43 protein-coding genes and 1 tRNA gene (1 of these 44 running past the window's edge) are annotated in these 57,671 nt (G+C 64.8%); 18 read left to right on the top strand and 26 right to left on the bottom strand.

Annotated elements, in window-relative coordinates; all coding sequences use genetic code 11:
• From rodA to G4L39_RS02665, 5 genes are all read right to left on the bottom strand, one after another.
• Positions 1-947, bottom strand: the 5' portion of a protein-coding gene (rodA, locus tag G4L39_RS02685; protein WP_165105703.1) for a rod shape-determining protein RodA. 268 nt of this gene lie to the left of the window's left edge; the window shows 947 of its 1,215 coding nt (coding positions 1-947); its start codon is at positions 945-947; its stop codon lies off the left edge, out of view.
• Positions 944-2,959, bottom strand: coding sequence for a penicillin-binding transpeptidase domain-containing protein (locus tag G4L39_RS02680; RefSeq protein WP_165105702.1), 2,016 nt, complete (start codon positions 2,957-2,959; stop codon positions 944-946). The genes rodA and G4L39_RS02680 overlap by 4 nt, the downstream gene beginning before the upstream one ends.
• Entirely contained in the window at positions 2,959-3,510 is a 552-nt protein-coding gene (locus tag G4L39_RS02675) for a hypothetical protein (RefSeq protein ID WP_205880732.1), read from the bottom strand. The genes G4L39_RS02680 and G4L39_RS02675 overlap by 1 nt, the downstream gene beginning before the upstream one ends.
• Positions 3,511-3,631: 121 nt before the next feature.
• Positions 3,632-4,441: a rod shape-determining protein MreC gene (gene mreC, locus G4L39_RS02670; protein WP_165105698.1), complete on the bottom strand. Its 810-nt coding sequence runs from the start codon at positions 4,439-4,441 to the stop codon at positions 3,632-3,634.
• A gap of 48 nt (positions 4,442-4,489) precedes the next feature.
• Complete coding sequence (locus G4L39_RS02665) at positions 4,490-5,512, bottom strand: rod shape-determining protein (protein ID WP_165105697.1); 1,023 nt, start codon at positions 5,510-5,512, stop codon at positions 4,490-4,492.
• Between the two features lie 859 nt (positions 5,513-6,371).
• On the opposite strand from G4L39_RS02665, the gene mpl reads away from it, so the two are divergent.
• The 11 genes from mpl to G4L39_RS02610 all read left to right on the top strand — a co-directional run bounded on the left by mpl (position 6,372) and on the right by G4L39_RS02610 (position 19,971).
• Complete coding sequence (gene mpl, locus G4L39_RS02660; RefSeq protein WP_165105695.1) at positions 6,372-7,808, top strand: UDP-N-acetylmuramate:L-alanyl-gamma-D-glutamyl-meso-diaminopimelate ligase; 1,437 nt, start codon at positions 6,372-6,374, stop codon at positions 7,806-7,808.
• Positions 7,809-8,817: 1,009 nt separating this feature from the next.
• Positions 8,818-9,486 (top strand): cytochrome c3 family protein, encoded by a 669-nt coding sequence (locus G4L39_RS02655; protein WP_165105693.1) that lies wholly within the window; start codon positions 8,818-8,820, stop codon positions 9,484-9,486.
• Complete coding sequence (locus G4L39_RS02650) at positions 9,483-12,716, top strand: TAT-variant-translocated molybdopterin oxidoreductase (RefSeq protein ID WP_165105691.1); 3,234 nt, start codon at positions 9,483-9,485, stop codon at positions 12,714-12,716. The genes G4L39_RS02655 and G4L39_RS02650 overlap by 4 nt, the downstream gene beginning before the upstream one ends.
• A 40-nt stretch (positions 12,717-12,756) precedes the next feature.
• Positions 12,757-14,163 (top strand): NrfD/PsrC family molybdoenzyme membrane anchor subunit, encoded by a 1,407-nt coding sequence (gene nrfD, locus G4L39_RS02645; RefSeq protein WP_165105690.1) that lies wholly within the window; start codon positions 12,757-12,759, stop codon positions 14,161-14,163.
• Positions 14,160-14,705: a DUF3341 domain-containing protein gene (locus G4L39_RS02640; RefSeq protein WP_165105688.1), complete on the top strand. Its 546-nt coding sequence runs from the start codon at positions 14,160-14,162 to the stop codon at positions 14,703-14,705. Before nrfD ends, G4L39_RS02640 begins: the two co-directional genes overlap by 4 nt.
• Positions 14,705-15,355, top strand: coding sequence for a c-type cytochrome (locus G4L39_RS02635; RefSeq protein ID WP_165105686.1), 651 nt, complete (start codon positions 14,705-14,707; stop codon positions 15,353-15,355). The genes G4L39_RS02640 and G4L39_RS02635 overlap by 1 nt, the downstream gene beginning before the upstream one ends.
• Positions 15,352-16,629 carry a hypothetical protein gene (locus G4L39_RS02630; protein WP_165105684.1) on the top strand — a complete coding sequence of 426 codons (1,278 nt, stop codon included), beginning with the start codon at positions 15,352-15,354 and terminating at the stop codon, positions 16,627-16,629. Before G4L39_RS02635 ends, G4L39_RS02630 begins: the two co-directional genes overlap by 4 nt.
• The gene (locus G4L39_RS02625) at positions 16,626-17,003 is read left to right on the top strand and encodes a hypothetical protein (protein WP_165105683.1); all 378 of its coding nucleotides are present in this window, start codon (positions 16,626-16,628) and stop codon (positions 17,001-17,003) included. Before G4L39_RS02630 ends, G4L39_RS02625 begins: the two co-directional genes overlap by 4 nt.
• A 102-nt stretch (positions 17,004-17,105) precedes the next feature.
• On the top strand, positions 17,106-18,476 hold the full coding sequence (locus tag G4L39_RS02620; RefSeq protein ID WP_165105681.1) for a cbb3-type cytochrome c oxidase subunit I: 1,371 nt from the start codon (positions 17,106-17,108) through the stop codon (positions 18,474-18,476).
• The gene (locus G4L39_RS14560) at positions 18,473-19,369 is read left to right on the top strand and encodes a cbb3-type cytochrome c oxidase subunit II (RefSeq protein ID WP_205880730.1); all 897 of its coding nucleotides are present in this window, start codon (positions 18,473-18,475) and stop codon (positions 19,367-19,369) included. Before G4L39_RS02620 ends, G4L39_RS14560 begins: the two co-directional genes overlap by 4 nt.
• Positions 19,366-19,971, top strand: a complete 606-nt coding sequence (locus G4L39_RS02610; RefSeq protein WP_165105679.1) for a c-type cytochrome — start codon at positions 19,366-19,368, stop codon at positions 19,969-19,971. Before G4L39_RS14560 ends, G4L39_RS02610 begins: the two co-directional genes overlap by 4 nt.
• Before the next feature lie 121 nt (positions 19,972-20,092).
• On the opposite strand, the gene G4L39_RS02605 is transcribed toward G4L39_RS02610, so the two are convergent.
• From G4L39_RS02605 to G4L39_RS02560, 10 genes are all read right to left on the bottom strand, one after another.
• Entirely contained in the window at positions 20,093-23,359 is a 3,267-nt protein-coding gene (locus tag G4L39_RS02605) for a DEAD/DEAH box helicase (RefSeq protein WP_165105677.1), read from the bottom strand.
• Positions 23,360-24,087: 728 nt separating this feature from the next.
• Positions 24,088-24,420, bottom strand: a complete 333-nt coding sequence (locus G4L39_RS02600) for a chaperone modulator CbpM (RefSeq protein WP_165105675.1) — start codon at positions 24,418-24,420, stop codon at positions 24,088-24,090.
• 84 nt (positions 24,421-24,504) lie between these two features.
• Positions 24,505-25,218 (bottom strand): rhomboid family intramembrane serine protease, encoded by a 714-nt coding sequence (locus G4L39_RS02595; protein WP_165105673.1) that lies wholly within the window; start codon positions 25,216-25,218, stop codon positions 24,505-24,507.
• A gap of 18 nt (positions 25,219-25,236) precedes the next feature.
• The gene (locus G4L39_RS02590) at positions 25,237-26,694 is read right to left on the bottom strand and encodes a phospholipase D-like domain-containing protein (RefSeq protein WP_165105801.1); all 1,458 of its coding nucleotides are present in this window, start codon (positions 26,692-26,694) and stop codon (positions 25,237-25,239) included.
• Between the two features lie 180 nt (positions 26,695-26,874).
• Positions 26,875-27,882, bottom strand: a complete 1,008-nt coding sequence (locus tag G4L39_RS02585) for a DnaJ C-terminal domain-containing protein (protein WP_165105672.1) — start codon at positions 27,880-27,882, stop codon at positions 26,875-26,877.
• Positions 27,883-28,022: 140 nt separating this feature from the next.
• Positions 28,023-29,096, bottom strand: coding sequence for an HPF/RaiA family ribosome-associated protein (locus G4L39_RS02580; protein ID WP_165105670.1), 1,074 nt, complete (start codon positions 29,094-29,096; stop codon positions 28,023-28,025).
• 35 nt (positions 29,097-29,131) lie between these two features.
• On the bottom strand, positions 29,132-30,253 hold the full coding sequence (locus G4L39_RS02575; RefSeq protein WP_165105669.1) for a site-2 protease family protein: 1,122 nt from the start codon (positions 30,251-30,253) through the stop codon (positions 29,132-29,134).
• A gap of 77 nt (positions 30,254-30,330) precedes the next feature.
• Positions 30,331-30,792 (bottom strand): host attachment protein, encoded by a 462-nt coding sequence (locus G4L39_RS02570; RefSeq protein WP_165105667.1) that lies wholly within the window; start codon positions 30,790-30,792, stop codon positions 30,331-30,333.
• Between the two features lie 193 nt (positions 30,793-30,985).
• Positions 30,986-32,302, bottom strand: coding sequence for a citrate synthase (locus G4L39_RS02565; RefSeq protein ID WP_165105665.1), 1,317 nt, complete (start codon positions 32,300-32,302; stop codon positions 30,986-30,988).
• A gap of 419 nt (positions 32,303-32,721) precedes the next feature.
• Positions 32,722-34,083 (bottom strand): dihydroorotase, encoded by a 1,362-nt coding sequence (locus G4L39_RS02560; RefSeq protein WP_165105664.1) that lies wholly within the window; start codon positions 34,081-34,083, stop codon positions 32,722-32,724.
• Between the two features lie 72 nt (positions 34,084-34,155).
• On the opposite strand from G4L39_RS02560, the gene G4L39_RS02555 reads away from it, so the two are divergent.
• Positions 34,156-34,229 (top strand) — tRNA-Gly (locus G4L39_RS02555).
• 68 nt (positions 34,230-34,297) lie between these two features.
• On the opposite strand, the gene G4L39_RS02550 is transcribed toward G4L39_RS02555, so the two are convergent.
• Positions 34,298-35,218 (bottom strand): serine O-acetyltransferase, encoded by a 921-nt coding sequence (locus G4L39_RS02550; RefSeq protein ID WP_165105662.1) that lies wholly within the window; start codon positions 35,216-35,218, stop codon positions 34,298-34,300.
• A gap of 216 nt (positions 35,219-35,434) precedes the next feature.
• On the opposite strand from G4L39_RS02550, the gene G4L39_RS15865 reads away from it, so the two are divergent.
• Positions 35,435-35,668, top strand: coding sequence for an FmdB family zinc ribbon protein (locus G4L39_RS15865; protein ID WP_165105661.1), 234 nt, complete (start codon positions 35,435-35,437; stop codon positions 35,666-35,668).
• 159 nt (positions 35,669-35,827) lie between these two features.
• On the opposite strand, the gene recF is transcribed toward G4L39_RS15865, so the two are convergent.
• Positions 35,828-36,913: a DNA replication/repair protein RecF gene (recF, locus tag G4L39_RS02540; RefSeq protein ID WP_165105659.1), complete on the bottom strand. Its 1,086-nt coding sequence runs from the start codon at positions 36,911-36,913 to the stop codon at positions 35,828-35,830.
• Positions 36,914-37,238: 325 nt separating this feature from the next.
• Between recF and G4L39_RS02535 the strand changes: the two genes are divergently transcribed.
• Complete coding sequence (locus tag G4L39_RS02535) at positions 37,239-38,219, top strand: DUF3616 domain-containing protein (protein ID WP_165105658.1); 981 nt, start codon at positions 37,239-37,241, stop codon at positions 38,217-38,219.
• 38 nt (positions 38,220-38,257) lie between these two features.
• Here the strand turns inward: G4L39_RS02535 and G4L39_RS02530 are convergent, their stop codons facing one another.
• Together G4L39_RS02530 and G4L39_RS02525 are read right to left on the bottom strand one after the other, a co-directional pair.
• Positions 38,258-39,259 (bottom strand): YncE family protein, encoded by a 1,002-nt coding sequence (locus tag G4L39_RS02530; protein ID WP_165105656.1) that lies wholly within the window; start codon positions 39,257-39,259, stop codon positions 38,258-38,260.
• A 154-nt stretch (positions 39,260-39,413) separates the two neighbouring features.
• On the bottom strand, positions 39,414-40,457 hold the full coding sequence (locus G4L39_RS02525; RefSeq protein WP_165105655.1) for a glycosyltransferase: 1,044 nt from the start codon (positions 40,455-40,457) through the stop codon (positions 39,414-39,416).
• A 165-nt stretch (positions 40,458-40,622) separates the two neighbouring features.
• Between G4L39_RS02525 and G4L39_RS02520 the strand changes: the two genes are divergently transcribed.
• Positions 40,623-41,732: a sugar phosphate isomerase/epimerase family protein gene (locus G4L39_RS02520; RefSeq protein ID WP_165105653.1), complete on the top strand. Its 1,110-nt coding sequence runs from the start codon at positions 40,623-40,625 to the stop codon at positions 41,730-41,732.
• Positions 41,733-41,774: 42 nt separating this feature from the next.
• Here the strand turns inward: G4L39_RS02520 and G4L39_RS02515 are convergent, their stop codons facing one another.
• Positions 41,775-42,752, bottom strand: a complete 978-nt coding sequence (locus G4L39_RS02515; protein WP_165105652.1) for a glycosyltransferase family 9 protein — start codon at positions 42,750-42,752, stop codon at positions 41,775-41,777.
• Between the two features lie 19 nt (positions 42,753-42,771).
• Positions 42,772-43,326 (bottom strand): hypothetical protein, encoded by a 555-nt coding sequence (locus tag G4L39_RS02510; protein ID WP_165105651.1) that lies wholly within the window; start codon positions 43,324-43,326, stop codon positions 42,772-42,774.
• A 235-nt stretch (positions 43,327-43,561) separates the two neighbouring features.
• Between G4L39_RS02510 and G4L39_RS02505 the strand changes: the two genes are divergently transcribed.
• Complete coding sequence (locus tag G4L39_RS02505; RefSeq protein WP_165105650.1) at positions 43,562-44,269, top strand: sulfite exporter TauE/SafE family protein; 708 nt, start codon at positions 43,562-43,564, stop codon at positions 44,267-44,269.
• Between the two features lie 39 nt (positions 44,270-44,308).
• On the opposite strand, the gene G4L39_RS02500 is transcribed toward G4L39_RS02505, so the two are convergent.
• The 4 genes from G4L39_RS02500 to G4L39_RS02485 form a co-directional block, all read right to left on the bottom strand.
• Positions 44,309-45,235: a L,D-transpeptidase family protein gene (locus G4L39_RS02500; protein ID WP_205880728.1), complete on the bottom strand. Its 927-nt coding sequence runs from the start codon at positions 45,233-45,235 to the stop codon at positions 44,309-44,311.
• 333 nt (positions 45,236-45,568) lie between these two features.
• Positions 45,569-46,288: a cytidylate kinase-like family protein gene (locus G4L39_RS02495; protein WP_165105649.1), complete on the bottom strand. Its 720-nt coding sequence runs from the start codon at positions 46,286-46,288 to the stop codon at positions 45,569-45,571.
• Positions 46,289-46,741: 453 nt separating this feature from the next.
• Entirely contained in the window at positions 46,742-47,512 is a 771-nt protein-coding gene (locus G4L39_RS02490; RefSeq protein WP_165105648.1) for an adenylate kinase family protein, read from the bottom strand.
• A gap of 479 nt (positions 47,513-47,991) precedes the next feature.
• Positions 47,992-48,354 (bottom strand): winged helix-turn-helix transcriptional regulator, encoded by a 363-nt coding sequence (locus G4L39_RS02485; protein ID WP_165105647.1) that lies wholly within the window; start codon positions 48,352-48,354, stop codon positions 47,992-47,994.
• Positions 48,355-48,527: 173 nt separating this feature from the next.
• Here G4L39_RS02485 and G4L39_RS02480 point away from each other — a divergent pair, with 173 nt between their 5' ends.
• Positions 48,528-48,767, top strand: a complete 240-nt coding sequence (locus tag G4L39_RS02480) for a thioredoxin family protein (protein WP_165105646.1) — start codon at positions 48,528-48,530, stop codon at positions 48,765-48,767.
• 1,328 nt (positions 48,768-50,095) lie between these two features.
• On the opposite strand, the gene G4L39_RS02475 is transcribed toward G4L39_RS02480, so the two are convergent.
• Positions 50,096-51,571: a S8 family peptidase gene (locus tag G4L39_RS02475; RefSeq protein WP_165105645.1), complete on the bottom strand. Its 1,476-nt coding sequence runs from the start codon at positions 51,569-51,571 to the stop codon at positions 50,096-50,098.
• Positions 51,572-51,956: 385 nt separating this feature from the next.
• On the opposite strand from G4L39_RS02475, the gene G4L39_RS02470 reads away from it, so the two are divergent.
• Positions 51,957-57,671 (top strand): FG-GAP-like repeat-containing protein (locus G4L39_RS02470; RefSeq protein ID WP_165105644.1); only part of this gene is annotated, 5,715 nt, incomplete at its 3' end.

Here is a 57,671-nt window from a genome sequence, read left to right as displayed (position 1 = left end):
ACCGTCACGCTGCCCACGAAACCCTTCTCCTCGGCAATCACGGAGAAGATAAAGTCATTGTGCGCCGCCGTTCGCGGCAGGAAGCCCAGGGCAATCTGGGTTCCCTGACCCCAACCCTTGCCCCACCAGCCACCCGATCCCACCGCAATCAGCGCCTGGCGCACCTGATACGACCGCGCCTCCTGGAGCGCCCGCGCCCGTTGTCGTTCCTCCGGGGTGGCGTCCGGCGGCGCAAAATCCCGTCCAAAATACACGAGAATCCGCTGACGTTGGTACTCTTCCAAGGGGATCTGCCAACGGGGCGGGGCAAACAGCAGGTTGGCCACCAGACAAATCGCACCCAGGGCACAACCCACCACGAGCCGCCGCAAATACACTTCCGGCACCTCGGCCGCCCACAGCATGGCCAGGGCCGTGGGCCAGAGCAGCAGAGCCGTCCCCAGGTCCGGCTCTCGCAGGATCAGCACAAAAGGCAACGCCGTCAGACCGAGCGCCCGCCAGAAAACCGCCGGCTGACGCAGTTCCTCCCGCGGTCGGCTCAGGAAATGAGCCAGCATCAGAATCAGCACCAGCTTGGCGAACTCGGACGGTTGCACCTGGACCGGCCCCAGGTCCAGCCACCGCCGGGCGCCGAACCTTACGGCCCCAATCCCGGGCACCAGCACCAGGACCAGGACCAGTATCATGCCCACGTACACCACCGGCGACCACCGGGCCAGAACCCGATAGTCCACACTGCAGAGGGCTGCGGCACAGGCCCCGCCCACCACATACCAGATCCCCTGACGCACCCAGCTCCGCTGCCAGAACGGTACGCGGTTCAGTTCCTCGGCCGCCAGGGTGGAACTGGCCACAAACGCCAGACCCAACAGGACCAGACCCGCCACCGCAACCCAGAGGGTGGCGTCCACGCGCGACGGCCCGGGCTGGAGCTGGGGGTCGTTCATCCGGCCAGATTCATTGCCAGTTCCTGATCAGGGGCGGCGCCGGTCTGTTGGAGCGCCCGGAACACCTCGCGCGCCACCGGGGCGCAGGTGGATCCGCCGCTACCCCCGTCCTCCACCATCACGGCCACCACGAACCGGGGCCGTTCATACGGGGCAAACCCCACAAACCACGTTGTGTACCCTCGCAACCGGCCCTGGGCGTCCATCACCTGGGCGGTGCCGGTCTTCCCGCAGACGCGGAACCCCGGCAACGCCGCGGCACGGCCGGTTCCCTCGGGATCCTCGGTATCGGCGAGCATGGCCGAGTGCAATTCCCGGAGGTGATCCGGGCGGAGGGTTACGGTCCGCCGGATCTGCCCAGCGGGGAACCGGCGTACCACCCGGGAGAACTGCCCCTCGGAGGTTTCCAGACGGTCGACCAGCCGCGGCTCCAGCAAATGCCCGCCGTTGGCCAGAGCCGCAAATACCAGGGCCATTTGCAGCGGAGTCACCGCGACCGGGCCCTGGCCGATGCACAGGTTGGCCGTGTCACCGTCCCGCCAGCCGGGCGAGCGCACCTCGGCCAGCGACGGAAATACACCGGGCGCTTCCTGACGGGTGGGCAGCCCGATCCGCTGACCGAGTCCCAGTTGTGTGCCGAGCTGCACCAGACGCTCCACCACGCCGGGTTGCAGTCCCCAGTGCACAAAGTAGCTGTTGCTGGACCGGATCAACGCACGGCGCAGGTCATACTCGCCCGGGGGCGCCGTATCCCGGATTTTGCGCCGGCCCACGTAAATACAACCGCGATCCGGCCGGGCCGGATCCGGCTGCACGGTGAATCGCGCCCGCGGGTCCAATCCGCAGTCCAGAGCCGCCAGGGCCACCAACGGTTTCAGGATGGAGCCCGGGGCGTAATGCTCCTGTGTCGCGCGGTTGATCTGGGGTCGCAGCTGGGGGTCCCTCATGCGATCGTATTCGCCGGGCGGAAAACCGAGGACGAAATGATTGGGATTCGGCGCTGGCAGCGATGCCAGGGCCAGCACGTCGCCCGTGGTGACGTCCAAAGCCACCACGGCGGCGCGCACCTGTGCGCCCACCCGCAGCAGTGCCTGTTCGGCCGCCTTTTGCACGCGCAGGTCCACCGTGAGTACCACATCCCAGCCGGGCACGGCCGGATTCCAGACCCGCTCGGACTGTTTGTACCCGAGGTTGTTGACGAGCACCGACTTGGCCCCGGCCCGGCCCCGCAGTTCGCGATCAAACCCGGCTTCGATACCCACGGCACCGCGATAGTCGGGCAGCCGGTACGAGTAGTACGCATCCTCGCCCTCGACCGACCGGTCGTCGCGAACCAGGTAACCGATCAGATGGCTGGCCGTGGCCTGATGGGGGTAAAGCCGCAGCGGCAACACTTCCAGGTCGGCCCCCGGTGGCAAATCACCCGCCTCCGCCAACCGCGCCACGTGCTCCGGCTGCAGGTTCATGGCCACGGGAAAGGGAAGGGCCAGTTGCTCCAGATAATGCCGGCGGAACCGCTCCGGATCGAAGGGGAGGGACTGTCCCAGCAACCGGCCCAGCCGGACCACGGCATTGCTCGCCACCCGGATCCTGGCGGTCCACTGGAGCTGGTCCAGATCCGCCCGACTTAACCGGACCGCCTGGGTCACCACCGTTGACCTGCCCAGGAACCGGCTGAGGCCGGCCTGGCTCACCACCTGCACAGGTCGGAGCCGCGCGTACTCGGCGCGGAATTCGGGACTCAACTCTTCCAGATACAGACCCAGATTGAAGGAGGGCTGGCTGTCGGCCAGTACAACGCCGTTGCGGTCGAGAATCCGTCCGCGCACGGCCGGAATCCGCACCGTCCTCACGGCCTGGATTTCTTGCTGGCTCTGGTAGGTGCGCCGCGAGGCCACCTGAACCCACCACAACCCGGCCAGCAGCACCGCCAGACCGGCCAGCACCACTTGCGTCAGGCCCCGCAGGGCCCGGTCATCATGTTGTGCTGGATCCAACAACTGGATGGCCATCAATACCTTCCCCTACGGATTTCCCGGTCGGGCCGGAACGCCGTTGGACCGGCGGGGCGGTGCCCCAACCACCGCTCCGCGCCGGCAAACAGCCGGAACAGCAACGGCGTGCAAACAGCGGAACTCACAGCCAGAACCGCCCAGGGCACCAGCGTGCCCCAACCGAGCAACGGTTCCCGTCCCAACGTCAACAGGAGCAAGATCGTCAGCCCTGGCACAAGCGCTCCGGCCAGCAGGCCCAGCATGAACTGGGCAAACGGCTCGTCCCGCAACAAGAGTTCGCGTCGAAAGTGCAGGATCAACCCCGCGCACATCAGCGGCAGACAACTGGTACCCGGAGGGTTGGCCGACACCGTGTCCAGCATCAACCCTCCCCACAACGCCAACAGGAACACGTTCAGCAATGACGTGCGCAACGCCGCATAGACCATCAACGCCGGCAGCAGGTCTGGTTGTGTTCCGACCCACGGTTTGGGCCACGGCAGCGCCGCTGCCAGGAACACGGACAACCATGCCAAACCCAACGTCCCCAAGATTTGAACCTGGCTCACCATGCGTTGTCAGGGGCTACAAGTTCCGGTGCCGGATCCGGCCGGCGTCGGGCGCGGGTCCGGCTCCGAACCTGCTGCTTCATCAAGAGCCGTTGCGCACGTGTTTGGGCTCGCTTCGCTGTTAGGGCCATAGAATCCAGACCTCCTGGAGCGCATGGATGGGCGCCGCCAGCCGGACCCGCGCCTCCAAATAAAGCCCGTTCTCCACCGGATGGACGTCCACGACCGATCCCACGGGGATCCCGGCCGGAAACACCCCGCCCAGGCCGCTGGTGACCACCGGTTGCCCCGGCAGGACCTGCGCCGTTCGCGGCAGGTAACTCAGAACCACCCATCCCGGCTGCAACGGGTCGGAGGGCTGTACAATCCCCACATCCCCGGCCGGATTGAGGATCCGGGCTGACACCCTGCAGTTGGGATCGCCGAGCAACGCCACGCGCGTGTGAAACGGGCCGACCTCCTGTGTCCTGCCCACCAAACCCTCGGGCACCAGCACCGGCAAACCGGGTCGCACCCCGTGGCGACTGCCCAGATCCACCTGGAGCGTCCGCCACCAGGGCGTGGGATCCTGCAACGTCACCCGCGCCAGCCGGAGTCGATCGCGCCACGGCGATGTTTGTTGCCAGCCCAACTGACGGCGCAAACGCTCGTTTTCCCGGGCCCATTCGGCTGCCTGCAGGGCTTCGATCCGGAGTCGCTCGTTTTCCCGGCGCAAGGTTTCGAGCTGACGGAGCAACTCGCGTCGCGAGAGCAGCGCCTCGGCGACGTGGTTGCCGGCCTGCTGGGTGGCCCCGGCCAGGCCCAGCAACGGCAGGTACAACGTGCTCAGCGCCAGTTTGACCCGGGTTGCCAGCTCATCGGGCAGACTCAGTAACAGGAGACTGAGCCCGGCCAACAAACCCAGGGCGACCGAATGCGATCGCTTCCACATGCCGTTCCTTCACCGCACGGTTCACACGGACCGAGCGCAAGGAACCGACTAGTCGGCACGAGTGACGCGTTTGAGGAATTCGAGGTGCTGCAGCACGCGGCCGGTGCCTTCGGCCACAGCACTCAGAGGGTCCTCGGCAATGTGCACCGGCAAACCCGTTTCTTCGGACACCAACCGGTCGATGCCCCGAATTAGCGAACCGCCCCCGGCCATCACAATGCCCCGGTCCACCAGATCCCCCGCCAGCTCGGGCGGGCAGCGTTCCAGGGTCAACCGGATGGATTCCAGGATGGCCGACAACGGTTCGCGCAGGGCTTCCCGGATCTCTTCCGAGCGGATGGTCAATGTCTTGGGCAAACCGGTGCTCAAATCGCGCCCCTTCACTTCCATGGTCAGTTCCTGCTCCAGCGGGTAGGCGGATCCGATCCGGATCTTGATCTCCTCCGCTGTGCGCTCGCCAATCAACAGGTTGTAGGCGCGTTTCATGTGCGCAATGATGGCCTCGTCCATCTCATCGCCGCCCACCCGGAGGCTGCGACTGAACACGATGCCGGCCAGGGAGATGATGGCGATTTCGCACGTGCCCCCCCCAATATCCACAATCATGTTGCCGGCGGGCTCCTCCACGGGCAGCCCCACCCCGATGGCCGACGCCATCGGCTGTTCAATCAGATACACCTCGCGGGCCCCGGCGTGCATGGCCGAGTCCTTTACCGCCCGTCTCTCCACCTCCGTGATCCCCGAGGGCACCGCCACCACCACCCGAGGCGCAATCAGTTTCCGGTGGTGCACCTTCTGGATGAAATGGCGCAACATCGCCTCCGTAATTTCGAAATCGGCGATCACCCCGTCTTTCATGGGGCGAATGGCCACGATGTTGCCCGGGGTCCGACCCAGCATCCGCTTGGCGCTCTCACCCACCGCCAACACGTTGGTCGTCCCGGCTTCAATCGCCACCACCGAAGGCTCGCGCAACACAATGCCACGGTCCCGTACGTACACGAGGGAGTTGGCAGTGCCCAGGTCGATCCCGATGTCGTTGGAGAACAGACTTTTTAGTTGCGCAAACATGAAATGTTGCCTGTCTTTGCCCAACGTAGGGGGCTGCTCTGTGGCCGGTCAAGACCATTAACGATCAATCCCGGCCGCCGGTCGCCATCCCCCCGGCCAGCTGGTCCGCGCCTTGCTTTCATGCGGTCACCCGCCCGGCCCGCCGCCGTTCGCCCTTCGCCTGCACGATGGATGAGGACGACCCAAACCGGAACCAAAAACGGCCGCCACGGCTTGGAAAGAGCTGGGTCCAAAAGCCGGCCGCAGGGCCCGCTGCGCTCGCATCCGGCATTTCGGCCTCAATCCGGCCGAATCGCCGGGCTCGATTCGGGCTCGATACCCGGGCGCAAGGGGCCACATCCGTTACCGGCTCCGACCCGGTCATGGCATGGGTTCACCGGTCAGCGTGCTTCCTCCGGCAGGTCAAATGGCCTCCACAGCGAAGTTCCGGTTGTCTTTACTCGGCCTTCAGCCCCGTCAGTGGCCTCTCGCTTGGGTCCCGGTCCTGCATAAGCACTCCAGAGAAGGCGCACGCTTGAGGTCGGAAGCCAGGTGCCGGGCCAACCGGTTGACTTTGATCGCTCCGGTCGGAGCGCCGGAGGGCGTACTTCGAATTCGTTCCGGCTCTGGACGTGTGCGGGCGGTTTGCCCCGGCGACCGGCCACCGCTTGCAAAACCGCCCTTCAGCGGCCCTCTCCGACTCGACCCTGCTGCAAAGTGTGCGGGTGGTTTCGATCCCCTTCTCGGAGGGTCGCGTGGGCCTGAAATTTGCAGGTCAGCGCGTTGAAGGACCGGGTGTACCCATGGCATGCGCCTGCTCCCGATCGTACTCCAATTCGCGCTTTCCCCGTCCGCCGGTTTCCCTACAGTGGCTGGCCGTATGTGGGGCGACATCCGATCCGTACATTTTGTGGGCATTTGTGGCACGGCAATGGCCTCAACCGCCGTGGCCTTGAAACAGCAGGGGCTCCAGGTCACCGGTTCCGACCTCAATCCCTACCCGCCCATGTCTACCTTCCTTGCCCAAAACGGCATTGAGGTCATGCCCGGCTACAGCGAAAGCAACCTCCGGCATCGGCCCGACCTTGTGGTCATCGGCAACGCCATCTCCCGCGGCAACCCCGAGGCGGAATATTGCCTGGAACACAAGCTCCGATACTGTTCCCTGCCCGAGCTGCTCCGGGAACGGTTCATCCGGGGCAAACGCTCCATTGTAGTGGCCGGCACTCATGGCAAAACCACCACGGCCGCGTTGCTGGCCTGGGTCTTCGAACACAACGGGCTCCGCCCGGGGTTCCTCATCGGCGGCCTGCCCCTCAACTTTGATGGAGGCGCACGCTTCACCGACAGCGAATGGTTCATCATCGAGGGCGACGAATACGACACCGCCTTCTTCGACAAACGCAGCAAGTTCGTCCATTACCTTCCGGAATGCGTGATCCTCAACAACCTCGAGTTCGATCACGCGGACATCTTCCCCGACCTCGCCGCCATCCAACGGTCGTTTGAACAATTGATCCGGCTGGTTCCCCGGAACGGACTGGTCCTGGCCAACGGCGATGATCCCAACCTGCGTCCTCTACTGGGAGTGCGTTTCTGCCCGGTCCGGGAGTTCGGGCTGGGCGAGCACAACGCCGTCCGGGCCTTCAACCTCCAGCTCGGCGCCGGCGCCAGCCTCTTCGAAATCCCCAGCTACCGCTTCCACATCAACCTCCCCGGCGAGTTCAATGTGCGCAACGCGCTGGCCGTCGTCGCCTGTGCCAAGCACTACGGGCTATCCAACCGGCAGATCCAATCCGCCTTCGATACCTTCCAGGGCGTCCGCCGCCGGCTCGAGGTCCGGGGCGTGGCCGATGGTGTGACGGTCATCGACGATTTCGCCCACCATCCCACCGCAATCCGGGTCACCCTCGAGGCCCTCCGGTTAAAATACCCGCGCCAGCGACTCTGGGCGGTGTTCGAACCCCGCAGCAACACCACCCGCCGGCGCGTCTTTCAGAAGGATCTCCCCGGAGCCTTCGCGCCCGCCGATTGCATCGTCATCGCCCAGGTCGCCCGTCTGGAGCAATTGGATCCCGAAGAACGACTCGACCCGGACCAGGTCGTGGCCGACCTGCGCGCCGCGGGCAAGCAAGCCCTGTACCTTCCGGAGGTTGAATCCATCGTGTCCCACCTGGCCCGGGAGACCGAGGGCGGGGACGTGGTGGTCATCTTCAGCAACGGCGGCTTCGGCGGGATTCATGAGAAGCTGCTCGACCGGCTGAACCGCCGCGCCCGGGTGGGGCTCGCAGCCCTCGGCGCCACGGCCGGCCGATGACTGCGCGACAGGGGAAGAGGCCGGTTGGCCACCCGCCAGAGGGCGGCTCCACCCCGAAGATCCCCTGGCCGCCGGGGCAGGTGGATTCAACCGGGAAAAAGGATCGGTCCGGCTTTCCGGCAACCTCGATCCCCATCGGTCGGAGGCGGCGCAGGGCTTTTCAAGCCCTGTAGCCACGGCTGTTGCCCGGTGGGAGTCCCGGTCACCCCATCGGTGCCCTGCATGGGCAGGACCGGCCCCGTGCACGCACGGGCGCCGAGAGGTCGGCTGCGGTGGCGATTCGGTGAACCTCGGTGCGAGACGGTGTCATCGAACGCACCCTCAAAACACGGTTCGCGGCATGGGAGATGCCCTCCCGGGTTAAGGCCTCTCGAGTATGTATCCCGGGTCGCAACCTCTGCTGGCGGCGACAATGGACCACACTCCGGACTGCCAATATTGTCCGGGAACCCAGGGCCGGACGATGAGCAGCAGCGCTGATGTGATGCGTCCCTGCAATCCTGCCCCGAAGGGATGAGCGTGCGCAGCACCGCCGCCACGCTGACCAGGGCCACGGACGGCAGGTACGCCCGCACGGACGGACGTGCGTCCGAGGGTTTCGGAACGACGACAGAGCCGGCCATAACACCTGCTCTGCCACGGGCCGCAACGGCCGCATTGCAAAGGCCAAACCCTGCAGGCTCACGGAGAAATGGCCGCGCCGGTTCTGATCCGATTGCCCGGATCACCGGCCCGCCATGGCTCAGGTCTTGAACAACTTCGGCTACTCGGGAATTGTGCAAAATTTAGCGGTTTTTTGCTTGCATCGGTTTTCGGGGCTTGGATAAGGTCTGGGCCACGATTTTCGGGGCGTACGGGTCCTGCCCGCGGGGCGACGATTCCCATGTTCGCACCCTTGACGGGTGAGGTGCCGCAGGAAGTCCCGAACTCCGGGAAGGGTCTTTCTCGGGTGTGTGGCTCACAAGGGCAAGGGATTTGAAAAGGCTCGTGCATTGACGGGCTTGAGGAAATGTCAGCCGTTTTTCCAAAGTGGATGAATCGGCTGCCGCTGATGATCGTGGTCGGGGTGCTCCTGATCGGAGGCGGCGTGGTGGCCGGGGTCTGGTATTACTTCACGCCGAAATACACACGCGTGGGGTATCAGCCGATTCAGCCGGTGGCTTTTTCCCACAAGGTGCATGTGGATCAGCTCGGTATGGACTGTCGCTATTGCCATCACGACGTGGAGCGGTCCTGGTTTTCCAACATCCCCTCCGCCAGCACGTGCATGAGCTGTCACAACCAGGTGCTGAAGGATGATCCGCGCCTGGCGCTGGTCCGTGAAAGTGTGGCCACGGGACGGCCGATTGCATGGGTGCAGGTGCACAAGGTGCCCGACTACGTTTATTTCAACCACGCGGTGCATGTAAACCGGGGGATCAGCTGCGTGGAATGTCACGGGCGGATTGACCAGATGGAAGAGGTTTACCATGCCAAACCCCTGAGCATGTCGTTTTGTCTGGATTGTCACCGGGATCCGGCCTCGTTCATCCGGCCGTTGGACAAGATTACCGATTTGGGCTGGCGCTGGAGTGAAGACCCGGCCGAAAACACCCGTCAACAACAGGCCCAGGGCCGCTGGTTGGTGGAGCACTGGCGGGTGGAGTCCCTGCAGAACTGTTCCGCTTGCCACCGATGAAGACGCCGCATTCGACAGGACCGCAAGCCGATTTGGACCGCCGTTACTGGCGGAGCCCCGAGCATGGAGCCGGGGCCGCCGAATCCCGCGAATGGCTCGAACGGGAGTTCCCCGAGTCCGTGCTGGAAGAGCCGGATGCGTTGTCGCGGCGGGATTTTGTGCGGTTGATGTCGGCCTCCCTGTTGCTGGCCGGCGTGGGGCTGGGCGGCAGCGGGTGTCGTCGGCCCGAGGAACGGTTGATGCCGTTTGCCCAACAGCCCGAGGGCTACGTGCATGGCCGGCCCGAATTTTACGCCACGGCCATGCCCACCCGGACCGGCGCGATCCCGCTGGTGGTCAAAGTGCATGAGGGCCGCCCCATCAAGATCGAGGGCAATGACCGGTACCCGGACGGCAACGGCGGAACCGACCGGTGGACCCAGGCGTCGATCCTGAACATGTACGACCCTGACCGCGCACGTCGGGTGGCGCGAAACGGGCAGACCGTCCCCAGGCAGGAAGGCCTGGACTTCCTGGCCCAACTCGCCGGTCGATTGGCCGCCGACAAGGGACGCGGGCTGGCCATCCTTGCGGAGCCTTCCACCTCGCCTTCGCGGGCACGGCTGCGGAGGGAGCTCCAGCAACGTTACCCGGAGGCCACGTGGTATGAGCATGATCCGCTGGATCTGGCGATCCATCGGCGTGCCGCCTCCCTCGCCTATGGCCGGCCGGTTCAACCCCGGTTCCGCTTTGACCGTGCGCGGGTCATTGTTTCGTTGGACTGTGATTTTCTGGGTACGGAGGACGACGCCTTCCAGCACATCCGGCGGTTCGCCCAGAGTCGGCGCCTGGAACAACCCTCCGATGAGATCAGCCGGTTGTACGTCCTGGAGGCCCTGTTGACCTTGACGGGTGCCCAGGCGGATCATCGACTGCGTCTGCCGGCTTCGCAGGTGGGGGCGGCGGCGCTGTATCTGGCACGCCGTTGCGGTGTGACGGGCCTTCCCGAGGGCGACCCGGCTGGGCTTTGGACCGAGTGGCTGGACGAGTGTGCCAGGGACCTGCAATCCCATCGCGGAGAGGTACTGGTGGTTGCGGGTTATCGTCAGCCCCTGGCCGTGCATCTACTGGCGCATGCGATCAATCATGCCCTGGGCGCCGTGGACACCACACTGGAACTGGTGCCCGCCGAGGAACCGGCTCCGGAAGAGGGCCTGCCGGCACTGGCCCGGGCGTTGCGGGACGGCCGAGTGGAAACGCTGGTGATCCTCGGAGCAAACCCGGTGTACACCGCACCGGCTGACTTGAACTGGGCCGAGGCCCAGCAAAAGGCCCGAACGGTGGTCCGGCTGGGCTATTACGAGGATGAAACGTTCCCACTGTGTCACTGGCATTTTCCCCTGGCGCATTATTTGGAGAGCTGGGGGGACGTGTTGACCAGCGACGGGGCGTACCTGCCGGTGCAGCCCATGATCCAGCCGCTGTTCGGAGGCCTGACGGAACTGGAGTTCCTGGCACGGTTGGCCGGTCACGAGGTCACCCAGCCCTACGAGATTGTCCGGGAGACGTTCCGGCAACGGGAGAAGCCGGCGAATTTCGAGGAGGAATGGAAATTCTTCCTGCACGATGGCTTTCGAAAGGGGCCGGCAGCGTCCTTGGGCCGGCTGGCCTTGCGTTCCGAAGTGGTGGTGGAGGCCGCCCGGGCTCTTTCGACGCAACAGCCCGCAGCGGACCGGCTGGAGGTGGTCTGGCATCGGGATCACAGCCTGGATGACGGGCGGTATGCCAACAACGGCTGGCTGCAAGAGTTGCCGGATCCCATCACCAAGATCACGTGGGACAACGCGGTTTTGATGAGCCGGCGTACGGCCCAGGCGCTCGGGGTCGTCAACGCCGAACTGGTCGAGGTGCGGTTGGGCGACCGCGTGGTGACCGGGCCCGCCTGGGTGCAACCCGGCATGGCGGATCACGTGGTTGCCCTGGCTCTGGGTTACGGGCGCGAGCGGGCCGGGCGCGTGGGACGACGGGTGGGCTTCAACGCCTACGCGATTCGCACCGCGGCGGCTCCGCATTTTGCCGTGGGCGCCACCGTCAGGGGGACGGGTCGCCGCCATGTGATCGCCTGTACCCAGGATCACTGGTCGATGGAAGGCCGGGCCATCATCCGGGAGGCGAACCTGGAACAATTTCGTAAATACCCGGACTTCGTGAAGCGGCTGAACCTGCACGAGCCGCCGGTGGTGGCGCCGTTGTACCCGAACCCGCTGGATCGCGAAAAGGAGAAGGCACTCCACCAGTGGGGCATGTCCATTGACCTGAACGCGTGCGTGGGCTGTTCGGCGTGCGTCATTGCCTGCCAGAGCGAGAACAACATTCCCATCGTGGGCAAGGACCAGGTACGGCGCGGCCGCGAGATGCACTGGATGCGGATTGACCGGTACTACGCGAGCGATCCGGCCCGGCAGACGGACAAGCGCGTGTGGCGGCGGGAGGAAAAACAGTGGCGCGAATCCTGGATCGATGAGGTGCAGGTGGTGATGCAGCCGATGCTTTGCCAGCATTGCGAGGCCGCCCCTTGCGAAAACGTCTGCCCGGTCAACGCCACGGTGCATGATCACGAGGGGCTCAACGTGATGGTCTACAACCGTTGCGTGGGCACCCGGTACTGCTCGAACAACTGCCCCTACAAGGTGCGCCGCTTCAATTTCTTCGATTACAACAAACGTCCGCTGGACGGCCTGTACAAGGGCCCCTTCGCGCGGCGTCCGCAGGAGGAACTGGAACTCGTCAAGATGGTCATGAACCCGGACGTCACCGTGCGGATGCGCGGCGTGATGGAGAAATGCACCTACTGCATCCAGCGGATCGAGCAGGCCAAAATCCAGCGCAAGGTGCAGGCGCGGGACTCCGGCGACGTGGTGGTGCCGGACGGCACCTTCACCACGGCCTGCGCGCAGGCCTGTCCGGCCGGCGCCATCGTGTTCGGCAACATTGCGGACCCGAACAGCCGGGTGTCCCGACTCAAACGGCAGTCCAGGGACTACAGTGTGCTGGAGTTTCTCCTGACCAAGCCCCGGACCACCTATCTGGCGCGCATTCGGAATCCGAATCCGGCCATGCCGGACTACCACGAGATCCCGTTGAGCCTGGCCGAATACACCGTTCGGTCGGGCGATCCGTTCCGGGAAGAACCGCACGCGGCCGGGCCTCGGGAACGGGGGTCGGGAGCCGCCACCCGTTTGCAACATTGAACCGGATCGCAGCAGTGCCATGGCCCAAACCGCAATTTCCATGACACCTCCGCCGGTGCCGAAGGAACTGGAACGACCGCCGCTGGTTCTGAACCAGCGGAGCCTCGGATGGATTTCGGATCACATTGCCGGAATCGCCGAGGGGAGGGCGCCGCTGTGGTGGTGGTTGGCGTTCATCCCGAGTTTCCTGATGTTTCTGGTGCTGGTCGCCATGCTGGCTTATCAGATCAGCACCGGCGTGGGCGTTTGGGGCAACCACCATCCCACCATGTGGGGGTGGGACATCATTAATTTCGTGTGGTGGATCGGCATTGGTCACGCCGGCACATTGATCTCGGCCATTTTGTTCCTGTTGCGGCAGCGATGGCGCACGGCGGTGAACCGGGCCGCCGAGGCCATGACCATCTTCGCCGTGATGTGCGCCGGCATTTATCCGGCCGTGCACGTGGGCCGGGTCTGGTTCGACTGGTATCTCTTTCCCATTCCCAATGCCAACGGGATCTGGCCACAGTTCCGTTCCCCCCTGATGTGGGACGTTTTTGCCGTTTCGACCTATTTCACCGTGTCCGTGCTGTTCTGGTACATGGGGTTGATTCCGGACCTGGCGGTGATGCGCGACCGGGCGCGCACGCGGTTGCGCCAGATCCTCTACGGCTTCTTTGCCCTGGGCTGGACCGGTGCCAACCGGCACTGGACCAATTACGAGAAGGCGTATCTCATCCTGGCCGGACTGAGCACCCCGCTGGTGTTGTCGGTGCACTCCATTGTGTCATTGGACTTCGCGGTGTCGCAGCTGCCCGGCTGGCACACCACCATCTTCCCGCCCTACTTCGTGGCCGGGGCCATCTTTTCCGGATTTGGCATGGTGCTGACGCTGTTGGTGCCGTTGAGGAAACTGTGCCACCTGGAGGATATCATCACCATGCGGCACATCGACGTGATGTGCAAGGTGACCCTGGCCACGGGCAGTATTGTGGGGTACGCCTACGCCATGGAGTTCTTCATTGCGTGGTACAGCGGCAGTCCGTTCGAACGGTTCGCCTTCCTGAACCGCGCGCTCGGTCCGTACTGGTGGGGCTACTGGCTGATGCTGACGTGCAATGTGGTTGTACCGCAGTTGTTCTGGTTCCGCCGGGTCCGGCAGAATCTCTGGCTGGTGTTCATCATCTCGATCCTGGTGAACATCGGGATGTGGTTTGAACGGTTTGTGATCATCGTGATCTCGCTTCATCGGGAGTTCCTCCCGGCCAACTGGGACTATTACATGCCCACGTGGGTGGACGTGGCCACGTTCCTGGGGACATTCGGCCTGTTCTTCACGATGTTTCTGCTCTTCATGCGGTTTTTGCCCATGATCGCGATTTCCGAGGTGAAGGGGGTCACCCCGCAGGCGGATCCGCATCATCCGCTCGGCGGGGCCAAGTTGCAGGGAGGTGGGCACGCATGAATCCGTCGGTTCCGATCTTCGGCATCCTGGCCGAGTTCCCCACGCCGGCCGATTTGATGCACGCGGCCGAGCGGGTCCGTGACGCCGGCTACACGCGCTGGGACGTGTACACGCCGTTTCCCGTGCACGGGATGGACCATGCGATGGGGTTGAAGAATTCCAAGGTGGGATGGTTCGCCTTCTTCGGCGGGCTGACCGGCTACACCACGGGCATGCTGATGATCTGGTTCATGAACGCGTTTGACTACCCGATCGTGGTGGGCGGTAAACCCATGTTCAGTCCGTTTTCGGCGTTTCCGCCCTCCTACGAGTTGACGATCCTGTTGGGTGCGTTTGGTGCGCTGGGCGGGATGTTGATTCTGAACCGGTTGCCGCGCTGGCATCATCCGTTGCTGAAACACCCCCGGTTCGTGGAGCGCGGGGCCAGCCATGACAAGTTCTTCCTTGTGATCGAGGCTGCGGATCCGAAGTTTGACGAGGCCTCGGTTCGCGAGTTTTTGGCGTCGTTGGGCGGGCGAAACATCGAGGTGGTGGAGGAGTGATGCGATACTTTCTGCTCATCTACGCCCTGGTGGTGGCGGTGATTGTGGGGATCGCCGGTTGTCGCGGCAGCATGTCGCGCAAGCCGCCGATTGAGATCTTCCCCGACATGGACCGGCAGCTGAAGCTCCGTCCCCAGCAACCCAATGCGTTCTTCCCGAATGGCATCAGCTCACAACCTCCGGTACCGGGGACGGTGCGGCGGTCTCAGCCCATCCAGACCGCGGCGGGTCCGGTCCTTCCCTTCGAAGATGCCCCGGTCAATACGGGCCGGCTGCCCGGGACCACCAATTTCGTGGAGCTGAACCCGCTGGCCGTCACCGGAGCGCTGCTGCAGCGGGGTCGGGAGAGGTTCGGCATTTATTGCGCCCCCTGCCATGGTCCGATGGGCGACGGCAACGGCGTGACCCGCAAACTGGGCATGTCCGTGGTGGCCAACCTACACGATCAGAGGATTGTGGAAATGCCGGACGGCGAGATTTTCAACACGATCACGCACGGCAAGAACCTGATGCAGGGTTATGCCGCCCAGATCCCGGTGGAGGATCGGTGGGCGATTGTGGCCTATGTGCGGGTGCTGCAGCGGAGCTGGCTGGGCACCCTGGAGGAACTGCCGGGCGACATGCGAACCGCTTTGGAGCGTCAACCATGAGTGTCAAGCAGGTAACCTTGGGGCCGCCCTGGGACCTGACGCGGTGGCGTCGGGTGCCGGACTGGTGCATGGTGGGCGGTGGGGCGCTGGCCCTGGTGGGGGCGTTGGTGAACCTGAAAGAGTTCGCCCATGCATGGCTGCTCGGGTTCATGTTCTGGCTGAGCATCGGTTTGGGCGCCCTGTTCCTGGTGATGGTGCACCACCTGTTTGATGCGGGATGGTCGGTGCCAATTCGGCGTCAGTGCGAGCATATTGCCGGTTTGTTGTTTCCATGGCTGCTGTTTCTATGGATTCCGGTGGGGTTGCTGGCACCGGAACTGTACGCGTGGATGCATGCCGATCCCCACACCGACCATGCTTTGCACGCCAAGTGGCCGTTGCTGACGCGGCCGGCCTTCTATTTGGTCTCCCTGTTGTGCTTTGCGGCGTGGGGCTTTTTCGCCCATCGGCTCCGCTACTGGTCCTTGCGCCAGGACGAAACCGGCGAGGCGCTTTGCACGTATCGCATGCGATTTTACTCGGCCCTGGGTATTTTCGTGTTTGCCATCACGCTGACGCTGGGAGCGATCTTGTGGATGAAGGCGATGCAGCACCAGTGGTTCTCAACCATGTACGGTGTGTATTATTTTGCCGGCAGCGTCTGGGCCACCCTGACCACCGTCTACGTGATCACGGCCGTGCTCAACCGGCAACGGGTGCTGACCCACGTGCTGCATGATCATCAGTTTTACTTCCTGGGCACCCTCATCTTCGCCTTCACGGTGTTCTACGCCTACATCCATTTCAGTCAGTACTTCATCATCTGGAACGCCAACATCCCGGAGGAGACGTTCTGGTATGTCATCCGGGAGCGCGGTGGGTGGTTCTGGGTCGGGATCATCCTGATTTTCGGGCATTTCTTACTGCCGTTTCTGGCCCTGCTGCGCATTGACGCCAAAAGCCAGTGGTGGCTGATGGCGCCGTTGATGGTGTGGGCGTGGCTCATGCACGTTGTGGACCTCGGGTTCAACATCTACCCGGTGATCCACCCGGATGGCTGGCCTCTGCGATGGGTCTGGCTGACGGCGGGCTGCTGGGCCTTCATGGGCGGTTTGCTCACGAAGCTGTATCTGGCCCGGTACGCTTCCGCCCCGCCGTATCCGGTCAAGGATCCGCGGCTGATCGAGGCCATGGGGCTGTATCATCCGGTGCCGACACAGATTTCCGGCGGCGAACTGGATCAGGTGAATGACCTGCCGGACGCGCCACCGGCGCCTCAAGAAGGTCGAGCATGAGAAGGAACGGTTTCCCGTCTGGAAATGGATTGTGGGTTTACGTGGGGGCGGTGGTTGTAGCCCTCGGGGTGGTGGTGTTGATGGTTACCGCCACGCGCCGCCTGGTCACCCCGCCGGATTTGAATGCCGAGCGGGTCGCGGAGCGTTACAAGGCGTTGGAGGAGGTCCGCGCGGTCGCGCACCAGGCCGAGTCGAGCCCGGCCTGGATCAACCGGGAGAAGGGCATTGTTCGGTTGCCCATCCCGGTGGCACTCGAACTGGCGGAGCGGGAATGGAGAAATCCGGCAGCGGCACGAGCGAATTTGATCGAGCGGGTGCGCAAAGCCAATGAGGCGCCGCCGGCGCAGCCGGAGCAGCCGAGTCCGTACGAGTGACCGACAAATTGTGCCCCAGCAGCACCTTGAAGAGGAATGGAGGGTATTGTACACAACCGTGGGGAGGAGCCCCGCTCATCGGCGGGGGCGGCTGTTGCCTGCGTGCTGACCTGGGTGGTGGGCGGCACGGTGGGTTGGTGTGTGGCTGCCACGCTGGCCTTGATCGCCTCCATCAAGTTTCACGGGCCCGGCTTTTTGGCGGACAATTCCTGGCTGACCTACGGGCGGGTGCGGGTGGCGGCCACCCAGGTGGGTTGGTGGGGCGCTGTATTGCCGGTGGTGTTCGGTGTATTGCTCGGGTGGCTGGGTCGGCTGGCGCGGAATGGGATGGCTTATCCCTGGTTGGCGTTGCTGGGGGGTGCGCTGTGGCATCTGGGGAGTTTGGTCACCCTGTTGGGAATTTTGAGCGGAGCGACGACCGGATACGAGGCATGGGGACTGCCCCGTCAGGCGGTTTGGGTGTACGCGGGCGGGTTTGTATTGTATCTGGTGTCGTTTTTGGCCACGTGGCATGACCGGCGGGAGCGATCTCTGGAACCGGCTCATTGGTATGTGTTGTCCGGCGTGTTGTGGATGGGGTGGTCGGCGGCGACGGCCTTTGTACTTCTGGACTTGAAGCCGGTGCGCGGTGTGACCCAGGCGGTGGTGGATGGATGGTTTGGGGCCAATGCGTGGTTGCTGGCCGGGACCTTGATGGGCCTGGGATTAATGCACGGTTGGTGGCCGCGGGTTGCCGGTCGGCCGGTTTACAGTCGGAACCTGGCGATTCTGGCGTTTGCGGGCTTGTTGGTGTTCGGGGGTTGGACGGGCATCGCTCCATCCGCTCCGGTGCCCGCGTGGCTGCCGGTTACGAGCACTGTCGCAACGATCTTTTGTGTGGTGCCGTGGGTGGCGGAGTGGTTGAACTGGCGGGGTACCATGGCCGGCTGGCGGGCACGTTTGCGGGAAGCTCCGGCGGGGTGGTTCCTGTGGTGGGCGCGTGCGGGCTTTTTGGCTGCTGCTGCGGCAAAGCTTGCCCTGCATGTGCCGGGTCTGGACCGCGTGTTGGAACAGACGTGGTGGGACCCGGCTCGTCAGTGGGCGCAGGCGCATGGGTTTCTGGGCCTGGCCGGGGTGGCGGGTTTCTACGCTTGGCTCAGGGAGGAACGGTTGCCGGGTGGCTGGGCCGGCTGGGTGCGATGGCACGGGTATTGCATGGTGACGGGCGGATTGCTGTTGGTGTTGTCCCTTGCTGCGGCCGGTCTGGTGCAGGGGCTGGCATGGAGGGATACTGCGCTTTCCAACGTCGCCGTGTTGCAGAGGACGTTGATGTGGCTGCGACTGAGCACGGTGGGCGAGCTTTTGTGGTGGCTGGGGGTGGTGTTGTTTGGCTGGAGCCTGATCGGCATGACGGTGCGTTGGTGGGTGGGTTGTTGGCGGAGCTGGTGGATGCGGGTGACCCGCCCGGTGGCTTTGCAGGAGGCGACGGAATGAATCGGGGTGCGTGGGTGTTTGTGGTGTCTTTGCTGGGGCTGGCCGGGTCCTGGTACGGGATGGTGTTGTATCCCCAGGTTCAACTGGGCCGTCAGGTGGAGACCCGTACGGTTCCGGATGGTCAGTTGTATCCCGCGGCACGGCCCGGTCTGGCGGCGCAGGGTCGCGAGGTGTACCGCTCGGAAGGGTGTTACACGTGTCACAGTCAGCAGGTGCGACAGGAGGGGTTTTCGGTCGGGGTGGCTGTCACCCAGGCCGGGACGAATTTGACGGAGCTGGTCGAGGCGATTCTTGCTGTGGCACCGCAGTGGGAGCGGGCGCGCGTGGCGCATGCGGTGACCAATCTGCCGTTCCAGGTCCTGGATGGCGTGGCTCCCGACGAGGCGGAACGGGCGCGGAAGCTGTTGGAGAGCGCGGGCGGGGCCACGATGCTTACGGTGAGGCCGTTGGGTTCGGACATTGACCGGGGCTGGGGGTTGCGGCGGAGTGTGGCGGCTGATTACCTGTGGGATCGGCCGGTGATGTTGGGTTCGGTGAGGGTGGGCCCGGATCTGGCGAACGCGGGCGCCCGGTTGCCGGATGAGCAGTGGCTGCTGGTACATCTTTGGGATCCCCAAATTCACAGTCCGGGTTCGATGATGCCGCCCTATCGGTATTTGTTTGAGGTCCGGTCTGCGGGCGAAGGCGAGGTCTCCGGTGCGCTGTCTTTGCCGGAGGGACGGGCACCCGGCCCCGGACAGGTGGTTGTCCCCACGGATCGGGCACGGGCACTGGTGGCGTATTTACGGAGTTTGCAGGCCACGACGTCGCTGTTTGAGGCTCCGGTGGTGCTGCCGTCCGCAGGGGTGGCCACTGCAGGGTCGGATCTGGGAGAGTCAGGGGTGCAGCCATGAATTCGGATGCTTCTGTACGGGAAGAGGTTCGGAACGGTGCGGCATTGCCGCGGGCCGGGAATGTGACCGTGCCGATGTGGTTGGTGGTGGTGGCATCGGTGCTGGCGTACGGGGGGATGATTTACTTTGACCATCACAGTGGATGGTTTGATGACCGGGTGTACCGGCCGTTTGGGTCCCTGGCGGTTGTGACGGCCTTGCAACCCGTTTCCGGCGCGGATGCCGTGATCAAACGGGGCCGGGTGGTTTTCGAGACCTCTTGTGCGCTGTGTCATGGGGTGGACGGGCAGGGCAAGCCGGGGCAGGCACCGCCCCTGGCGGGAGCCGAGTGGGTTTTGGGATCGCCGGCGAGACTGATTCGGATTACGTTGCATGGACTGGTCGGTCCGATCGAAGTCAAGGGTCAGGTTTGGAATCTGGCCATGCCGGCCATGGGGGCGGCGTTGTCATCGGAGGATTTGGCTGCGGCACTGACTTACATTCGACAAGCATGGGGGAATAATGCCGAGCCCATCACAGCGGCGCAGGTGGACGCCGTGAAATCCGAAACGGCGGGTCGGACCCAGCCCTGGACGGCGAAAGAACTGCTGGCCATTCAGTGAATGGGCCGGTGGATGGGAGCTGGCGGGGTGCGAGGGTGTTGTAAGCTGCGTGGCAGCCGTTGGGTCGGATCCCAAGAACTGCAATCGAGGGGCCGGCGGGTGGGGAGGTCCGGCCACGGCTTCAGTCTTCTGCGAAGAGGTATTCGAGGTCGGCTTTGGTGAGGCTGCGGGCAAAGCCCTGTTCTCCCAACACATCGGCGATGGTTTGGGCTTTGCGCTGTTGGAGGTCCCAGATTTTTTCCTCCACTGTGCCGGGGGCGATCAGGCGGTAGGCGTTGACGGTATGGGTTTGGCCGATGCGATGGGAACGGTCGATGGCCTGGGCTTCCACGGCCGGGTTCCACCAGGGATCGTACAGGATGACGTAGCTGGCGCTGGTGAGGTTGAGACCGGTGCCTGCGGCGCGGAGGCTGAGCAGGAAGACGCCCGGTTCGGAGTCGTTTTGAAAGGCGGCCACCAGTTCCTGACGGTTGCGGGTCTGGCCGGTCAGCAGATAGGTGGGGATGTTGTGCTGGCGGCATTCGGCTTCGAGGATTTGGAGCATTTGGACGAACTGTGAAAAGACCAGGACTTTCTGGCCCTCGGCCACGAGGGGATCCAGGAGTTCGAAGAGGGTTTCGGTCTTGCCGCTGGGGGCGTCGCTGCCGACCAGGCGCGGGTGACAACAGATCTGGCGGAGGCGGGTGAGTGCGGCCAAGACGTGCATCTTGCTCTTTTGGAGGCCCTGGGTTTCGACCGCGCGCATGACCTGGTCGCGGCTGCGACGGAGTTCGGCGAGATAAAGTTTGCGCTGTTCATCGCCGAGGGGGCAGTCGCGCCGTTGCTCGATGCGGTCGGGCAGATCGCGCGCGACGTGTTTTTTGAGCCGGCGCAGGAGCAGGGGGCGGAGTTTGGCGGCCAATCGGCGGCGGGCGATGCGTTGGGCCACGGCGGCTTCTTCCGTGGCGCCGGTGATTTCGTAGGTTTGCAGGAATTGTTCCTGGGAGCCGAGGTAGCCGGGTTGGATGAAATCCACGATGCTCCAGAGATCCAGCAGGCGATTTTCCAGTGGTGTGCCGGTGAGGGCCAGACGGTACTCGGCCCTGAGTTGTTTGACGGACTGGGTGACCTGGGCGCCGGGGTTTTTGATGAACTGGGCCTCGTCCAGGACGAGGGCGCGGAAGCTGAACTTGCGCAGGGCGTCCAGGTCGCGGCGCAAGAGGGCGTAGTTGGTGACGATCAGGTCGTGCTGGGGAATTTGACGCCGCAGGTTGTGTCGTTCGGCGCCGCTTTCCAGGACCAGGACCGACAGGTCGGGCGTGAACCGTTCGGCTTCCCGCCGCCAGTTATGGAGCACAGAGGCGGGGCAGATGACCAGCGAGGGTTTGGACTGCCGGGGATGGCGTTGTTTGAGCCAGAGCAGCCAGGCCAGGGTTTGGAGGGTTTTCCCCAGGCCCATGTCGTCGGCCAGGATGCCGCCCAGTTTCAGTTCTGCCAGGTGACACAGGAACTCGAATCCGGCCTTTTGGTAGGGGCGGAGTTCGGCGCGCAGGCCGTCGGGGATTTCGCGGCTGGGGATGCCTTTGAAGGACTGCAGTCGTTCGCGCAATTCCCGGGCCTGCGGGGTGTCGGCGAACCGCCGGAGTTCCTCTTCGCCCCAGTGGGCGGCCTGTTGGAGGGCGATTTTGACCGGGGCAGCCGAGAGCCCTTCCATACCGAGGTCGGCCATGACCTCATGAGCCTCCTGGACGGCAGCCACGTCGAGTTCGACCCATCCGGCGTTGGGGAGTCGGACGAAGCGCTGGGTTGCGGTGGCCAGGCGTTCGATGTCGGCCTGGGTCAATTGCAGGCCCTCGGCCTCCCACTCGGCCGATACGGAGAGCCAGTCGATGCCGCTGCCCCGGACCAGCAGGCGCGGCCGCAGGCGCCGCGGTTGGAGGAACAACCGGTGGAAGGCGGGATTGCCGAGGTACTCGGCTTCGGGAGGGCGATGCGGCCAGGCCCGGGCCAGGACATTCAGGAAGTTTTCGTTTGGATCACCGGTCCACAGTCCCGGTTCAGGTGAGAACCAGTCCAGCTCTTTGAGCCATTGGACGGCCGGGCCCAGGCGGGGGTCGTCCAGGATTTCGAGTTTTTCGGGGGAAGGGGCCGGTGTCAGGCGCCGCCATTCGGTCCCGGTCCAGCACCACAGGCTTCCATCGCGCTCGCTGCGGGCCCGCAACTGGAGCCGAATGGAATCCTCGAGCAGCTCGAAGAGGAACTGGGGTTTGGCGCGGTGGAGGATGAACAGGTCGTCCCACGGAACCGTGGAGGTGGCGCGGGCCTGACGCAGGTGATGAAGCAATCGGTGGGTCAGTTTCCGGACCGGCACAGAGCGGCGGGCGCTCCAGCGGGCGAGAACGCCCGGGGGCGGATCGTTTCGCAAGAGATAAAAGCAGTGGTCGGCCAGGACGAGGGGCGGTTGCTGGGGGAAAAAGCTGAGGGTTTCCAGAGGATGGTGTTGGCCGTCGGGATCGCGCAGGCGGTAGGTCAGATGGGGTTCGCCTTCGAGGATTTCGATGTGGGGCTCAAGTTCGGCCACCCGTCCTTCGAACCGGAGCGGTTGACCGTCAGGGGCGAGGAGTCGGCCGGTGTGACCCCATCGGGCCAGCCAGTGGAGCAGGTCGAAGCCGGAAAGCACCAGCACATCGGTTTCGAGTCGTCGGGGTTTGTAAGCTTGGGCGAGCCAGGTGATGAACTCCCAATCCGCCCGGGAAAAGAGCTCCTCTTCGTGGGCCGCCCGGGTGTGCAGGTCGAGCATTTCGGGCAGAGACCGCAAACGCTCGCCGGTGCGCGGGCGGGTCAGCAGGAAATCGATCCGCAGTTGGTGTTGTCCGGGCGACTCGGGATGCGGGCAGGGAACGGCGACGACCTTGAGCGAGGCTCGTGGTTGTTCCAGCAGGGCGGGCTTGTGCGGGACCAACCATTTTTCCAGTTCCTCCACCAGCGCTCGTTCCTGGGCGTCTTGTTCGGCCCGCGCAAAGCGTTCAGTGTCGGCGTAGGGCTGCAATTCCGGCGGCAGGGATCGCCTGGCCCGGAGAAACAGGAAGGCGAGCAATTCCAACCGGGCCGGCCCACTGACCTGAATCATCCGGGGCCACCAATCTTCGCCGGGAAAGTCCCGGCGGCTCAGGCTGAGTCGCTCGAAATAATCCTCCAGCAGCAGCCAGGCCCGCTGGACGTCGGGGCAGTGGGCGAACTGGTTGAGCAGTTCACGGCGTTCGGCGATGAGCGCCGGTGTGTCCGAGAGTTCACGGCGGAGATCGGCCAGCGCCCCGTAGGCTTGGGACAGGACGGAATGGTGCGCGTCGTATTTGCTGCCCGCTGTGCGGCGGGCACCGTTTCCGTTCTGAGTGGCGCGTCTCGGCATGGTGCTGCGTTTGGTAACCGGATTCTCCTACTGTCCCATCATCTCGGCACAAAACAAACCGCCGGGTCAATCTCAAATGGAGGGACACCTTGGCAAACGGGCAATCAAGGCGTCGACGATCCCGCCGGGCGAAAAAGTAGTCTGTGTTGAAGTCGAGGAAGGGCCGGAGCCTCTGGTCCTGGTGCGGACCCTGTGCGGGCCCGGTCGGTTGCACGTTTCAGCCTTTGCCCGGGCACTCGCCGGGAAGCCGTGGCGTGCCCGGCGCGGGAGGGAAAAGCGGCGGGGTCTTCAGGCCCGGCGACTGCGCGGCGAACCTCGGCCGGGAAAGGCCCGGGTTACCGTACTGGCTGTGTCCCGGGGCAGCCGTGGATGACCGGATTACCTGTGGCCCGAAGACAACTTCCACGCTGCTGCATCAAGGGATCCTGTCGGGTCCTAAAGAACTTGCGCTCAGGGCTGCCCGCGATGGGGGGAAGCTTGTAGCCCGGCTTCGAGAGCTCCGCCGGCCCGGTCGGCAGCTTCCCGGCCGACCCTCCAGGCTCGGCACTTGGGGCAAATCCCAAAACCATGACCGGTGGATGCAGGCGAGGGGGCAACTGCGATGGATGTGCGGCGTTTTGGGGTGGGCAGATGGACTCTGCCCGCCCTTTCGACTTAGCGCCTTGTGGCGCGGCGCTGCCGGCACCGGCCGCGGGGCGGGGGGCGAAAGGTTCGAACACCCCCAAGGGTCAGTAGCCGCGCCAGAATCGCAGTTCGCGCCGCAGCTCCTCCACCTCTTGCATCAAGCCCAGGAGCAGGCGAATGGCGGAGGGGTTCATGCCACAGACGCGATGGAGATGATCCACCCGCCGCAGGGTCAGCAGCCCTTCATCGTTGAAAAACCATCCCCCCATCTCGGGATCATGGACCGGGGAGACCAGGCCGTACCGATAGTAGAGGGCGATGCGGCGGCGCGGGATATGGGTCAACTGTTCGGCCCGTTCGATGGAATAAAGCGTCTCGGCCTCGGGTTGGTAAAGTTCGACGGCCATGGTGGCGGAGATGAATGTGTCGGTGTTCATGGTGCGTCCTCCGGGGAGGTGCGGGTGCGGGAGGCCACTGCCCGGGCCGCCGGCATCGGCGCGGCGGAGCTCGCAGCGGCCGGTTTACCAGGGCATTTCCTCGTCCACATACCGCCTCCGATAAAAGTGCTTGACCTTCACAATACTACACAGAAGCGCGCCGAAGACAAAACCGCCGATGTGCGCCCACCATGCGATGCCCCCCGCCGCTTCGGGCCGGGCCAGCAAACTGAGCGTGCCGTTGAAGAACTGCAGGATGAACCACCAGCCCAGGAACACCACCGCCGGCACGACAAAGTAGGGACCCAGAAAGAAGGGCGGAATCATCATTTCCACGCGGGCGTGCGGGAACAGCCGGAAATAGGCGCCCATGACGGCTGCGATGGCGCCGCTGGCACCAATGGTGGGCACGGGCGAGCTGGCATTGGTATATATGTGCAGAAGGGCCGCGGCCACGCCCCCGGCCAGGTAGAACCAGAAAAACCGCAGGTGGCCCAGTCGGTCTTCGACATTGTCTCCGAAGACCCACAGGGTCCACATGTTCCCGATCAGGTGCGTCCAGCCGCCGTGCAGGAACATGGAGGTCAAGAAGGGCAACATTTGTTCCTGCCAGTGAAACAGCCGGGCAATTTCGGGAATGGTATACCGGACGGGCACGATTCCGTAAACCAGCAGTACATCGGCAAGGCGCGGTCCGAGTTTCAACTCCCAGACGAACGCGAGCACATTCAGCGCGATCAGGAGCCGGGTGACGATCGGGTATCGTCGGCTGGGGATGTCATCACGAAGCGGGAACATGGCGGGATTCCTCGTTGGTCACAGGTAGGGTGCGAAGAGCCTTGCCAGGCCGTCGCGCAGTTTGACGGGCAGGGGACGGCCGTCCACCTCGGCCTTGGTCAAAGGTCGGGCCCCGGCACGGGCGGTGTCGAACAACCGGGCGAGCCGGGTCCCCAGGCCCGGGTCGTAACATTCCACGTTGAACTCGAAATTGAGTCGCAGACTGCGTGCGTCCCAGTTGGCGGAGCCGAAACAGACCCATTGTTCGTCCACCACCAGGAGTTTGCTGTGGTCGAAGGGCGGCGGGCGCAGCCACACTCGGCAACCGTGTTCCAATACCTGCCAGATCTGGGCCATGCAGGCCCATTGGACTGTGGGATGGTCCAGTCGGGCGGGCAGCAGGATGTCCACCTGGACGTCGCGCAGGGCGGCGGCGTTGAGGGCGGCCACCAGGGCGGGTTCGGGTACAAAATACGGGGTCCAGAGCCGGATGGAACGTGTCGCCGCATGCAGCGCGCCCAGGAAAACCCACCGCAGCCGGTCGAGATGCTCATCCGGCCCGGCCTCGATCCCCCGGGCCGGAACCGTGCCGACCGGCCGGGCCTCCGGTTCCCACGCGTCCCCGGTTAACAACTCTCCAGTGGTGAACTGCCAATCCTCCTGAAACACAGACCACAAGTGACGTACCACGGGCCCTTCCAGGCGGAAGTGGAGGTCGCGTTGCGCCCGGTCGGGATCTTCCGGACACCAATACGGGCGGTGCACGTTCATTCCGCCCGTGAATCCGATGCGTCCGTCCACGATGAGCAGTTTCCGGTGATTGCGCAAATGCGCCGCATGCAGCCGGGCCGGCACCAGCGGCGGGTTGAACACGGCCACCGGCACGCCGGCCCGCAGCAACGGTTTGTAGGCCGATCCGAGGCGAAATCGGACGTAGACATCATCGATCAGCACGCGCACCTGGACGCCGCGGCGGACGGCCTCGGAGAGGGCCCGGACAAACTCCGCCCCAATGCCCGTCCCGTCGAAGATGTAGCTGGCCATGGCGATGGAGCGACGGGCTTCATGAATGGCCTGCAGCATCGCGGGAAAGGCTTGTTCGCCGTTCACCAGGGGATCCACCGCATTGCAGGGGGTCAAGGGCAGACCCGTGATCCGACCCACCAACAGTGCCAGTCCTTGCAACGGCGGGGTCAGACCGGCCTCGATGGAGGCGGGGCAGGGCGGCGGGGCTGCCACAGCGGTTGCACCACCCAACCGGTCCTCGCGCAGCGCGGCGGCGCGACGGCGCACCCGATTGATCCCCAAAAGGTAGTACAAAACCGGCCCGGCCGCGGGCATCAGCCAGATCACAATCACCCAGAGCGCAGCCGAGCGCGCGTCCCGCTTGAAGATCACGGCATGGCCCGAGGCCCACACCGCCGCGCCCAGGACCAGTGCACTCCCGAGGGCGGAGAGTACCGTCCATGGTATCGGTTCGGACCATGTCAGGGTCATCTGCATGCTCAGCCCGTTGGGTTCAGAGGATGCCCTGCGGGCATCCGGAACCGCGCGTGCCCCACAAGACGCGACGCGCGCGTGGAGCGTTCCTCGACCGGCGATGTCCCGGAGAACGGGTCAGGCTCGCGGGATGCCGGGCTCTGGTGGACGCTCATGCGTGTGCTTGGGATGCAGGTTTCACGCAGGGTTGCGCGGTTGAAACCGCGACACCTGCCCCAGTCTTTCCCACAACTGGCGTTCCTCGGGGCTCAGGTCGGACGGATCCGGCACCTGCACGGTCACCACCGCGTACAGGTCACCCCGTTCTCCCGAACTGCCCCGGGGCAGACCCCGACCGCGGACCCGGAGTTGCCGACCAGATCCCGTGCCGGGCGGTACCCGGATTGTCACCGGGCCGTCGGGCAGGGGAATGGTCACCGTGCACCCCAAGACCGCCTCCCATGGAGCCAGGGCCAGGTCGTAGTACAGGTCCGATCCCCGAACCCGGAAATCCGGGTGCGCAGCCAGTCGCACCCGCAGATACAGGTCGCCCGGCGGCCCGCCGGCCTGGCCCTCCCCGCCCTTGCCGGGCACGCGGATGAGTTGGCCCTCCTGCACCCCCGGCGGGATCCGCACCTTGAAGGTGTGGGTTTCCGACTGTCCCGTGCGGGGATTGACCCGCTGAAGGGTAACCGTGCGGACCGAGCCATGAAACACCTCGTCCAGCGTTACGAGGATGTCGCCCTCGACATCGGCACCGCGACGTGAAAACGTCCGCCCGGAAAACCCCTCGCCGCTTTCCAGACCCTCCTCCGTCCACGGCTCGAAACCGTGAAATCGTCCGCCGCCGAAGAAATGTTCGAAAAAGTCGCTGAATCCCGTGCCGCCGAAATGAAACTCGAAATGGGATGTTCCGTCGGGGCTGGTCCAGCGGCGGGACTCCCATCCCGGCGGCGCGGTGAAGGGTTCGCCGGCGCGTCCTCCGTAGGCCCGCAGGGCGTCGTAACGCCTGCGTTTCTCCGGATCGCTCAGGACCTCGTAGGCTTCGTTGATCTCCTTGAACTTTTCCTCGGCGACCTTTTTGTCCGCGGCCACGTCCGGGTGAAACTGACGGGCCAGCTTGCGAAAGGCCTTCTTGATCTCCTCCTCGGACGCTGTTTCCGGCACGCCGAGGATGGCGTAGTAATCCTTGAACTCGACCGGCATGGTTGTTCTTCATGTCCCGGCCTTTGCGGGAGCCGGACAATTCCGGTTCCCGTGGCCTGGCCGGGCGCGATCTTTTGCGGGCTACGATGCCCCAACACGGCTGCCGCCGCAATGGCCCGGTCGGTTCGGAGCGCGCGGGCTCAGACGGCAGCCAGCTCCAACAGGGCATTCCGCAGCCGGGCCTGGATCTGTTGGATGAGGGCGCGGCCCTGGGCAGCCGTCAGACCCAGAATCATGGCCACCTCCTCGGGCTCGAACCCCTCTACGAAATGCAGCTCGAAGGCCTCCCGTTCCTGACGCGGCCATTGGCTGACCAGCCGGCGCAGTTCACCCAGCAGTTCGCGTCGGGCCACCCACTGGTCGGGCGGCTCCGCCCGGGGATCTGCCACCAAGTCCGCCGTGGTGGCCACCGAGGGTTCCAGTTCCCGTTCGATGATGTCCAGGGGTTGCTCGGGGTCGTACCCCTCGGCCAGCAGGGCCTCGGGCACCTGGGTTTCGGTTTCGATGGGGACGACCTCCTTCTGTCGGCGCTGGACCTCCTTGCGACGGCGCTGCAGTTCCTGGTGGGCCAGCTGGAACAGCCACAGCACCCAACTGACGCGGGCGGGTTTCCTGCCGGGGTCGCGCAGGGCGCGGCGGGCCACTTCATCCACGACGGCGCGGGGGTCAATGGCCCCCGGTGCCAGTTCACCGGCCGTGATGTCATGCCAGAGCTGGCGCCGCACAAAGCGCAACAGGCGCTGATAATGTTCGGCCAGCAGGGCGCGAATGACATCGCCCATGTTCTGCGGACCTTCGCCTTCGGGCTGCGGCTCGGCTGCAAAGCCGGCCGCCTTCATTTGACGGAGGGCCGCCCGGCGCGCCTTCCGCTTCCAGAACGTGTCCCGCCGCAGCTCTGCCTTCAGGGACTCCAGTTCTCGCAGAAGCGTTTTCACCGCCTCATCGAGCGCCTGGATCACGTCGCCACCCGATTGTTCCGCCCTCAAGATGTTCGAAGGCACCCGGAGGGTCAGTCCCGCCGTGTACTCTTCCTTTTTCGGGTGTTTTTCCAGGACGACCAGAAGGTGCACCGTGTCGGGCGGGAACCGCCGCAAGTGCCGCGTCAGTTTCTGGATCTTCTGCAGCAGCTTTTTCCTCAGCAGTTCATGGCCGTGCAGGTTCCGCGTGACGAGATTCCAGGGAATGGTGTAGGAGGTTGGGTTCGTGGTGGTCATGGGATTTGAGGGATTCCTTGTCGGCATGAGTTGGATCAGTGCGGGGTTGGGGCGACCCGCCGCCACGCAGGCCGGGCCCCGGCCGGCCGGAGCGAGTGGACCAACATCAATTCGCCCACGTTTTCCGGCGTGATCAGTCCGACGAACCGGCCCGTGGCATCCACGACCGGCAGCGCGGGGCACCCACATTCTTCCATCTTTCGGAAGGCTTCCTCGAACGGTTCGTAGGCATAAACCACCGGCAAATCGCGCCGCATGACCTCCGTGACGGGCACATGCGGCCCCTGGCGTTTCAAGGCCGCGATGAGGTCGTCGCGGGTGAGCACGCCGAGAATCCGGCCGTCCGCATCCAACACGGGGAATTCGTGTTGGGAGGTGCGCAGCAGGGCCTCCACGGCATCGTCCAGCACGGCATGAGGCGGCAGCGGCACCAGGTGGGTGACCATGGCTTCGGCCACCGGCAACCCGGTGCTGATGTCGCGAATCTGGGCCGCGGCCGCCTCCTGTTGTGCTCCCAGAAAGACAAAGAAGGCGATGAAAATCAGCATCGGGTTGGTGAACAGGCCCAGGAACCCGAGTACAAATGCCAGACCTTGTCCCACCGTGGCGGCGATCTGGGTGGCCCGGCTGTACGGCAGGGCCATGGCCAGCAACGCCCTCAGCACGCGTCCGCCGTCCATGGGAAAGGCGGGTATCAGATTGAACAAAACCAGCATGATGTTCACCGTGGCCAGCTTGGCCAGCAGTGCCACCGTCGGCACGTTCAGCCGCTCCAGATGTTCCAGCGACAAACGCTGGCCCAGCACGAAAATGAGCACGGCCGCAATGACCACATTCACGAGCGGCCCGGCCAGGGCAACGATCAGTTCCTGCCAGGGGCGGTCCGGAATCCGTTGCAGCCGCGCCACCCCGCCGATGGGTAGCAGGGTGATGTCCGGAGTTCGAATCCCGAAGGCCAGGGCCGCGAAGGCGTGTCCGAACTCATGCAGCAGCACACACCCGAACAATGCAAGCACAAACACCAGACCGCGCACTGCGTCTTCGGGACCGCCCAGGTGGTAGTAGCTGAAGCCTATCCATGCCAGAAACAGGATGAACGTGATGTGGAGCCGGACCTCGATACCGGCCACGCGTGCAATACGAAGGGACCAGCGCATAGGGGATGGGGGGTTAAGGGACCGTGGGGAGGCCCGCCGGCAGGGTCCGTCGGGCCCGGACACGGGTCCCGATGTTTTCAGCTGTTGTTTCGCAGGCGGGGGAAGGCGGCAAGGACGTCGCGCTGACCCGCCCTGGTCAAATCCCGGGCCAGGCTGGCTTCCACTCGTACTCGCAGCGTGCCCGGCAGCTCATCCAGAATGAGGTGATTGATTTCCGAGGGTGCCGCCAGCCACAGGGGCATGTCGGGGTGAGCCCGCATGAGTTGGGCAATGCGGCGGGCGATGTCCTTGACGAGGCGCCGGCGGGTCTCGAGTTTCAGGTTGTGTGCGTCGGCCATGGGTGCCCCCCAATGTTTGTTGCCCGGGGCCGCGTGACGGCCGGCCAGATCGGTCACCTTGTCCACCACGCGGTTGGGGTAGCTTTCCAACCGCACATCCTCCAACCATTCCAGGCGGGGTGTCCCGCGCAGGGTCGTCTCCAGCCGGGCCGCCTTGAAATGGCCGAGATCCGTCAGCACCACCAATCGAGGCGTCTTCATACCAACTACCAAACTGGAACAGTCCGCGATGGTTTGGCAAGCGTATCGTGGTGTGCCCCGCTCGCCGGAAGGCGACCCTTTTCGATCCGACCCGGTCCGGCCGCCCGCGTGCTGAAGCGTGGCATCGGAGAGGCCCGCATGGCCGCGGGATGGATTCGGAACCTGTGCGTCTCCTCCAAGGCCCGGACGGCGGTCAGCCGCGTTGCTCGATCGGCACGTAATGACGCACCGTGGAACCGGTGTAAATCTGGCGGGGCCGGTAGATCTTGGCCTTCGGCGCGAACAGGATTTCGCGGAAGTTGGCGATCCAGCCCGGCATGCGGCCGATGGCGAAGATGACCGGAAACATCTCCTTGGGCAGTCCGATGGCCCGCATGATGATGCCGCTGTAAAAGTCCACGTTTGGATAGAGCTTGCGCTCGATGAAGTACGGGTCGTTCAGGGCGGCTTCCTCCAGGCGTCGGGCGATGTCCAGCAGCGGATCATGCAGCTGCAGTGCCTGCAGGAGGTCATCACAGGCCTTCTTGATGATCCTGGCGCGGGGGTCGTAGTTCTTGTACACCCGATGGCCGAAGCCCATGAGGCGGCGCCCCCCTTTCTTGCTCTTAACCGCCTCGATGAGTTCGCGGCCGTCGCCCCCGGAGGCATGGATTTCCTCCAGCATCTCGATGACGGCCTGGTTGGCCCCGCCGTGCAACGGCCCCCACAGGGCGCACACGCCGGCGGCCGCACTGGCAAAGAGGTTGGCCTGGCTCGAAGCCACCATCCGCACGGTGGAGGTGGAACAGTTCTGCTCGTGATCCGCGTGGAGCAGGAAGATGAGATCCAGCGCCCGGACCACCTCGGGACGCAGTGGATAGTCCTCGTACACGTCCGAAAAGAGCATGTGCAGGAAGTTGGCGGTGTACTTGTACTTCTTGCGCGGATAAATGATGGGCAACCCGCGCGACTTCCGATAGGCGAACGCCGCGATGGTTCGGACCTGCGAAATCAACCGGGCGGCGTGCACGTCGAAGCGCTCCCGGTTCGCGGGCCCCATGAGGCCCGGGTAAAAACAACTGCTGGCATTGATCATCGAGGACAGGATCGCCATGGGATGGGCCGTGGCGGGGAACCCCTCGAAGTGATGTTTCAGGTCCTCGTGCAGGTCCTGGTTTTCCGTCAGCAGGTCCGAGAACCGCTGCAGCTGGGCGCGGGTGGGCAGTTCGCCGTAGATCAACAGCCACGCGGTTTCGATGAAGGTGGATTTCTCGGCCAGTTCCTCGATGGGATAACCCCGGTAGCGCAGGATGCCCTTCTCACCGTCGATGAACGTGATGGCGCTGGTGCACGACCCGGTGTTGGCGTAGCCGTCGTCCAGGGTGATGTAGCCGGTCAACTCGCGCAGCCGACTGATGTCGATGGCCTTCTCCCCTTCCGATCCCACCACAATGGGCAGTTCATACACCCGGCCCTCCAGCTCGAGCCGGGCCACCGGTGCGGTTTGTTGGGTCTCAGTTTCCGTCGCCATAAAGCCTTGTTCAGGTTTCCCTCCGTCGATGTTGCTCCCTGCCGGTTCACGCCCGGATTGGTGGGACCCGGTGGTCACCCGTTCCGGGTGCGGCTCCCGGCCATTGTTCCCCGGGCGGCCCGGCCGGTTGCGAGCGGTTCTTCGCCTGCTCGGGTGGTGCCGGTGCCGAACCCGTCCCGGGGCCTCGTGCCCTGCCCGGCAGATCCGGAACAGCCGGTCTTCGGAACGCAACCTGCGCGGAAGCTCCCACCAACAACGGCGTTCCAGAGTATGCCGCTTCAGTGCGATGTCAAACGGCCCGTGCGGGTCCGGAACCAGACCGGTTCGCAGCAGGATGCCCGGGTGGACCGCCTTCACAGGCGCGGCGTTCGGGGTGGGCCCGGTGCAGCAGATCGGTCCGTGGCGAAACCTCCAGCCGGTCACGGGTATACCCTGCGGCCGGCGACAAAGGTCATCACGGCGCGGCCTTTCAGCGGCCAACCGTAAAACGGGCTGTTCCGTGACTTGCTCCGGGTATCTTCCGGCGTGAAGACCCACTCGGCGTCGGGGTCGAACACCGTGATGTCGGCAGCCGCACCCGGTCGGAGGGTCCCCTTGTCCACACCGAGGATTCGGGCCGGGCCGACCGTAAACCGGGCGATGAGGTCCGCCAGGGTCATTCGGCCGGAGTGATAGAACTGCATGAGGGCCAGTGGCAGCGCGGTTTCCAATCCGGTGATGCCGAACGGGGCGTAGTCAAACTCGACCTCTTTTTCGTAACTGCAATGTGGTGCGTGATCCGTGGCCAGCACCTCGATGGTGCCGTCGGCCACGCCTTCCAGGATGGCTTCCCGATCCCGTGCCGACCGGATGGGCGGGTTCATTTTGAACCTGGTGTCGTACGCGGGCCAATGGGGCAGATCCCGTCGTCCCGCCATACCCCAAACCCCCGTGCCGTCCGTCGCCCAGAACTTTTCGCTGCCGGCCAGTGCGGCATCCGTGAGGACGAAATGATGCGGACACGCCTCGGCAGAGACGGGGATGCCGCGGCGCCGGGCCTCCCGCACCAGCGCCACGCTCCCTGCGGCGCTCAGATGCTGGCAGTGTACGTGGCAACCGGTCAGTTCCGCCAACAGGATGTCCCGGGCCACCATGAGTGTCTCGCCCACCGCCGGCCAGCCGCGCAACCCCAACAGCACGCTCCAGACGCCTTCGTGTGCCACGCCGTCGCTGACCAGCGACTCGTCCTGGCAGTGGTCCAGCACCGGCAGGTTAAACATGCGGGCATACTCGAGGGCGCGCCGCATCAGCTCGTGGTTCTGCACGCAGCGGCCGTCGTCGGTGATGGCCACCACACCCGCACGTTTCAGTCCCCCGATGGGTGCCAGTTCCTCGCCTGCCAGCCCTTTGGTGATGGCGCCGGCCACCAGCACATGCACATGCGCCTGCTCGGCCGCCCGTTGACGGATCAACGCCACCGTGCCGGCGTTGTCAATGGGGGGCGAGGTGTTCGGCATGCACACCACGCAGGTGAATCCCCCCCGGGCCGCTGCCGCCGTGCCGGTGGCGATGGTTTCCTTGGCCGTCTGCCCGGGCTCCCGCAAATGCACGTGCATGTCGATCCAGCCCGGGCTGACCACGCATCCCCGTACGTCCACCCGTTCCGCATCCGGCGGACAAAGCGCGGCGGCTGCCTCTCCGACCGCGACAATTTTCCCGTCCTGAATCAGCACGTCGGCCGGACCGTCCCTGCCTTCGGCCGGGTCCACCACCCGTCCACCGGTCAACAACCACGCCTTCATCCGGCTTCCGAGCCTAGGGTTGCCCCATTGACAAAGCAAGCGCCGGGGTTACGATGACAACCGACCGTGGATGCGGGCGTAGTTCAGTGGTAGAACGGGAGCCTTCCAAGCTCCATGCGAGGGTTCGATTCCCTTCGCCCGCTCCATTCTTTTTTTCCCCGCAAACCTTTCCCTGCGTTGTGCGTCGCGGCTTCCGGGGGCGCCCCGACCGGACTCAGATCTGGATGTCCGGTTCGTGCCGGGTTCGTTCGCCCTTGGGCATGACCCGGATGTTGGCGTCCTTCTGGATCACCAGCGAACGCGGCGGCACACTGGTGGTCAAAAAGACGTTTGCACCAATCGTGCTGCCGGCGCCCACCACGGTGTCCCCGCCCATGATGGTGGCCCCGGCGTAGATGGTGACATGGTCCTCGATTGTGGGATGCCGTTTCTGGCCTTTCAGTGCCTGGCCGGCTGCGAGCGAACGAGCGACAAGGCCGACTCCCTGGTACATCTTGACGTGGTTGCCGATGATCGCGGTTTCGCCGACCACCGTGCCGGTGCAATGGTCCACGAAGAAGTGGGTTCCGATCTGGGCACCGGGGTGCAGGTCCATTCCGCTGCGGCTGTGCGCCCATTCGGTCATCATGCGCGGGATCAGCGGCACCTTGGCCAGATACAGTTCGTGCGCCAGCCGCTGGACGGCGATCGTTTCCACAAACGGGTAGGCCAGGATCACCTCCTCGCGACTCAGGGCGGCCGGGTCGCCGTTGTAGGCCGCCTCGATGTCCGTGCGCAGGATCTCGCGCAACCGGGGCAGACTTTCCAGCAACCCCAGCGTGATGGACCGGGCCGCCTGCCGCAGGCTCTTCTTGGGATATTCCGGCGGCGGCATGTACACCAGACTTCGGTACACCTCGCGTTCCAGCGCCGTGGCCACACTGCGCAGGCGCCGGGCGGTCACCGTCCGCACCTCGTCTGCTCGCAGGGGCCGTTCCTCAAAAAACCCGGGAAACAGCAAACAGAGCAGCTCCTGCGTGATCCGCACGATCACGCGTTTGGACGGCAGGTTCTGTCCGTCCAGGTGATTGATGGCACCCACTTCCTGGTAGGAAGCCAGCAGTTTGTCGGTCAGCTGCGCGATGCTGTTTTCCACGGGCGCAGTATCTGCACACCCGCGCCGGGTGTGCAAGATGCGGCTCGGTCCGATCCGGCCCCATCGAGTGCGCCCGCGCTCCGGCCGAACGGCCCGATCCACTCCGGCCCTCCATGGTCCGGCAATGGGACCAGGGCCGTTCACCGCCGGCAGGGGGGCCGTCGTGCGTGCGCTCGCCCGATTGCGCCCCGCCGGAGTTCGGATAAATTTGGGTCCATGCCGATCTACGAGTTTCATTGCGAAGACTGCCAGCGCGACAGCGAGGTTTTGGTCCGATCCACGGATTGGTCCGGTACGCGTTGTCCGCACTGCGGTTCGACGCGTCTGACCAAGCAGTTTTCGGTGTTTGCGTCGGGCAGCAGCGGTGGGGCGGGCGAGGACGCCTGTTGTTCGACCTCTTCCCGTTCGCGCGGCGGCGGCTGTGGCTGCGGTTGCGGCTGTGGCCACTAAGTGAGGGCCCGACCGGGCCATTGCGCAGCCCGTCCGAAGGGTTTTGCGCGGGCGGCCCGAAAAGGGGGGAGGTTTTGAGCGGCTGGCGCGGGGCCGGGGCTGCTTCGACTCGGTCGCCACAACTTTTTTGGCTTCCTGCCCGGTAGGGGCAGCGTTCCTTCAGCCTGGCCGGTCCGGTTTGAGCGTGCCGGATTCGACCCGCCAGCGGATGAGGCGAGGGGCGAGTTCCTTGGGCCAGCTTTCCTCCGTGGCCGTCATGAACACCTGGGACCGCGCCAAGTGCGCCCGTTCCAGCAAGGGCAGGAAGGCGGCCCGCCGCGATTCGTCGAGTTCACCCATGACGTCATCAATCAGGAGGACTGGCGGCGCTCCGTGGACCTCCGTGAACAGCTCGGCCTGGGCCATTTTCAGCGCCAGGGCCATCGACCGTTTCTGTCCCTCGCTGGCGAAGGCAGCGGCCGGCCGATCTTCCAGCAGGATTTCCAAATCGTCCAAATGCGGCCCCAGCAGGGTCACTCTGCGCGCCAGTTCGCGATCCCGAACCCGAACGAGTTCGGTCGCGAAATCCTCCCTGACGGTCGACTGATACCGGAGCCGGATTTCCTCCGAGCCACCGGAGATTCTACGGTACGCCTCCAGCACCCGTGCGGCCACGCGTGGGACCAAGCGACGGCGCCGTTCCATCAGCATTTGTCCGGCGGCGACCAGTTCGCGAGTGAACCCGTCCAGGGCCACCAGGTCCACCGTCGTCTGTTTTAACAGTGCGTTGCGGGCCCGCAGGGCACGGAGGTACCGCTGCCACCAGCTCAGGTAATCGGGTTCGGTCTGCGTGAGCAGCAGGTCCAGGAAACGTCGGCGATGTCGTGCGGTGCCCTTGATCAGTTGCAGGTCCTCGGTGCAAAAGACCGTCACCCGGAAGGTCCCCAGATACTCTTCCAACCGCCGTACGGCCCGACCATCCAGGGTCAGACGGCGTTCCTGGCGCGACCAGTAAATGCTGATCTCGTGGGCCACGTCACTGACCACCCCGGCGGCCACCAGATACCCGGACTGGCCGAACCGGACCAAATCCGCATTGCCCACCCCGCGAAACGAGCGCAGCGTGGCCAACAGATAAATGGCCTCGAGAATGTTGGTCTTGCCCTGGGCATTTCGGCCCAGCAGGAGGTGAAAGCCCGGCTCAAACGTCACGTCCAGCCGGGCATAATTCCGAAAGTTGCGCAGCCGCAGGCGAGCCAGATGCACGATGCCAGTGTGAAACGCGGTCCCGTGCCGGGCCAGATTTTTCCCAACCCCATCCGGCCCGCCACCGGCGCTGACAACCGGGAGGTCGTGCAGTTTGCCGGCCAATGGCGGGACCGGGCGAAGCCCGGCGGAGACCGCCCGTGCCCGCCGCGACTAACCGGCCTTGTCCCGGTGCTCCACGCACCTTCCTCCCACGACCCGGCCGGGCAGGGGATTTGACAGGCCGGACACCCACGGCCACCGTTGCGGCACGATGACACCAACGAAGATTCGATTCCGTTCGGGCTGGGTCGGCTTGGGCCTTCCGACCCTGATGGCACTTGCCATGACAGCGTGCCCGAGCGACTCGCAAGAGATCCCCGCCCGAGAGATTCGCCTGTTCGAACGGATGTGCGACGCCTCGGCCATCGAGGCGCTGGATGACACCACCTTCGTGGTGGCCAATGACGAGGACAACGTCCTGCGGGTTTATGACTGGACCCGACCCGGCCCACCGATCCGCGAGCTGAACCTCAACCGCCTCCTGCCCCCGATGCAGGGCCGGGGCGAACTCGATCTCGAAGGCGTGGCCCGCATCAACGACGAACTTTACTGGATTACCTCCCACGGCCGGAACGCCTCCGGGGAACCTGCCCCGCGACGGCAGGCGCTGTTGCGGACCCCGCGGTCCTGGTTTCTGGGGTCCGTGCCGTCCGGAGGGTCGGTTGCCGTGTGCACCGGCCTTTTGGACGCGCTTTTTGCCGATCCGCGGTACGCTGCGCTGGGCCTGGCAGAGGCTGCCCGGCGACCGCCCAAAGCCGCCGGTGGCCTGAACATCGAGGCCCTGGCCGCAGGACCCAACGGATCCCTGTGGATCGGCTTCCGAAATCCGCTGTTCGAAGGTCGCGCCTTGATGGTGAGCCTGCTGAACCCGCACTCGGCAGTGGCCGGTGAGCCGCCACGGTTTGGCGACCCCGTGCTGCTCGACCTGGGCGGTCGGGGATTGCGCGGTGCATTGGAATGGGGCTCGGGATACCTGTTGTTGGCCGGGTCTACCGATGGCGCGCGCTCGCCGGCCCTCTTTTACTGGTCGGGCAACGCGAAGGAACCGCCCCGGCGCCTTGCCGGGTACGACTTTGCCGGGCTCAATCCGGAAGGTCTCACCCGATGGCCCGGGATCCACCCGCCGCAGTTGTGGATCGTGAGTGACGACGGGGCGGAGACAATCCACGGCAGGGCATGCAAGGACGCACCTGCTCGGGAACGGCGCTTCCGGGTTCTGGCCGTTCCGGCGCCCAACCTCCAAACCCGCGGAGGGCAGGAATGAAGCTTCCCCCTTCAGGGCCGGCGGTCTTACGGATCCGCTCAACGCCGCCACACGTACTTGCGGATTGCCGCAGGCTGACCGCGTTCCTGGGGAAGGGCAACGAAAAGGGCACCTTCCTCGGGGTCGTAGAGTGCCTCGGTCCTGCCGGAACCCAGGGGAGCCGCTCCCAGGTGGGTGAACTTTCCGGTTTCCTCCACCTGCCAGACGTGGCACTGACCCGCGTCCGTGCCTGCCAGCAGCCGCTTTCGTACAGGATCAACAAACAACCATCGCACTGCGCCCTCGACGGGCAGCCGTTCGACCTCGCGTGCGCCTGCTGTATCCCAGACCAGGACCGATCCCGGCGAAGCGCACGCGATATACAGGCGGCTCCGGTCTTCGTCCAAGGCCAGCGGGCCCGGCTGCCGTGCGTTGTTCAGCGCCCAGACCTCGGTCATCTCCCGGGTCAGGCGGTCCACCACCGCGATGGCGTTTGACCGTTGCAGACTCACGAAAATGCGTTGTCCCGAGCGCTCCAACACAACGTCCCCAGGCCGGTCCGGTAGCAGGATCGACAAGGTATGCACACCCGTGTCCGCATGCAGCACGGCCAGTGCGCCCTCGCCATGGGCTGCGTAAATCCGGAACGAGGGCGGGTCACGCCGTATCTGGACCACCCCTGGCAGCCGCCCCACCGTCTTTAACGTCCGCCACGCCTCCACGTCCAAAATCTTGATCTGGCCGCCGGACGAGTCGCTGCCTACATAGAGAATCTTGGGACGCTGCTCGTACCACAGGGCCCGGGGCGAAGGGACCGACAACGGGCGAAGGAACCTTCCCGCCGCCAGGTCCAGCACCTGAACCGTGTCCGCTTGCGGTAACGCCACAAACAGCCGCTGCTGAGCCGGGTCCGGCGCAAGGCGTCCCACTTCCGCCACCCGGCCCGGCAGTGGCCATGCCCTGACCTCTTGCAGGTCTACGGCCGCTTCCACCGCCTGCGCCACCAGGGCCATCCCCAGCAGCCCCAACCATCCTGCCCCTGAGCCACGGAAGCTTTTCACACGGGCACCATAACTCCGCGGGGTTGGGCCGTCACCCGAAAAACGGATTGAGAGGCCCGCGGAAGCGCCGGCCCGTTGCGGCCCGGCCGACCCGGACTTCGGACGGCGCCCGGCGTCCATTGTGCCCGTCGGGCTCGGAACTCGGCTGGTTCTTTCACCGCGGTTTACCGTGCCGGGTTACCACGGTTTCGAGAGCACGGTGGAGCAGCGGCGCCGTCGCCTCGATGGTGTATGTGGATTCCACCTTGGCTCGGGCCAGTCGGGCCAGGGCACGTGCCAGATCCGGCTCCTGCAACAGCCGTTGCAGGGCCTGCCCCAGAGCCACGGGATTTCCCCGCGGGACCACCAGCCCTGTCCGTTCATGCTCCACGACCTGGCGAGGGCCGTCGCTGTCGGTCACCACCAGCGGGACCTCATGGGCCATGGCCTCCAACATGGCCCGGGAAAACGCCTCCTGGAGCGACGGCAGGCAAAACACCCCCAGCGAGTGTAGGAAAGCCGTTTTGTCATGTACCCAGCCGGGAAACACCACCTCGGCCTCCAGGGCCAGTTGGCGCGTCAGGCCCTCCAGGACCGGACGCAGTTCCCCGTCTCCTGCCAGCACAGCCCGAAATCGGACCCCTTGGTCCTTCAGCCACCGGAGTGCGTGCAGGAATACATCCAGCCCTTTCACCGGGTGGAACCGGCTCATCACCCCGATGACCGGCGGCAAGGGGCCGACCTCTGCCCGCCGGGGCGGCAGCCGGGGCAGCATGCTGGGGATGTGAAAGACCCGGTCTTGCGGTACGCCGGCGCGGTACAGTGCCTCGCGTTGGTCCGGCAGAATCGCTATGAAACCGTCACAGGCCAGCACCCGGCGAAAGCGGTAATTTGGCAAACGCGCGATGACCGGCCACCGGCCTCGCGCGGCCCTGAGCAGGAGAGAGCCCGCCCGGTTGCCATGCGTGACAATCGCGTCAGGCGCACGCCGGCGCAGGATCTTGCGAACCCGCCAGATCGAGATCGGGTCCCACCGCGTGAAAACCCGCACGGGCTCCATCAGAACTCCCAGACTGCGAACCTCTTCCGCCACGGCCGCCCTCGGATCAAGCAGGGAAACCACTTCGTGCCCGGCGGCGCGGAGCACTTCATGGTACACGACAAAGCTCTCCTCCAGTCCCCCCCTGCCCAGCCCGAGCATGGCGTTGATCACTCGCATCGTTGGCCGTATGCAAGCCTAAAGGGCCGATTGGCACGCGGCAATGTCCGGGGCGCCGCTGCCCGGCCCCGGGGAGGACGTTCCCGTTGCGCCGATGGGATGCCGGCCGCCGGGCTGTGGAATTAAACTGGCGCGCCCAACGCCCCGGCGGTACAGAATTCCGCCATGGAACGGCAATCGAACCGGCCTCGAAGGCTTTCCCGGCGCACCTTTCTGCAGACAACGCTGGCCGCAACCGCTGCAGTCGGCGGGGCAGTGCCGCTGCTCAACCTCCAAGCGGCCCAACCGGCGACGCGACCGCGCCTGAAACTGGGTTTCGACAACTTCGCCGTGCGGGCCATGGGCTGGAAGGCACCCCGGTTGCTGGAGTATGCGGCCACGCTGAAGGTGGACTCCCTTTTCATCAGCGACCTGGACGCGTTCGAAAGTCACGACACGGCTTATCTGCGGGAGCTCCGAGCCCGTGCCCAGGACCTGGGCGTTGCCCTGTACCTCGGCACGTGGAGCATCTGCCCCACCTCCCGCGCCTTTCGCGATCGTTGGGGCACGGCCGAGGAACACCTGAGCCTCGGAATCCGGATGGCCAGCGACCTGGGCTCGCCCGTGCTTCGAGTGGTCTTGGGCACGATGGAAGACCGTCGCACCCCAGGCGGCATCCGGGCGCGAATCGCCGACACCGTCCGCGTGCTCAAAGCCTGTCGCAGTCGTGCCCTGGACGCCGGAATCCGGATCGCCGTGGAAAACCATGCCGGGGACATGCAGGCCCATGAACTGGCGGAGCTTGTCGAGGACGCGGGCACGGACTTCGTGGGCGTTAATTTTGATTCCGGCAACGCCTGCTGGACCCTTGAAGATCCCCTGCGCAGTTTCGCTGTCCTGGGTCGCTACACCCTTTGCACCAGCCTGCGCGATGCGATGGTGTGGGAATACGAACGCGGGGCCAAGGTCCAATGGACCGCCATGGGCGAGGGATGCCTGGACCTCAAAACATTCTTTGACCGGTTTGCCGAGACGTGTCCCGAGGTTCCCGTGCACATCGAGACCATCTCGGGTTTCGCCCGGGAGTTTCCCTATCTCGAGCCGGAGTTCTGGGAGGCCTATCCGACCGCGCGGGCCGCCGACTTTGCGGCGTTCCTCGCGCTGGCCAAGCGCGGCCGACCTCTCCCCTCCCGCCGCTTTGCCAATGCGGAGGAGGAGCGCGCCTACCAGCGGGACGAGCTGGAACGCAGCCTGCGGTACTGCCGCGAGGTGCTCGGCTTGGGCCGGCGCAGTTGAACCGGCCGGCCGCAGCGTTATCAACTCGTTGGGGCTGCCGGATTAACCTGCCGGACCCGGGCTCGAGTCCGGTTCCCCCCTCGAAGCCGGGGCTTTCGGGAGCGATTCGAGCATTTCGTCCACGGCACGCACCACATCCTCCACCGGGAGCGACCGGATCCCGCGTGGAGACCGGACCAACCGCACGTGATCCCCCTGCGGGCGCCACACCTCTTCCGGCGTGTCCGGCCAGAGCACCACCACGGGCAATCCCACCGCCGCCGCCAGGTGGGTGATTCCCGAGTCATGCCCCACGAAAGCCGCGCAGGCCTTCAACCGCCGTGCCAGATCCGCCAGGGGCAGGCTCTGGCACAGCTCACGGCGCGCAGGCGGGGCGGCGGCGGCCAGGTGCTGAAGCCGTTCGCCTTCCGCTTCGCCTCCGACCAACAAGAAGCGCCTCCGGGTCGAGCGCACCAGGTACTGCAACAGATCCGCCCACCGCGCCTCCGGCCAGTTCTTGCGTTCGCTGCCGCTGCCGGGATGCAGGGCCACGGGGGCGTCCGGGTCGGCGTTCACCTCCGGCAGCCGCAGGCGCGGTACCGGATCCGCATCGAAAATCGCCAGCCGTTCCAACGGCCGCAAAAACACCCGCGTGGCATGTATGCCGGCCGATTCGTCCGGTCGATGCGGACCGGCAATGAACTGGGCCGGTGAACAACGCCGGACGTTCTCTTCGAAAATCCGGTCCGGGTCGTAGAGGTACGAAAGGATCAGGTCAAACTCCGAGAAGTACGCACACCAGGACTCCGACAACGTGCCGTTGCGGGCAAAGAACCCTGCCAGGGCACGCGCTTCAATGGGCCGGACCGCGTCCACCCAGCCGCCCGCCAGCGCCAGCTGCGCAATGTGCGGGTACCCGAGCACCTCCAGGTGTGCCCGCGGGAAGTTCTGGCGGAGCGCGGCCATCGCCGGCAGGGTCAAAATGAAGTCCCCGATGGCTCCGCCGCGAATCACCAGAATCCTGCCCTGCTTCCCGCTCACAAACCGTTGCGCCTCCCGTTTACAGGTCTCGATATGCCGTCCCGGCCAGCACCAGCAGCAACAACCCCAGTCCCACCAGACCGGTGACAAACATCCTGAAGCGTTTTTCTCCGGCGGTGCACCAACCGATCCAATCCCGCAACCGAAACGGCGAAATCGTGACCCACATGCCGGCCACCACCAGGACGTAGGCCAGCGTCTGATTCACCAACACCCATGGCGTCTCGCCCAGGTGCGGGCGGCCCGTGTCCACCATGCACTTGGCCAGCAACAACCACACCACCGCCAGGCCACGCGCGCCCAGGTAGTCCTTCACAAACAGACACGTCCCCACGCCCACCACGCCAAAAGCCACCATCAAATGCGGCTTGATCGGCGCAAAATCGGCAATGTTCTCCTGCGCCACGTAGTAAAGGAACCACCCCGTGGCCAGCAGGGTCAGCACGGTGCCCCACACAATCGAACGCGGAAACCGTTGCAACGCAGCCATGGTCCTCTGGGGTCGAAACCAACCCAGAAGACCCAATCCCAACAGCAGCAAACCGAGTCCAGACGACAACCAAGCCAGTCTCATGCCTGCCCGGAATTCGCGGGCCCGCCGAGCATGCCCCATTCCGACTTCGATGCAAAGACCCAACGTTGGCCGGGAACGCGGGGCCGGGTCGAGATGGTACCCCATCACCCTCGTTCTCCCGGCGTCGTGTACCGGCACGCCTGCAGGCACGCGCCGGTTCGCCTACCGTTCGCCGACGGGAGCGGCCGGCCGCGCACGCTTGGAAAGGCCGGTCAGGGACGCGACCGACATTTCCATGCAAGGGGATGTGCATTGGGGGCTTTGGATTTCCGCCGTTGCCCTGGGGCTGGCGGGCAGTCTGCATTGCGCCGGCATGTGCGGGCCGTTGATGCTTGCCCTGCCGGGGCCGGCCGGATCACGGCTGCGCTGGATCGCGGGCCGGTGCCTGTATCACCTGGGCCGTGTGACCACCTACGCCGGTTTGGGGGTGGTCTTCGGCTTGTTGGGCCGCAGCCTGGCATGGGCCGGCGTCCAGCGCTGGGTGTCCCTTGTGCTCGGGGCTCTCCTGCTGGGCGGGTTGTTCTGGAACCGCCTTTGGCACACACCGTTTCCCGGGTGGAATCTGCCGGCGTGGTTGACCCGCGGGATGCAGGAACTCATGCGCGAGCATTCAGTCCCCGCCCTTTACGGTTTGGGCCTGTTGAACGGATTCCTCCCGTGCGGCCTGGTTTACGTTGCAGCGGCTGCGGCCACGGCCTCGGGGAGTTTCCTGCATGCTCTCCAGTTCATGGTCGGATTTGGCCTTGGCACGGTCCCGTTGACTTTGGCATTGACCCTGGCGCCGGGATTCATGCCCGCGTGGGTGCGGATCCGGGTCCGGCGTTGGATTCCGTATGGGGTTGCGCTGGTGGGGGTGCTGCTGGTGTTGCGCGGCCTGGCGCTCGGCATTCCGTACCTGAGCCCGGGCCCGGCCCCGGATTCATCTCCCACCTGTTGTCACTGAGCGGTTCTGCCCGTGCCTGACGTCTTGGGGAAACCGGTTTCAGGGTTCGACGTCCACGGGCGTGCCCACGCGCACCAGCCGCAGCAGGTAAAGGGCATCCCAGTTGGTCAACCGGAAACAGCCGCGGGATTCGGGCCGACCCACCCGTTCCGGCGAGGGCGTTCCGTGGATCCCGTAGCCGGGACGGTCCAGCCCGATCCATGCCAGGCCCACCGGGTTGTTCGGGCCCGGCGGCAGAATCAACTTGCGGCCCGGTTCCCTCGCTTCAGGTGCGTCTGGGAAGATCTCCGGGTTGAACGTGTAGTTCGGTCGTTCCACCACCACTGCCACGTACAGCCGGCCCACGGGCCGTTTCTCCACACTTCGGGCCACGCTGCAGGGGAAATGGGCCAGCAGAGAACCGTCGGCGTCGTAGGCGCGCAACCAGCGTTCGCCCAGCCGGATCAACAACCTTGCCGCCGTCCCTCGCGGTGGCGGATACTCCACGTCCGGCACCCAAACGGTCCGACCCGGCTCCAACCCGTCCCAGTCCGTCCCGGGATTCAGCCGTTGCAGCAGGCCCGGCGACGCATGGTGCTGCTCGGCCAGTCGCTCCAACAGGGTCTCGTGTTCCAGGGCTTCCTGGATGGATTTGCCCCACCAACTGGCGTGCAAAGGTTGCAATCCCCGCCGATCCTCGTCCGTCACCGTATGGAGTTTCAGGGCGGGTCGTTCCAACCACAGCCGGGCCCGCGTTGCCTCGTCCCACTCCCCCGTGACCGGCAAACCGGATTGTTCCTGGAATGCCGCCAACGCTTTTCGGGTCGATCCACCCATCACCCCGTCGATGGAACCGGGCGAAAGCACCTGCCGCGCCAGGGCCACCTGAAGCTCCAGGACCGTCTGTGCGGGCCGCGGGTAGAAGGATTCAGCGGCGACGGTGCGGCCCGGGGTTGTCCCGGTGGATGGCGCAACTGGTTCCCGCACCTTGGACGGTTGCGCAGGGACGGACGCCAAACTCTGGGTGGGAACCGAACTTGGAGACTTACGCGCCGGGTCCTGTGAACGGGCCGTGCGGGTGGGAGGATTCTCCCCGAGGTGCCCTCTCCGATTGTTAACAATGGCGCGCGCCCGATCCATCCAGGGATGAACGGGGAACCGTGCCACCGCCACCGCCGCCACCAACGCGACGATGCCGGCCCACATCAGCCAACCAGCCCGGCGCCGTCCGGATTTCCGACCCGGACGCACGCGTGAACCCCCATGTCGCCGGCCTCTCCGGCTCACACCCAGCACCAATGGCCCAGCCCGAAACCCGGGTCAAGCGCGGCCCGATCCAGATCCACCCCGCATCGCCTGCAGGATGACCGCTACGGCCTCATCACAACTCAGCCTGCCCGTGTTCAACACCAAATGATAAAGCAGTGGATCATTCACGTCCGCGCCATAATACCGTTTCCAGTACCGCGCCCGCCCCCGGTCCTCGCGACGCACCACCTGTTCCGCTTCCTGCCGACTCAGCTTGCGGTCCGCCTGGACCCGTGCCACCCGCACCTCAAACGGCGCCACCAAGCGCACGTGCAACACATGCGGCAGCCGTGCCGTGACCACCGCCGCCGCGCGTCCGATCAGAATCACATGCCCCAGCATCGCCAGCCGCAGGATCGTCTCTGCCGTATCCTGCACCAGGGTCCACGAATCCGGACACAATCCGAGCAGATCATCCAGAATATCGTCCAGCTGCGAGGAGGTGTCCTCCGGCAGATGCTCCGCCAGGCGTGCCGGCAAATGATGATCTTCCAGCACCTGCTCGATGAGGTTCCGGTCGAAAACCGTCCATGGCCGACTTCCCCTGGGCGACAGCGCCTGCAAACATTCGGCCAGGCGGGTCGCAACGGCATGCGCGCCGGCTCCTGTCTCCCGCGAAATCGTGACGGCGGTTCTGCTTAGCGCCACCCGCGAGGCCGCGGCCCGTCGGATGCCGTCCCATTGCCAGTTCAGAAAGGCCATGCACTGTTCGAGGGTGAGTTGCTTGCTCATAAGCCGGGTTCAACGGCGGGTTTGGTTGGTTGAGCCACTGCACCTGCCACCTCAATCTAGCCCAGGATCATCGCGGTCGCCAGCTCTTGCGCAGGGGACACCCGACCGGTCCTCGACTGCCGGGTTCGGTCCCCGATCAAAAACCTGGCTGACCCGGGCGGGCTTTCCCCGGGCAGCGCCCAAAACGCCTCGCATGGCAAAGGGGCTCCGGCAAACCCGGCTCAAGCAAACCAGGCTGCCTTCACGCCATTCGGAATTCGGACCGTAGATCCGCCCGGTGACCTGGGCCGGCTTGCGAGGTCCCTTGACCGGTTGGAAGCTCCATCATGTGGACGGCAGCCCGGAGGCGGCCGGCTCGAGCCTGACCATGGGCGGGTTCGCCCTTCCGATCTCGTCGTGCCGGCGACGTTTTACGCCCTGGCCGCTCCTGACTCCGCCGTGGGGGCGTTCGCGTCAGGCAGAGGCCAGCGAGGCCACGCCTTTTCTCTGCTCGAGGAGGTTCAGGGTGCGCTGAAGGATCTGCTCCGGTGTTCCCTCGGCCGGCACACTCACCAGCAGCCCACGGTCGCGGTAATACGCAATCAGCGGTGCGGTGCTTTGCTGATAAACCTCCATCCGCACCCGGATCGCCTCCGGTCGATCATCCGGGCGCTGCACCAGGACACCTCCGCAGTGGTCACACACCCCATCCTTTTGGGGCGGGCGTGTCTCAATGTGGAAGGCCGCCTGACATTGGCTGCAGACCCGGCGACCGCTCAGCCGTCGAACCACCACCTCCAACGGGAGTTCGTAGTCCAGCACGGCGTCCAGCGCGAGCCCTTCGCGATCCAGCAGCTTTTGGAGCGCTTCAGCCTGGGGTACCGTGCGCGGATACCCGTCTAGCAAAAAACCGCAGGGCAGCCGCAAACAGGCCCTTCGTTCCTCCACCAACCGGATCACCAGTTCGTCCGGCACGAGCTCGCCCCGGCGCATGTAACCCAGCGCTTCTTCCATTGCCGGACTGCGCTGGTCGGCCGGCAGATTGCCCGCAGCCCGAAAGATGTCGCCCGTGGAAAGGTGCACCGCGCCCAGACGTTCCGACAACAGCTCCGCCTGTGTGCCTTTTCCCACTCCGGGCGCCCCCAACAAAACCAGTCGCCATGCCCGAGCCGATGCCGGCGCAGCCAAGGTTTCCGTGCAAGCTCCCCCCTGAATCCAGGCTGAGATGATCCTTTTTTGTCCCATGCGTTGTTTCCCCTTTCTAATGCTGCCGGCCCCACCCGACAGCTTCGCCAATGCAACCTGCGGCAGCGGCCCGGGTCAAGTGTCAATCACACCCACAGAGGTCAGGGTCGGCAGATGACGGCCGGGTGCCCGGGTGGCGAAGCCTGAGATCCTACGTTTCACGCGCCCGGCCATGAACAGGCCCCGGCGCCGCAGCTCAAATGCCCATGTCCAACTCCGGAATGAAAGGGGTACACCCCTCACTTCGTCCCCACGGACATGATCCCTGGGCCGCGGATGCAGGTCAGCAATGTTCCAAGTGACTGATCCACCATGAGCCCTGGCCCAACGCGTCCCTTTGGTGAGCGCCGGCGGCCGGTTCTTTTCGCCCTGCAACACGGCAGGCCGGGCAGGGCTCCTTTTCAACGTCGCGTCAGCTTGCGGGAAATGGCCGCCCCACCGGCAGAGAGATTTAGACCGCCCGCACGCGGGCAGACGGCTCACGGCGCGCCTGATCCGTGGCGTTGGGCGTGTTCCTCGTCGAGTTCGCGCAGTTGCTCAAGGATATCGACGAGTTTGCGTCCGGTCGGCGTCAGGCGGTATTCGACCCGCAGGACCTTGCCCGGGAATTCGTGGCGGGTGATCAACTCGTAATCCAGCAGCTTGCGCAGCCGTTCGTTCAGGACCTTGGTCGAAATGCCGGGAATGAACCGTTCCAGCTGGCCCGGACGCGTGACGCCACGGCCAATTGCCGCCAACACCGCCGCAGACCATTTGCACCCTACGACGTCTTCGATCCGGCGATATGCGGTACGTTCGGGCAGGGAGAGGAATCGGGCTTTGTTCGGGCCTTTCTCCGCCATGGCTCGAGTATAGCCGGAATCCGCCGGGCACGCACCCGGTTACAAAACGGTAACCGATCACCGGTTTGTGCCCTCTTTCGCTGCGGGGCATTCCGGCTGAAATGAAGGACGACGCGCGGCATCCGGGGTCGCGCGTCGCAGCACGGAACCAAACACGCGACCAGAAACGAAACATGAAGACAAAAGCCGTATTCTATCACGCGGGCTGCCCGGTGTGTGTGGCAGCCGAACAAAACATCGCGGCCGCGCTCGATCCGACGCGGTTCGACGTGGAAATCGTGCATCTGGGCCGGGCCCCTGACCGCATCGCCGAAGCCGAACGGGCCGGGGTGAAATCCGTGCCCGCGCTGGTGATTCAGAGGGCGGTGTATCACATCAACTTCGGCGCCGCGCTGGCCGACCTGAAGAAATAGTCGGTGCTTGCGGCCCCGCCACGGATGTGACGCGGGGAGGGACCTCCCCGCAGTGCCCCGCCCTTTGAGGCTTTTGGCTGCCGGGGGAATCGGGGCCAGCGTGCGTCCGTGGCGGCTCCGAGGCGGGCGGCCGGCAAGCCTCTTTTCAGAATCGCCGCCGTGGCGCCGTGCTTTGTCCAAGACCGTGCCTGACCCCGGTGCCGGAGCCGCCGCGTCGCTGGGGAGGTCCAGCGGCACGGTAGCGTCTTCCCGGACGAAAAACGACGGGCTGGTTGGTCGGGGACGGATGTCCATGCCCTGGCGCTGCGGCTTTGCATGAGTGCCCGTGCCCGGCCTTTTCAGAATTGCCCCATTGCGGCCGGCGCCCGGCAGTGAACGGCATGTGCGCCCGGTGCCGCCGGCAACGAGCATATCTCCGATTTCGACGAGATAGTTCCGACGTCCGGATTTTGGCCGGGAGGCCGCGCAGTGGCGGCAGGGGAGGGTGGGTGTCCTCCATGGCGACGGTCGTTACAAAGTGGCAGTAGGCAGTGCAACGGCCTTCGCGCGGCTGATGATGCCCCTGGCTGGGGGTTCGACCTGATGCGGCAGAGGCTGGAGGGAGTGCAGCTTCACGCAGTTCGGCCTGCCACCGTCGTTGGGCCCCATCCCCGGGGGAGCGGAAGAAACCGCCGGGCTGCGCCGGCTGAAGCGCGCAGCCCGGCTTCGGACCGGTGTCTGTCCTCCCAACGTTCCGCATGGGACCGGTGGATAGCTCGATGAAGTGCGCTCGACATACGCGGCTGCAGTCACCAACCAGCTCCGGATCAACTTGGCCGGCAGGAACTGTTTTCAGGCTTGAAACAGAAACGGATCCTTGAACCGCTTGGGGTGGGAGGCTGCCAGCCTCGACACGGCACGACCCCATCCCGTCCGGTGGAGGGCCCACTCAGGGCGGACCGTGACTGTCCACGCCCGGCCTTGGAACGCCATCGCCACGTGCGTTCCGTCGTCGCGTCCGCAGAGACGATCTCTCAGCCTTCGATGCCGGCCCGTGGCCGCTGTATTGCGTGCCCATCCGGTCTGCTCCGTAACGCCCGGGACGACGTTATTGGGTCTCGAGGTACAGAGCGGAAGGCGCGATGATGACTGGCGCCGGGTCGGGATGGTGGTCGCGGCGCGAACCGCGCTGGTTCACGAAGGTTGAGTCGCTTAAAAGTTCCCGGTGCACCAGCCGGGCCCTCGGGCGTGGGCGCGCATGTCGGCCGCCAGTAGGACGGGTTGGCCCCGGGTCCCGCGCTTCAACAGGTGCTCGTTGGGGGGAGGCTGCCCGGGCGGTTGGCCACCCGTCAGGGTGCGGGCACGGCCCGGTAAAATCGACTGGGCAGCAGCAGCCCTTCCGGACCCGGCCAGCTCCAGGTTGCTCCGGTCAAAACCATATTGGTGACGCGTTGCCAATTCACCAGGTCCGACGACCCCCAGACCTCGTAGGCATGTCCGGGATGCCCATGCAACTCCATGACCGGTTCCGGGCTGCGGATCATGGCAAGTTGCGGGAGATCCACAACCCGGCGCAGGTTGAGTCGGCCGCCCGTTCGGCACCGGCCCTGGAACGCCGGCTTCACGTCCACCGCCGCCAGAATCCGATTCACGATCTCCGTCGGACCGGCCCCGGGAAAGCGCGCCATCGTCAATGCCACCGCCCCGCTCACCACAGCGGTCGCCATGGAGGTGCCGCTCATGGTTGTGTAAGCCGTGTCCCCGCTGCTCGAAGTGGAATACAGGGTTGCGCCGGGGGCAAAAAGATGGACCGACGCCGGGCCGTAGGCCGATTGGGTGTACCGGTCGTCGGTGCGGGTTGAAGCCCCTACCGTTAATTGATGGGGTAGACCCAATGAGGCCGGCCAGAGAGGGAAGGTGTCGAGGTTGGCCGATGTATTGCCCGCAGCCGTTACCACCACGGCGCCCTGTTGCCCCGCCCACCAAAGGACATTCGAAAAGGCCGACGAGTAGGTGGAACTTGTCCAGCTGATGTTCAAAACCCGCGCGCCGTTGGTGATTGCGTATTCCACGCCCAAAACCGCGTCGCTGAAATAGCCATTGCCCTGGCTGTCCAGGACCTTCACCCCCATGAGCTGCACCCGCCAGGCCACGCCCGCCACGCCCCGACCGTTATTGCCCACGGCACCAATCAGACCCGCCACATGGGTGCCGTGGCCGTTGTCGTCCCAGGGGTTGTTCGTGCCCGTGATCAGGTTCAAGCCGTTGGACCCCGTGCGCGGATCCCGCCACAAATTGTCCTTCAAGTCCTCGTGCGACCAGCGGATCCCACTGTCGAGGACCGCCACGACCACGTTGGTCGCCTCCCGGATCACATCCCATGCCTCGGGCGCGTCCACGTCGGCGTCCGGCACCCCACCGTTCTGGCCATAATTGTTGAGATGCCATTGGGCACCGTTCTGGAAAAACGGATCGTCCGGTAAAGCCTGTGCCGCCCGGATAACCCCATCCGGTTCCACCCGGTGCACCATCCCGCTCATGCGGTACCGTTCCAGAACCGTTTCCGGATCCGTTCCCCGACCCAACTCCACGATTTGAAATCCGCCGCATGGAACCATGGTATGCACCACCCGCACCCCGAGGCCGGCGTGCAGGGCTTGGAGCTCCGTTTCCCGACCCGGTTCGGCCCAAACAAACAGCCGCGGGTTGCGCTCCAAGGTTACGACCGATTGCACCTCCATCACCGCCCCTGCCAACCCAGCGGCCCATCCCAGCAACACCAGAGCGGCGACCTGCCGGCTCCATGTCATCCGGACCAGCCCCATGACGCACTCCCTAGCGCTTCCCTGCCTCACCGCCATCATGCGGCGGAGCTTAAGGCAAGCGTCTTCCGAGGGCCAGCCCTGGCGCCCCCGCCCGGAACTGCGAGCCATCGCTCATCGTGTCGGGTCTGTTACGGAACTGCCCATCCGTAATGTACACGATTGTGTGCGGGCGCACGGCCGCACTACCATGGACTTGCCTTTAACCAGTGCCTGTTTGCCTGCCAAGACGCGTTGACCTTCCACGCCGACGCCCTCCGGAGCAGACAGACGAAGGCAGAGCAAATCGCCAACATGATTGCTAATGATAAAATACCGCTTGACGAATGATGCTGTTGGGACCAAGCAACTTAAGGTAAGCGGATTCGGTCGGTCGTGCTTGGATGCCATGAAAAGGTTTGTTGGTGCGTGCGTTTGCGTGGCGACGCTCCTGGCGGTCCATCGAGCCGTGGCCGGTCTTGAGATGCTCAACCTGGTGGAGGCCAGACCCGGCTCCGGATGGTACGTGGCTGCCGTGACCAACGCCTTTGACGGTGTGGGCAGCGCCAACGCCGATGATTGGACCTTCAATGCCGAGGGTGGCGACCGCCTCAGCGTCCGCATCGAAACCGCCATCGGCGCATCGAGGCCGCAACTTCGGGTTCTTGACCCCTCCGGTCAAAGCGTGGCCTCCGTCAGTGGCAGCTCTGCAGGGGTGGCGCAAGTCTTCAATGTCCGGCTTTCCTCCCCGGGCGGTTACCGCATCCGGGTGTACACGGACAATCAGGTCTCCGATTATGTCCTGCGTGTGGACCTCAGCCGCGGGCCCGCGCTGGAAACCGAACCCAACAACGACACCAATACCGCCAACATCCTGCCGACGGTGTTCCAGGCGGGAGCGTTTCAAATGTCTGTCGTCGGTGCGCTGCCGGCAGACGATCCGGAGGGTGACTGGTATGCTCTCGGGAGTCTGCAGCCCGGTAACCAGCTTACCGCCCGGCTGGAATTGGGTTCATGGACTGTCCTCCAACCCGGCGATGCCGTGCTGGGCCTCTACCGTCTGGGCGACACCAACCCCGTGGCCCAGGTTGCAGCCCAGACCAACCTCACCATCGCGCAAGCGGGCGAGTACCTGGCGCGGGTGACCGCATCCGCCAACCGCGGCATCCTGGCACGGTATTACCTCGAGCTCAGCGTGGTGGACAGCGTGCCTCCCACCGTCAGCAGCGTTACTCTGCCCGACCAGGGAGGTACCACCACCGACCTGATCAATGCCTTCTCCGTCGTCTTTTCCGAACCACTCCGCCCATTAACCGCAACCAATCCCGCCAGTTTCGATCTCCGGAAAGCGGGCGCCGACGGCGTCTTCGACACGGCCGACGACATCCTGTACCCCCTGACGCTCGTGTACTCCGGGGGTAACATTCTCCAGGTCAATCTGAATGACGGCCCGCTTCAGTTGGGGCTCACCCGGTTCACCATTGGACAGGGCGTGCTCGATCGCGCAGGTAATCCCCTCACGCCCGCATTCGCTCGCACCTTTAGCGTTGAACGTCTCGGCTTGTTCCAGGTTGAGAACCGTTCGAACGACACGTGGGCTGGGGCGACGGGGTTGGGGTTGGTTGGGGGTGAGGGTGCGTCGGGTTCGTTTGTGGTGGGGTCGAGTTTTGGGGTGGGGAGGAATCCGTATTATGTGGTGGCTGGGGACTGGAACGGGGATGGTGTGATGGATTTGGCGACGGCGAATTTGAGCAGTGACGATGTGAGTGTGTTGTTGGGGGGTGGGGATGGGACGTTTGGGGTGGCGACGAATGTTGGGGCTGGGGACGGGCCGGTGGCGTTGGCGGCTGGGGATGTGAACGGGGACGGGGTGATGGATTTGGTGGTGGCCAATGCGTACAGCCACGATGTGAGTGTGTTGCTGGGGCGTGGGGATGGGGGATTTGGGAGTGTGACGAACTGGTCGGTGGGGAGGAATCCGAATGGGTTGGTGTTGGGGGATTTCAATGGGGACGGGTGGTTGGATGTGGCGACGGCGAATAATGGGAGTGGGGATGTGAGTGTGAGGTTGGGGGTTGGGGGTGGGGGATTTGGTGGGGTGACGAACTGGGCGGCGGGGAGTGGTCCTGTGGGGTTGGCGGTTGGGGATTTGAATGGGGATGGGAGGTTGGACCTGGTGGTGGCCAATTATGGCAGTGGGGATGTGGGTGTGTGGTTGGGGCGTGGGGATGGTGGGTTTGAGGGTGGGGTGAGGTATGGTGGGTTGAATCGTCCTCGGGGTGTGGCGGTGGGGGATGTGAATGGGGATGGGTTGATGGATGTGGTGGTGGTGAACAGTGGGGACAACACGCTGGGGGTGTTGTTGGGTAATGGGGATGGGACGCTGCGGCCGGTGGTGAGTTATGGGGCTGGGACGTCGGATCCGTATTGGTTGGCATTGGGGGATTTGAACGGGGACGGGTGGTTGGACGTGGTGATTGGGAGTTATGGGAGCAGTCGGGTGGTGGTGCTGTTGAACGGTGGGGCTGGGGTGTTTGAGGGGCCGGTGAGGTACAGTGTGGATGGCAATCCGATTGGTGTGGTGGTGGGGGACTGGGATGGGGATGGTTGGTTGGATTTGGCCAGTGCGAACTACTCTGGCAACAGTGTGACGGTGTTGAGGGCGGTTGGGGTGGGGGGTTTGGTGGAGGATCCTGTGGGCAGTGGGGTGCGGCACGGGTATGGGCGGGGCAATCTGTCGGGCAGGGGTGATGTGGACTACTGGAGCTTCGGTGGGCGTGCTGGGGATCGGGTGATGGTGGCGGTGGAGGTGCCGGGGAATCCGGGCAACAGTGGGTTGTATTATCGGTTGGAGGGTCCGGACGGGAGGGAGCTGACGAGTTTTTACGGGCAGTGGCATAATGGGACGGGTCAATCGGGGCCGGTGGAGTTGCCGGTGAGTGGGGTGTATCGGGTGCGGGTGAGTTACAATTACGACTATTGGGGGGAGTATCGGTTGCGGGTGTTGGTGGTGTCGCCTCCGTGGCAGTTGGAGGCTGAGGACAACAACACGGTGGCCCAGGCCAATGTGCCGGTCTTTACTCGGCAGGGGACCAACCAGTGGGCGCTGATTGCCGGTTACCTCCGCGCCGGTGACCCGGGCGACGTGTATGCATTGCGGAACCTCCCGCCAGACGCCCAGAACTATCTCTTGGACCTTCCTGCGGGCACAGAAATCCGGCTGACCCTCACGCTACCGGCTACCAGCCCCTTGATCCCGATCCTAGAGGTGTTGAACAACGCCGGTACGACGCTGCTTGCCGGCGCGGCCGGGCAGACCAACCTGAGCTATGTCGTGCCCACAGACGGACGTTATCTGGCGCGGGTGCGTGCCGACGGCGGTTCCGCCGGTCTGCTGGCGCAGTATCTGCTGCGGGTGGATGTGCTCACGCCGGTGGACCTGACACCGCCGCAGGTGGTGGCGGACACTCTGCCCGCCGAGGGCAGCTCGGTTCCGGCCGTCATCGACCGGTTTACGCTGACTTTCTCCGAGGACATGCTGGCCACCACCGTCAACAATCCCGCCAGTTTTGAACTGCGAGGTGCCGGCCCGGACGGCCTCCTCGACACCGGAGACGACTGGCTCTACACCGTGATTGCCTCTCCGGCTTACACCATTGGCACCAATGTTACCTTCGTCATTTCCGATGGTCCCCTGCAAGTCGGGCTGCACCGATTTACGGCAGGTACGGCGCTCAAGGACGCCAGTGGGAATCACCTTTCCGCCCCCTACGTACGGATCTTTAACGTGACGAATGTGCCCGGGTACGTGTTGGAGAACCGTTCGAACGACACGTGGGCTGGGGCGACGGGATTGGGGTTGGGTGGGGGTGAGGGTGCGTCGGGTTCGTTTGTGGTGGGGTCGAGTTTTGGGGTGGGGAGGAATCCGTATTATGTGGTGGCTGGGGACTGGAACGGGGATGGGGTAATGGATTTGGCGACGGCGAATTTGAGCAGTGACGATGTGAGTGTGTTGTTGGGGCGTGGGGATGGGACGTTTGGGGTGGCGACGAATGTTGGGGCTGGGGACGGGCCGGTGGCGTTGGCGGCTGGGGATGTGAACGGGGACGGGGTGATGGATTTGGTGGTGGCCAATGCGTACAGCCACGATGTGAGTGTGTTGCTGGGGCGTGGGGATGGGGGATTTGGGAGTGTGACGAACTGGTCGGTGGGGAGGAATCCGAATGGGTTGGTGTTGGGGGATTTCAATGGGGACGGGTGGTTGGATGTGGCGACGGCGAATAATGGGAGTGGGGATGTGAGTGTGAGGTTGGGGGTTGGGGGTGGGGGATTTGGTGGGGTGACGAACTGGGCGGCGGGGAGTGGTCCTGTGGGGTTGGCGGTTGGGGATTTGAATGGGGATGGGAGGTTGGACCTGGTGGTGGCCAATTATGGCAGTGGGGATGTGGGTGTGTGGTTGGGGCGTGGGGATGGTGGGTTTGAGGGTGGGGTGAGGTATGGTGGGTTGAATCGTCCTCGGGGTGTGGCGGTGGGGGATGTGAATGGGGATGGGTTGATGGATGTGGTGGTGGTGAACAGTGGGGACAACACGCTGGGGGTGTTGTTGGGTAATGGGGATGGGACGCTGCGGCCGGTGGTGAGTTATGGGGCTGGGACGTCGGATCCGTATTGGTTGGCATTGGGGGATTTGAACGGGGACGGGTGGTTGGACGTGGTGATTGGGAGTTATGGGAGCAGTCGGGTGGTGGTGCTGTTGAACGGTGGGGCTGGGGTGTTTGAGGGGCCGGTGAGGTACAGTGTGGATGGCAATCCGATTGGTGTGGTGGTGGGGGACTGGGATGGGGATGGTTGGTTGGATTTGGCCAGTGCGAACTACTCTGGCAACAGTGTGACGGTGTTGAGGGCGGTTGGGGTGGGGGGTTTGGTGGAGGATCCTGTGGGCAGTGGGGTGCGGCACGGGTATGGGCGGGGCAATCTGTCGGGCAGGGGTGATGTGGACTACTGGAGCTTCGGTGGGCGTGCTGGGGATCGGGTGATGGTGGCGGTGGAGGTGCCGGGCAATCCGGGCAGCAGTGGGTTGTATTATCGGTTGGAGGGGCCGGACGGGAGGGTGTTGACGGACTTTTACGCGCAGGGCAACGGGACGGGTCAATCGGGGCCGGTGGAGTTGCCGGTGAGTGGGGTGTATCGGGTGCGGGTGAGTTACAATTACGACTATTGGGGGGAGTATCGGTTGCGGGTGCTGGTGGCGTCGCCGCCGTGGCAGTTGGAGGCTGAGGACAACAACACGGTGGGCCGGGCCAACGTGCCGGTCTTTACGCGGCAGGGGACCAACCAGTGGGCGCTGATTGCCGGTTACCTCCGCGCCGGTGACCCGGGCGACGTGTTTGCACTGTCATATGCGCCGCTGGGCCGCTCAGAGCCGGTCTTCACCCTTCCCGAGAACAGTCAAATCCGTGTGGCCCTGAACCGGCCGTCGTCCAGCGGATTGGACCCAATACTGGAAATCCTGAACGCTGCCGGCACGGTGGTGGCGTCGGCCCCGGCGGGGACGACAAATCTGACACACACGGTCCTCCCGGGCGCAGCTGGTCGTTACTACGTGCGCGTGCGTGCGAACACGGGCACTGACGGCCTCCTTTCCCAATACCTGTTGAGTGTGGAGGAAACGATCCCTCAGGATACGACGTCGCCGCAGATCCTTGGCGATACGCTGCCGCCCGAGGGCAGCACCACCACCAATGTTTGGGATCGCTTCACAATCACCTTTTCCGAGGAGCTTTCCCCGGCCACGGTGAACAACGCTTCCGCCTATGAACTGCGAAACGCCGGGCCCGATGATCTTTTTGGCACGGCGGATGACTCACTGTACATCCTGGCGGTCTCCCCGGCTTATGTGAACGGAACCAATGCGTCCCTCCTGGTAACCGATGGTCCCCTTCAGCCGGGGCGTTACCGGTTCAGTGTCGCCACGAACCTTCTCGACCTGGGGCTGAATCCCCTTTCCGCTCCCTATGTACGGACGTTTAACGTGACGAATGTGCCCGGGTATGTGTTGGAGAACCGTTCGAACGACACGTGGGCTGGGGCGACGGGATTGGGGTTGGGTGGGGGTGAGGGTGCG

Source organism: Limisphaera ngatamarikiensis, from assembly GCF_011044775.1.
In the GTDB taxonomy this organism is placed as follows: Bacteria; Verrucomicrobiota; Verrucomicrobiia; order Limisphaerales; family Limisphaeraceae; genus Limisphaera; species Limisphaera ngatamarikiensis.
This window is presented reverse-complemented; position numbering and strand designations above follow the sequence as displayed.

Excerpts from the sequence above, each read along its gene's own strand:
- G4L39_RS02510 (WP_165105651.1), bottom strand. The coding sequence starts at position 43,326 with ATGAGACTGGCTTGGTTGTCGTCTGGACTCGGTTTGCTGCTGTTGGGA.
- G4L39_RS02590 (WP_165105801.1), bottom strand. The coding sequence starts at position 26,694 with ATGACCCTGACATGGTCCGAACCGATACCATGGACGGTACTCTCCGCC.
- G4L39_RS02650 (WP_165105691.1), top strand. The coding sequence starts at position 9,483 with ATGAAGACGCCGCATTCGACAGGACCGCAAGCCGATTTGGACCGCCGT.
- nrfD (WP_165105690.1), top strand. The coding sequence starts at position 12,757 with ATGACACCTCCGCCGGTGCCGAAGGAACTGGAACGACCGCCGCTGGTT.
- G4L39_RS02525 (WP_165105655.1), bottom strand. The coding sequence starts at position 40,457 with ATGCGAGTGATCAACGCCATGCTCGGGCTGGGCAGGGGGGGACTGGAG.
- G4L39_RS02625 (WP_165105683.1), top strand. The coding sequence starts at position 16,626 with ATGAGAAGGAACGGTTTCCCGTCTGGAAATGGATTGTGGGTTTACGTG.
- G4L39_RS02630 (WP_165105684.1), top strand. The coding sequence starts at position 15,352 with ATGAGTGTCAAGCAGGTAACCTTGGGGCCGCCCTGGGACCTGACGCGG.
- G4L39_RS14560 (WP_205880730.1), top strand. The coding sequence starts at position 18,473 with ATGAATCGGGGTGCGTGGGTGTTTGTGGTGTCTTTGCTGGGGCTGGCC.
- G4L39_RS02485 (WP_165105647.1), bottom strand. The coding sequence starts at position 48,354 with ATGGCGGAGAAAGGCCCGAACAAAGCCCGATTCCTCTCCCTGCCCGAA.
- G4L39_RS02610 (WP_165105679.1), top strand. The coding sequence starts at position 19,366 with ATGAATTCGGATGCTTCTGTACGGGAAGAGGTTCGGAACGGTGCGGCA.
- G4L39_RS15865 (WP_165105661.1), top strand. The coding sequence starts at position 35,435 with ATGCCGATCTACGAGTTTCATTGCGAAGACTGCCAGCGCGACAGCGAG.
- mreC (WP_165105698.1), bottom strand. The coding sequence starts at position 4,441 with ATGTGGAAGCGATCGCATTCGGTCGCCCTGGGTTTGTTGGCCGGGCTC.
- G4L39_RS02640 (WP_165105688.1), top strand. The coding sequence starts at position 14,160 with ATGAATCCGTCGGTTCCGATCTTCGGCATCCTGGCCGAGTTCCCCACG.
- G4L39_RS02570 (WP_165105667.1), bottom strand. The coding sequence starts at position 30,792 with ATGAAGACGCCTCGATTGGTGGTGCTGACGGATCTCGGCCATTTCAAG.
- G4L39_RS02480 (WP_165105646.1), top strand. The coding sequence starts at position 48,528 with ATGAAGACAAAAGCCGTATTCTATCACGCGGGCTGCCCGGTGTGTGTG.
- G4L39_RS02595 (WP_165105673.1), bottom strand. The coding sequence starts at position 25,218 with ATGTTCCCGCTTCGTGATGACATCCCCAGCCGACGATACCCGATCGTC.
- G4L39_RS02580 (WP_165105670.1), bottom strand. The coding sequence starts at position 29,096 with ATGACCACCACGAACCCAACCTCCTACACCATTCCCTGGAATCTCGTC.
- G4L39_RS02520 (WP_165105653.1), top strand. The coding sequence starts at position 40,623 with ATGGAACGGCAATCGAACCGGCCTCGAAGGCTTTCCCGGCGCACCTTT.
- G4L39_RS02505 (WP_165105650.1), top strand. The coding sequence starts at position 43,562 with ATGCAAGGGGATGTGCATTGGGGGCTTTGGATTTCCGCCGTTGCCCTG.
- G4L39_RS02665 (WP_165105697.1), bottom strand. The coding sequence starts at position 5,512 with ATGTTTGCGCAACTAAAAAGTCTGTTCTCCAACGACATCGGGATCGAC.
- G4L39_RS02575 (WP_165105669.1), bottom strand. The coding sequence starts at position 30,253 with ATGCGCTGGTCCCTTCGTATTGCACGCGTGGCCGGTATCGAGGTCCGG.
- G4L39_RS02560 (WP_165105664.1), bottom strand. The coding sequence starts at position 34,083 with ATGAAGGCGTGGTTGTTGACCGGTGGACGGGTGGTGGACCCGGCCGAA.
- G4L39_RS02605 (WP_165105677.1), bottom strand. The coding sequence starts at position 23,359 with ATGCCGAGACGCGCCACTCAGAACGGAAACGGTGCCCGCCGCACAGCG.
- G4L39_RS02680 (WP_165105702.1), bottom strand. The coding sequence starts at position 2,959 with ATGGCCATCCAGTTGTTGGATCCAGCACAACATGATGACCGGGCCCTG.
- G4L39_RS02635 (WP_165105686.1), top strand. The coding sequence starts at position 14,705 with ATGCGATACTTTCTGCTCATCTACGCCCTGGTGGTGGCGGTGATTGTG.
- G4L39_RS02475 (WP_165105645.1), bottom strand. The coding sequence starts at position 51,571 with ATGGGGCTGGTCCGGATGACATGGAGCCGGCAGGTCGCCGCTCTGGTG.
- G4L39_RS02495 (WP_165105649.1), bottom strand. The coding sequence starts at position 46,288 with ATGAGCAAGCAACTCACCCTCGAACAGTGCATGGCCTTTCTGAACTGG.
- G4L39_RS02490 (WP_165105648.1), bottom strand. The coding sequence starts at position 47,512 with ATGGGACAAAAAAGGATCATCTCAGCCTGGATTCAGGGGGGAGCTTGC.
- G4L39_RS02585 (WP_165105672.1), bottom strand. The coding sequence starts at position 27,882 with ATGCCGGTCGAGTTCAAGGATTACTACGCCATCCTCGGCGTGCCGGAA.
- G4L39_RS02600 (WP_165105675.1), bottom strand. The coding sequence starts at position 24,420 with ATGAACACCGACACATTCATCTCCGCCACCATGGCCGTCGAACTTTAC.
- mpl (WP_165105695.1), top strand. The coding sequence starts at position 6,372 with ATGTGGGGCGACATCCGATCCGTACATTTTGTGGGCATTTGTGGCACG.
- G4L39_RS02565 (WP_165105665.1), bottom strand. The coding sequence starts at position 32,302 with ATGGCGACGGAAACTGAGACCCAACAAACCGCACCGGTGGCCCGGCTC.
- G4L39_RS02535 (WP_165105658.1), top strand. The coding sequence starts at position 37,239 with ATGACAGCGTGCCCGAGCGACTCGCAAGAGATCCCCGCCCGAGAGATT.
- G4L39_RS02655 (WP_165105693.1), top strand. The coding sequence starts at position 8,818 with ATGTCAGCCGTTTTTCCAAAGTGGATGAATCGGCTGCCGCTGATGATC.